The sequence below is a fragment of the Acinetobacter nosocomialis genome (genome assembly GCF_041021905.1).
Taxonomy (GTDB): domain Bacteria; phylum Pseudomonadota; class Gammaproteobacteria; order Pseudomonadales; family Moraxellaceae; genus Acinetobacter; species Acinetobacter nosocomialis.
Genome location: NZ_CP157432.1, coordinates 3,918,037 through 3,966,982, shown reverse-complemented (window position 1 = coordinate 3,966,982; position 48,946 = coordinate 3,918,037). Strand labels below are relative to the sequence as shown.

The following is a 48,946-nucleotide window of genomic DNA, read 5'->3' as shown; positions in this document are numbered from 1 at the left end:
GTGTATCCCCTATGTCTGCGTTTTAAATTCAAATCATTTAAAGATTAACCCTTCCTGATGAGAAGGGGTCGCCATTCTACCCAAGTTATCCACATCTGTCATGACGAATTCGGTTGATTTTGACTAAAAAGAAATCTCTTGTGAATAAATTTAAATTCAAAACCAATTGTGTATAACTTTTTGCACATCCTGTGGATAAATTATCACATAAACTTATCCACAATCCATAAAGATAATAAAAACAGAGTTATCAACAATTCAAATATATGTTTTTTAAATTTAAAACCATCAAATCCACAGAAAAAGTCCACACTAATAAGAATAAATTTAAATTTTAAAATTTGAATTTATTTAATAGGGTCACTTCCAATTGTGGATAACTAAAAAATATGAATTTAAATTCAAATATACCAAATCCAAACTCATTTCACATCTAGGTTTGTTGATAAGTATGTAAATAAGAAGTGTATATCTTAAAAGTCATAATAAAAATAAACAATTACTTTGTGTATAACTTTTAAATGATAAAAATTGACTTAATATAAAGAGAGGATGAAGAACTAAAAATTTGACTTAAATACAAAACTTTCTCTGTTTATCATTGACAGAGTAAACATTGCACAATAAAATCGCGGACCTTTATAGAAAGATCATTTTTGGGAGTTTCGATATGAAACGTACTTTCCAACCATCTGAATTAAAGCGTAAACGCGTTCATGGTTTCCGTGCTCGTATGGCAACTAAAGCTGGTCGTCAAGTATTAGCTCGTCGTCGTGCAAAAGGTCGTCATAGCTTAACTGTTTAATTACTGTTACGCTGACCAGACTTGGGTGTGATGGCACTTTACAGTTTTAGCACAGATCGTCGTGTACGCTGTGCTGCAGATTATAAAAGTGTATTTGATGGTGCGCTTTTTAAAGTGCATCAACCCCATTTTTTATTTCTTGCAAAATTCACCGAACAGCCTAATAGCCGTTTGGGTATTGTTGTTGCTAAGAAAAAAGTGCGCCGTGCGCATGAAAGAAATCGAATAAAGCGTCTTGCTCGTGAGAGCTTTCGTCTAAATCAGCCGAAATTTGGGTTAGACATAGATGTTGTTGTAATGCCTAAAGTTGGTATAGAAACGATTACGAACGCTGAGCTATATCAACAATTAGATTTTGCTTGGCAAAAATTACAACGCTTGGCAAAAAAACATTCTAAAGTTGTCCCAACCTCGCAAAATTAAGAGATGACCAATGGTTCGTATTTTGCGTTGGTTCATTCGACTGTATCAAATTGCGATTAGTCCGCTTCTTGGACCCCGTTGTCGTTATATCCCAACTTGTTCCCAATATGCGATAGAAGCATTACAAACTCATGGTGCAATCAAAGGCGTTTGGCTATCTTCTAAACGTATTTGCAGATGTCATCCATGGGGAGGCTCCGGATATGATCCGGTACCGCCAAAAGCAATTCGTTTTATTTCGTTTCATCAAATAGATTCTCAAACGCATCATGTTGCTGTACCCTTTCGTGATCGTTTAATGAAGCAAAATCTCTCTAACCATTTGGGGTAATAGATATGCAACAATGGGCCAGGTTTGCAATTCTCGGGGCCATGTTTGTCACCGCATATTTGCTCATTTTGGCTTGGCAAAAAGATTATGGAAATGCTGCAACTGCACCGCAACAACAAGCGGCGGCTGTAAGTTCACATGAAATATCTGCTGATTTGCCAAATGCTAAAACTGCAACAGTGGCTTCCGATGTGCCACAAGCAAATATTGCGCAGTCACAAACCACAGATGCGACAGCACCTGTGAATCAACAGCTTATTTCAGTACAAACTGACCTTTATCATCTTTGGATTAATCCAAAAGGTGGTGATATTGTTCGTATTGAATTACTCTCTCACGACAAAAGCAAAGACAGTAATCAACCTTTTGTTATGCTTGAAAATGATGCCAAGCGTACATATGTTGCTCAGTCTGGCTTAATTGGTTTGAATGGACCAGATAGTAGTCGTGGTGGTCGTCCGTTATATGCGGTTGAAAAAACATCATATACTTTGGCTGATGCTAAGGGTGTGCAGGATCAAAAGGGACAGTTTGAAAAAGTTTTAAGCGTACCTATGGTATTTAAAACACCAGAAGGCGTTGAAATTATTAAAACTTTTACCTTTACCCAAGGTCAATACCCGATTGTTGTAAGCCATCAAGTGATTAACCGTAGCCAACAAAACTGGCAAGGTCAGATGTTTGGACAGTTAAAGCGTGATAACTCTGAGGATCCTGGTAAGTCTTCTCAAGGTATTTTTACTCTAGGGACGTTCTTAGGGGGAGCTTGGGGTACGCCTGATTCACACTATAACAAGCTTAAGTTTGCTAATTTCTCAGAAGAAAAATTAAATGCTGATGCTAAAGGTGGGTGGGTTGCGATTGTTCAGCACTATTTTGTAAGTGCTTGGATTCCAGGAAACCTTAAACTGACTCAAGCAAATGGTCAGCCTTATGTTGCTAAGCTTGAATCACGTCAGTCTGCGGATCATATGAATATTATTGGCTTTACTTCGCCAGTAATTAATGTTCCAGCTGGCACTTCAATGGAAGTAGATGCAAAGCTTTATTCAGGTCCTAAAGTACAATCTGAATTAAAAGATTTAGCTGTCGGTCTGAACCAGACTGTGGACTATGGTTGGTTATGGCCAATTGCGAAGTTATTGTTCTTAGGTCTTCAATTCTTCCATAGCATTGTAGGCAACTGGGGATGGTCAATCATCTTACTTACCATTATGGTGAAGATGATTTTATGGCCTTTATCTTCAAAAAGTTATCGTTCTATGGCGAAAATGCGTGTGATTGCACCAGAAATGCAACGCATGAAAGAAGAGTTCGGTGAAGACCGTATGCGCTTCTCGCAAGAAATGATGGCGCTTTATAAACGTGAACAAGTGAACCCATTGTCTGGTTGTTTACCGTTATTGCTACAAATGCCAATTTTCCTTGCGTTGTACTGGGTACTCATGGAAAGTGTGGAATTACGTCATGCACCATGGTTAGGCTGGATTCAAGACTTATCTGCAATGGATCCTTGGTTCATCTTGCCGTTAATTATGGGTGCGACAATGTTTGCTCAGCAAATGTTGAACCCGCAACCAGCTGATCCAATGCAAGCGAAAGTATTCCGCATTATGCCGATTATGTTCACGGTATTTATGTTGTTCTTCCCTGCGGGTCTAGTGTTGTACTGGATTGTGAACAACAGTATTACCATTTTACAGCAATGGTTTATTAACAAGAGTGTTGAGAAAAGTCGTCTAAACAAGACTGAATCAGCATCTTAATCGTTGAACTTTTGCTGAATCAATCCGCTTAAGATGGTAATCTTAGGCGGATTTTTCTTTGGCTGTATTTTAGGTTTTTTAGGTGAATAATATGCAAAGTCAAACCACAATTGCTGCAATTGCAACGCCACCAGGGCGTGGTGGAGTGGGCGTGATTCGCTTATCTGGACCTAAGGCCTATGAAATTGCTCAAAAGTTGACACAAAAAAACTTGCCTGAAGCGCGTATGGCAGGTTTTCGTAAGTTTTATGATGCTGATGGAAGCATTATGGATGAAGGCATTGTCCTATGCTTTCCAAATCCACATTCTTTTACCGGTGAAGATGTTGTCGAGTTACAGGGGCACGGCGGTCCAGTCATTCAAAATGCTCTCCTTGGCCGTCTATTCGAGCTGGGTGCGATTGCTGCAAAAGCTGGGGAATTCTCCATGCGAGCTTTTGAAAATGGCAAAATGGATTTGGTACAAGCGGAAGCTATTGCCGATTTAATTGATGCCACCTCTCAAGCTGCGGCTCGTTCGGCAGTTCGTTCTCTGCAAGGTGCATTTTCAACAAAAATTAATACAGTTTTAGAAAAACTGATTCATTTACGTTTGCACGTAGAAGCTGCGATTGATTTTCCAGAAGAAGAAATTGATTTTTTGGCTGATGGCAAAATTTTAGCTTTACTGGAAGATGTTCAACAGTCGGTGCATGCAGTTCAAACTTCTGCACGACAAGGGCAATTACTCCGTGAAGGTCTACAGGTTGTTATTGCGGGTAAACCAAATGCGGGTAAATCGAGCTTGTTAAATGCGCTTGCTGGTGTAGAACGAGCGATTGTAACGGACATTGCTGGTACGACTCGTGATGTTTTGCATGAAAAAATTAGCTTAAATGGTTTACCAATTACCTTAACTGATACTGCAGGTCTTCGTGAAACGGGAGATGTGGTCGAGAAAGAAGGTATTCGCCGTGCAATCAAAGAAATTGAGCAGGCCGATCTGCTGTTATTGGTCTACGATTTAAATCAAGGTGATGACCCATTACAACTCGCTCAAGAATACTTTGCTGAACATATTGAACCGCGTCGTCTCATGTTAATTGGCAATAAATGTGATTTAACTGGTCAATCTGCCGAAATAGGTGATTATCAAGGATTCCGTCATATTACAGTTTCAGCAAAACAAGAGATGGGTGTACAAGGCCTCGTAGATGCGATTACAGCGCATGCAGGCTTTCACCCTGAGGAAGATACATTTATTGCGAGAACTCGTCATTTAGACGCAATGAAGCGCACTCAGCTCTATTTGGCAGAGGCACATGAGCAACTTGTTGTATTTAACGCTGGTGAACTCGTTGCTGAATCACTACGTCTTGCTCAAAATGCTTTAGGTGAAATTACTGGAGACTTTAGTGCCGATGATCTATTAGGCAAAATCTTCGGTTCTTTCTGCATTGGAAAATAATTTTAAATAATCTGGATGATACGTATTGTTGTGTCATCCAGAACTTTCTTTTAGCCATATCTTTTTAAAACTTTTAAAAATTCTTTTAGCTCATTTTGATCGATTTCTGCACCTTTAAGCACATGATGATGTAAGTGCTGTTCCATTAATTCACTCATTAAACCGTTTATAGCACCTTTTATGGCTGCAACTTGCTGCAAAATATCGATACATGAAGATTCTGCTTGTTCTATCGAATTTTCAATGCTGTTGATTTGTCCTTTTAATCGTTTTACACGATTAAGAATTTTTTTATCCTGACCAATGTGACTCATCTGTTTTCTCTTGTAGAATTTAATATACTGGTAGGGAGTATATTGGGTTTAAATTTTATGCAGGATCATAGTGTATCACGTCATCATCAACATCAGTTTGATGAAGGAAATCCCTTAGCACAAAAACGGATTTTGATTGCAACCATTTTAACGGCTTCCATGATGGTTTTAGAGATATTTGGAGGGTGGTTTTTTAACTCGATGGCACTTTTGGCTGATGGCTGGCATATGAGCTCACATATGTTGGCGCTCGGTTTAGCCTATTTTGCATATCGCGCAGCTCAACATTATTCAAAAGACCATCGTTTTAGTTTTGGGACGTGGAAGATTGAGATTTTAGCCGGCTATAGCAGTGCAATTTTGCTTATGGTTGTCGCTATTATTATGGCTTTTCAGTCATTTCAACGTTTATTGAATCCAGTTGAGATTTTTTATAACGAAGCTATTCCAATTGCAATTTTAGGTTTAATTGTTAACTTGATTTGTGCTTGGTTACTTCATGATGATGGTCACCATCACCATCACCATCACCATCACCATCACCATGAGCATGAGCATGAGCATGAGCATGAGCATCGGCCTCATCACCATGATTTGAACCAAAAAGCTGCATTTTTACATGTGGTTGCAGACGCTGTGACTTCTGTTTTTGCAATTGTTGCGCTGTGTGCCGGTAAGTATTTTGGATGGGATTTTTTAGATGCACTTTTAGGGATTTTAGGCGCTATTTTAGTTGCAAAGTGGTCATTTGGTTTAATGAAAGAGACAGGAAAAACTCTTCTAGATGCTGAAATGGATCATCCGGTAGTTGAAGAAATTCGGGAAGTCATAACTGAATTTCCAAAACATGTTGAAATTACAGATATTCATGTCTGGAAAGTCGCGAAAGGTAAATTTTCTTGTATTTTAGCGCTAGAAACTGATGATATTTCTTTGAATGCAGACCAGATTCGTCATGCTTTATCGATTCATGATGAAATCGTGCATATATCGGTAGAAATTAATACTTTAAAACCTATTTATGTTCCACGTGAAACATTAGCATAACTGGGTAGAAGTTTGGTTATATCTCGGTAATCAGTTCTGTTTTCATTAACGGAACTGACTAAAATGTTCACTCTCCTGTCCTCGAGTCGGTTTTATGCTTAAAAAATTAGGAATATTGGCATTATTTAGTCTAACAACAAGTTTGAGTTTCGCTAATGTAGATACAGTTCGGGAAAATATTAAAAAACAATATCCTAATTTAAAAATTAGTAATATTCAGAAAACCGAAATGCCTGGGTTATATAGTGCCAATCTAGATCAACAAATCATTTATCTTGGTGAAGATGGTCAGCATATGCTGGTAGGCTCTATGATCCGCTTAAAGGACCAGAAGAATTTAACCAAAGACTTAGTTCTAGGACAAAACTCAATTGATTGGAAGCAATTACCTTTAAAAGATGCCATTAAAACGGTCAAAGGTAATGGTCAGCATGTTTTAGCGGTATTCTCCGATCCGAATTGCCCTTATTGTAAAAAACTTGAACCTGAACTCGATAAACTTAAAGATGTAACAATTTACACGTTTATTTACCCTTTAAAACCTCAGTCTATTGTGGTTTCTAGACAAGTTTGGTGTGCACCGAGCCAATCATACTCTTGGAAGAAACTGATTGAACAAGGTGTAAAACCAACAGTTGCGAGCTGCGCAAACCCAATTGATCGGAACTTGGAACTTGGAAGAAAATTAGGTTTTAATGCTACTCCTACCCTAATTTTTGCAAACGGTTTTAAACTAGTAGGTGCAAGGTCTGCTGAAGAAATTCAGGAAGTTTGGAAAGAGCTAGGCCTGTAAATAAAAAAAGCACCATTAGGTGCTTTTTTTATGAATGAACTGAAGTTTAGCTTTTTCGTGCAATCAAGTTGTAAATAAACAAAATGATGACTGCACCAATTACGGAAGCGATAAAGCCCGCAGCTGAATTTTCTCCGTAAAGACCAAGTAAACGACCACCATAAGTGGCTAAAAGTGAACCTGCGATACCAATTAAAGTAGTAACGATAAAACCTGCTTTATCATCACCAGGATGTAAAGCACGTGCAATTAAGCCTGCGAAGAAACCAACCACAATAGCAACAATAAGTGACCACATATTTGTTCTCCAGTTGTTTTTTTGATGAAGTTAATGATTTTGCTTCATATTCTATCGTGCGACAGAGCCAACTGTTTTGTCTGTAGCAGATTGCGACTTTTTGTGTCTTTTTTGTTCAAAGCTAAAACGTTATATAAAAAAATAGCACCTTATGGTGCCATTTTTATGAAATTTATAACCCAATCTCACCAATAAATGGCAAGTGACGATATTTCTGGTCGTAGTCTAAGCCATAGCCTACAATAAACCGATCTTCAACTTCAAAACCTAAAAACTTAACTTCGAGATCAATTTCACGGCGTGATGGTTTACTCACTAATGTGCATAATTGAATCGAATTTGGTTCGCGAGTTTGCAACATTTCCACAACTTTGCTTAAGGTGTTGCCAGAGTCAATAATATCTTCAACCACCAGCACATCTTTACCACGAATTTCACCGTCAAGATCTTTTAAGATTTTAACGTCTCGACTTGAAGTGGTACCGCCGCCGTAACTAGACACTGTCATGAAATCGAGTTCGTGCGGTTTGGTAATGGTACGGCATAAGTCTGCCATGAAAATAACAGAACCACGAAGTAGACCAATCAGAACCAATTCTTTGTCACTATTTGCATAATGAGAATTGATTTGCTCGCCGAGCTCTTTGACTTTTGCTTGAATTTCTTCGGTTGAAATCATGATGCTCATTGCAACAGTCATGGCAGATTCCTACAAGATATAAAAGAAAAAATAAAAAAGGTGTTGACCTGCAACACCTCGAAAATCTGAGTTAATGGTAAAATTTTAAAGCAAAATGACGTTTCATGCACCCTTTGATGGGTCTGAAATTTTATCATTTTGCGGATTATGTCGATCATGCTTTAATGCAAGAGCACATATTCCAAATAATAACAAAAACTTAACAATGCCTTTTTTATTTGGCTGTTTCTTTTTGATAAGCACGGTTTCCATAAATATAAGTCGCCTCAATATTACGGTCATCACCTAAAGTGAATAATGCAAACAGTGAATCTTCAACAGATTTGGATTTAGACTGGCGAAGCTCCTGTAATGCTGTTGGCTTTAGGTTGAGTACCACAAAGTCTGCTTCTTTACCGATGTTGAAGTTGCCTAACTGATCTTGTAAATCAAGCGCTTTTGCTCCGCCTAAGGTTGCATGATAAAGCGCTTCATAAGCTGAAAGTTTATCACCTTGTAATTGCTGAACCTTATAAGCCTCGTTAACAGTTTGCAGTAAGCTAAACGAAGTACCTGCACCAATGTCTGTCCCCAAACCTACTTTGACTTGCTTTTCCCAAGTTTTTTTCAATGGGAATAAACCACTACCTAAGAACAGATTTGAAGTTGGGCAAAATGCGATAGCCGATTGTGTATCATGCATACATTGCCATTCTTCATCTTCTAAGTGAACACAATGCGCAAACACAGAACGTTTACCAGTTAGGCCATAGTGTTGATAAACATCTAAATAGCCAGCTTGTTCCGGAAATAAAGATTTCACCCAAGCGATTTCATCTTTGTTTTCACTTAAATGCGTATGGATATAAACATCTGGAAATTCTTGTTTTAGCTGCCCTGCTCTTTCTAATTGCTCAGGTGTAGAAGTCGGTGCAAATCGTGGCGTAATCGCATACAGAGCACGGCCTTTACCATGCCATTTTTCAATGAGTGCTTTAGTATCGCTGTAAGCCGTTTCTGGTGTGTCACACAGCGCTTCAGGGGCATTACGGTCCATGAGTACCTTACCGGCAATTAAACGCATCTGAACGCGTTCTGCGGCTTCAAATAAGGCATCCACAGATTCGGGATGAACTGTACAGAAAACGAGGGCTGTGGTTGTGCCGTGTTTTAAGAGTTCCTGAACAAAGAACTGGGCAATTTCGCTTGCATATGCTTTGTCTTGAAACTGTATTTCGGTTGGGAAAGTATAAGTATTAAGCCAGCTTAAAAGTTGTTCGCCGTATGCTCCAACCATTTCGGTTTGCGGGAAGTGAATATGGGTATCAATAAAGCCAGGTACAATTAATTGTTCTGGATAATGTTGAACCTCAACTCCAGCAGGTAGATGCTGTTGAGCATCTTCCCATGCACCAAACCATTTGATTTTTCCATGTTCACTAATCAATACACCATCTTCCAAATAACGTACTTGATTTGGAATATCAGTTGGCTCAGAGACAGTTTGTTGAATATCTAAAAAACGACCACGTACAACGGTGGTATTTGCGATCAATGACATGGATAGCCTATATATTTTCACTTTTTTCGATTGATTGTACCCCAGTTAGCCAAGATTTAAACCGTATAACGTTTACTTAGTCCCCATTCAGCCAAAATCCGTCGATAAGTCGTTGATGAACGATCTGCTTCAAAATGTGCTTCCATCATTAGATCGAGCGGTAGTTCTTCTGGTTTTTGTGATTCGACCATGTCTTGATCTTCGGCAAAAATTTGCGCATTAAATGCATATACTTTTTCTAAATCACCTGTTTGGTCAAAGTTACGTGTGAGTGGAACAAATAAACGGGTTTTATTACTTGAGATAGGACAACAGGCATTTAAAATTTTTAAGACCCCACCTTCTGGAAAATCGACAGTAAGTACGGCAGAAAATGGCGGATAAACCTCAAAAGTACGCTTCCACAAAAAGCCTTCTGGTTCGAGATGTTTTAGCTCATGCGGATAATTACTGACATTGCTGATATAGACCGTTTTTAAGCCGTAGTTGGTACGTTCAGTGTGATATTTAGGGACGACAGGATTATCACGATTCGCAAAGGCGTTGTGATGTACCCACGCAAAATGAGCGACATCGATAAACCCTTCAAGCTGACGACCACTAGAGCCACCAATATCCACAAAAGGTGGCAAAATTGCTTGATGCTCTGCATCATCCCAAGTATCTAATACAGGAATATTGGCTTGAGTAATATCACGACCATGAATACTGGTCCAAATGAGACCGTATCTTTGCACAACCGGAAATTTAGTTAGAGAAAAACGATCAGAAATTTTTGTTAGTTCGGGCTGAGCTGGTATTTGAGTACATTTCCCTTCAGTGTTATAGCGTAGACCGTGATAAGGACACACAATCTCCTCACCATCGACCCAACCTTTGGTTAAAGGCACGCCACGATGTGGGCAAATGTCTCGGACCAGATGAATTTCACCACTTTGTGTCTGGTAGAGTGCCATATTGACGTCTATCTAGTAGTGTGACACGTTGAGGCGCAGTAGAGACATCTTGAATACGCGCAACCGGATACCAATGGCTCGATAAAATTTCCCAATCTTTTGCATCAAAACTGCTGTTACACGGCATGGCAAGCGGCGTTAGAGTTGGAATCGCATTCATGGCATCACTCCTTAAAAAAATCAGGGCTCTCACGAGCCCCTAAAATCTAGGCTTTTTTCTTTTTTAGAGATGCAAAGAGCTTGCCAATATTGACTTTTAAGAAAATAAATTAGATAAAAATATTAAAATACATGTGGTTAATTAATATTGTTTTTTGAATTTTTGTTCTAATTTAGCTTTAAAAGCTAAAGTTTATTATTCGCTATGTACTTAGAATGCACTGATTGATTGCGTTGAGGGCACAATAAAAAAGCACCTAAAAAGTGCTTTTTTATATCTGTCTGGGTGTTTATTAATCGACAAAATAATGCGCTGCAAAATGGGCGTCATTACCAATAATCTCATAGCAATCTTCACGAATAGACATGCCTGCACATTGATGTCCGACCATCCATAAACCGAGTGTAGGCAGTTGTCCTGAAAATAATGGGGTGTCTACCCATTTCTGTACGACATAACCATATTTGTCATAGTCATCAAAATAAAAGCTACCAGAAGCCGTGCCTTGGTCATGGCCGTCTTGTAAAACCCGAATATTGGCACCTTCCCTTGCCAAAATCGGCTTTTTCACCCATTTGCCAGTCAAAGCTTGTTGCGGGTTATAGGTATGGGATTCGACTAATAATGGATGGTTTGGATAACGCTTCCAAAGCTCAACCAGAATCGCCTTATTTGAAAGTAGCATTTTCCAGCAAGGTTCTATCCATTGTGTTTGTGGGTGGATATATTGAGAAAATGCTTCTTCCCAGATCCATTCCCATGGATAGAGTTTAAATATGTTTTGAATGGGCTGATTATGGAGATCAACAAAATCTTGCCCGTTCCAGCCTATGTTCTCCATAGAAAGCTCAGAAACTTGTAGATGAGCTTGGTAAGCGGTATCCATCAAGTACTCTAAATTGCCCCAGTCTTCCCTTCCCGCTTCCTGACAGGCAGCAAAATGCACATGGCTACCCCGCGGTAAAATTGTCTTCCAGCGTTTAATCAGATCTTCGTGAATGCTATTGAACTGGTCTCGGTTTGCAATGCCCGAAACTTGTTCTATCCACAGCCACTGCGCTACAGAAGCTTCAAGTAAGCCAGTCGGTGTGTCGGCGTTATATTCCAGCATTTTGATATTTCGCCCATCGTAAGCGAAATCAAAACGGCCATACAGCATCGGAGCATTTTGTTTCCATGAGTATTCAATATGGCTTATAGCGGTTTCGGGAATTTGAAAGTAAGCAGGATAGTTACCCCGTTGAATGAGGTCTCCTACTACCGATAAACACATCTGATGCAGTTCATTTGCTGCATCTTTAAGTTGTTCAATCTGCTTAAGCGTAAATTCATAAGCAACCCCTTCAGACCAGTAAATTGAGCCATCGAGAGAAGGTAAATTAAAATAATCGAAACCAATATTTTGATGCTCCACTTGCCAGTCTGGACGTGGAGTAAATATTTTTCTTTTCATATTCAGTGAATGCCTGAGGAGTTAGCCGCCGAAAGAGAAGCCGCTACGACCAAAACCCCCACGAATTGGGGATGAAGAAGATGCGCTTTTCGCCGTACTTGAAACAGTGGGGTGACCTACACTCAAATTGCTGTAAGGATGTAAGGTATTGCCGTGATAAGAAACTTCCCGATTGTTTCGATAATACGCGGGACCTAAATAGCGGCTACCAACATAGCTAGAACCATGTCCACTTGAGCTATTTTCTTGTTTACATGTTTCGTTATTCCAGTCGCGAGCACAGTCATATTGGTTGTTATATACATCTTGTACTAATGGACCATCTTTATGGCTACATGCCGTGAGTAATAAAGGGACCACGACAAGATTAATTTTTTTAGAACGCATGAGACTCCACACATTTTAATAAGTATGTTCGGCATGAAATACCGAATTGCTGTTATCTATTATGTTTCTGATTAGGAAAGATAAATTTTTAGTTGGCATATGATATTGATCAGCGCTTTTAAAGTACAGAGCTTCTATGTACTATTACATGGTGGATGTCTTTAGTATTTTTCAAAATATGACAAATATATATAATAATTATCAACAAGATTTTATTGATTTGGTGATGAAATCTCCTTGTTTATTAAAGATATTAGCTATCATTTCTCAATTGCATCCAAAAGTTTATTTAAGTGCTGGTGCGGTGAGAAACACTGTTTGGTCATATTTACATGGCAAAACTTATGATTTAAATACAAGTGATATGGATGTGATTTATTATAATGCTAATGAATATGATGATAGTTATCAAAAAAAGTTGCAAAGTGATTTAAAAAGCAAATTTCCAAATCAAGATTGGGATGTTGTTAATCAGGCTTTGGTACATACATGGTACCGTAAAGATAATGGTGAAAAAATTCAACCATTAACTTCGATTGAGGAAGCATTATCATTATGGTCTGAAACAGCAACAGCTATAGCAATACGTTTCGACACATTCGGTAATTTAGAAATAATTGCACCTTTTGGCTTATCAGATTTATTTGAATTGAATTTACGTTGGAATTCAGCTCTAGTTAGTTATCAGACTTTCAAAAATCGTGTAGAAAGCAAAAATTGGTTACAACAATGGCCAAAATTAAAAATAGTCAATTCCTAATTTAAAAAGGGCTTTCTATGAAAGCCCTTTAATATTATGTAAGTAAAGATTCTATGAGATGTGTCGCTTATTGTGTCGTAAAGAAAGGTAAGCAGTGATTGCTAACACTATGACAATAAAGCTTAACGAGATCCAGATTGGCATATGGAATACATCAAGCAACAACATTTTTGCACCAATGAACAATAAGATAATGCCTAAGCCATATGGCAAGTAATGCAGTTTAGAAGCAGCGCCAGCAAGTAAGAAGAACATTGCGCGTAAACCTAAAATTGCCATTAAGTTCGCCGTTAAAACAATAAATGGATCACTCGTTACTGCGAAAATAGCAGGAATAGAATCTACCGCGAAAATGACATCTGAAGCTTCAACTAAAATTAAAACTAGAAATAACGGCGTTGCCCATAATAAACCATTTTGACGTACAAAGAATTTGTCACCTTCAAGCTGCGGCGTAATACGCATGTGCTTACGTAGCCACTTTAAAACTTTGATGTCTTCGATATTGGTTTCTTCTTCTTGGCCTTTTAAGAACTTGAAGCCTGTATATACCAAGAACGCACCGAAAATATAAAGCACCCAAGAGAACTCTTGAACGAACCATGCACCAATGAAAATAAAGAGAGTACGCAGTACGATTGCGCCTAATACGCCGTAGAGCAAAATTTTACGTTGTAGTGCCGCTGGAATAGCAAATGCCGCAAAAATCATTAACCAGACGAAAACGTTGTCAATCGCGAGGGACTTTTCAAGTAAGTAACCTGCAAAGTATTCCATGGTTTTTTGGTTTGCTAAGGTCACCCCAACCGTTTGTTGAAGATAAAGCCATAAACCGCCACCAAATAAGACCGCGACGCTTACCCACGCCACACTCCAGTAGGCAGCTTGCTTAATTGAGACATCCTGGCCCTGCTTTTGTTTAAAGCCCAAGAAATCAATTAGGAGCATGACAATGACTATGCCAAAGAATGCTACGTACAGCCATAAATTGCCGATTGTTTCCATAAATCCTCCCTACATCCGGCAATTGGGCATAAAAAAACCTCGACCAGTTGCCAGATGAATTAAACATCTGTACCAACATGATCAAGGTCTTGCCTACATCATGAATTTCACGATGCTCAGATACCGACTTTTTAATAAAAGTGTATTGACGATATCTGACACATAACATTGCTGTTATGTTTGGAGGAGGCTACTCCCCTTGTCAAACTAAATTCTGTATTGGATAAAACCTATCCAATTTCACATAGAATGGCAGATTTTTTTGTATTACGCAACTGAACTTAATGTCGTAGCGTGAATACTAAAAGTTCTATGGATTATTTAATCAAACCACGATCTAAAAGTGGTTTACATATAATCTGGTAAAGGTGAATAAAGAATGCGGTCAAACTTGTACCGTAAGCATTCCAAAAGTAATAACCTGCTGTATTGACCAATAGCGCGACAATAAAAGCACCCAACATATCTAAAGGGAAATGCACACCTAAATAAATACGTGACCATGCCACCACAAATGACAAAAATAAAAGAATCATTCCAATCATTTTGCGCTGAGCAAACAAATAAGATAGCGAGATGGTGCTAAAAATTAGCATATGATTACTTGGAAAAGACGCTGTTGGCGCATGTTCAATAAACGTGGTGCCCACACCCATCACAAACGGTCTTGGATGGTGATAAAACAGAGAAATAATATAACCCACCAAAAGTGATATGCAGGTTAAAAAGACAGATTTAATGACCCTATTTTTTAAATCTTGATCGCCATAAAACCATAAAAATGTAAGTATGAATAAAAGAATATACAGGAGATCATTAGCAAAAAAGATAGCAAGACGAATGATAAATTGACTCGCATCCTGAGCACCATTGATGACATGGAATAAGCTAAGGTTGAGTGTTTCTAAAGACATTCATATTCCAAACGAGAACAAAAAAACGTGGGCTATGATAAAGAATTAAGGCTATTGTCTTGATAAAGAATTGTCACAAAAATGAAATATAGTTTATTGATGAGTAAAGATTAATCATCAGACCTGAATAATTTTTAATGCGTGATCTGGACGTTAATATTAAAGTGTTAACGTGTTGGCACTTTATTCGAGAACGTTAATTTTATGACTACTCAAGAAAAACAGAAAAAATTAAGTTTGAGGCCTTTATCTCCAAGAGATCCAAAACAGCCGCATAGAGCAGCGACTCCCCTTGAACTATTGTTCGATTTAATTTTTGTGGTTGCGATTGCCACAGCGGGTCAGCAGTTACATCATGCGATTATTGAAAATCATCTCTGGCATGCTCTGCCAAGCTACCTGATGGTATTTTTTGCACTGTGGTGGGCGTGGATGAATTTTTCATGGTTCGCTTCAGCTTACGATAATGATGACGCATTGTATCGGTGCCTTACCTTTGTACAGATTGTGGGTTCATTGGTCATGGCCGCAGGTATTCCTGATGTATTTCGTAGTCAGGACTTTGACATCATTATTGTAGGTTATGTGATTATGCGCTTGGCTTTAGTCACCCAGTGGCTTCGCGCAGCAAAACATGATCCTGAACGGCGAGTTACGGCTTACCGCTATGCGATCGGTATAGTCTTAGTACAAATTGGTTGGCTTGTAGCTAACTTTGCTCATGTCCTTTCTATACCTCTATTTTTATGTCTGGTTGTGTTCGAGTTATTTGTTCCTATCTATGCGGAAAAACATTCGCCTACACCGTGGCATCCTCATCATATTGTAGAGCGCTATGCTCTCCTCACTATTATTGTTTTAGGCGAATCAATCGTAGGGAGTTTTAATGCCATACGTGATGCGCTTGCGGCTCAATCTATCAATATTCCAGCCGTTTTCTTAATGATTGGTGGATTGATGCTCATGTTCGCAATGTGGTGGGCTTACTTTGATCGTAGTGAACAACATCATCATTTTAAAGGTGTGCGTCCATTTGTATGGGGTTATGGCCATTATTTTGTCTTTGTGAGTATTGCTGCCGTAGGTGCTGCGCTTGCCGCCGCCGTGGATGTCACGACCCATCATGCACATATCTCTGATTTATATATGGGCGTAATTGTCGCAGTGAGTGTGGTGCTTTATACCACTTGTATATGGATGTTATACGAGTTTGAATGTTTAGCTGGAATTTCTAAATGGTTTTATCCTATTACTGCACTCATTATTTTATGTATTCCATTTATTTGTAATAACGTGGGGTATAGCGTGTTTGCGATGGGTATTGTTTATACGTTACGTTTATTCATCTCGAATAAATTTATAGAAGATATAGAGCCAAAGCAGGTTTAAAAACCATTAAACTAAAAAAACGGGTTTCAAACTGAAACCCGTTTTTTTATTAAATCATCTAGAGAGAAAGTTAAGCAGCTTTTGCTTTTAATGCGTTTATAAGTTTTTGATGTAAGCCACCAAAGCCGCCATTAGACATAATCACAACAGCATCGCCCTCACCTGCTTCATTAACAATACGGTTAATAATTTCATCAAGTGAACGGCTGACTTGAGCGCGGTTTGAAGCAGCTTCAATTACTGGTTGCAAATCCCAGTCTAAACCTTCTGGCTGATACCAGATAACGTCATCTGCTAAGCGTGCTGAATGTGCCAAGCCATCTTTATGGCTACCCATGCGCATGGTATTTGAACGTGGCTCAATAATGGCCCATAAACGACGTTCGCCTAAACGTTTACGTGCGCCATCCAAAGTCGTATCAATTGCTGTTGGATGGTGAGCGAAGTCATCATAAACCTCAATACCATTCACTGTACCGAGTAACTCCATACGGCGTTTCACACCGCCAAAGTTAGATAAAGCGTCACAAGCCTTTTCAAGCGAAACACCCACATGTTGAGCGGCTGCAATGGTTGCCAAAGCATTTGCTACGCTGTGTTGCCCTGTCATGCTCCATTTCACTTCGCCAATGGCATGACCATTTTCGAGTACTTTAAAATGGCTGCCATCAATTGAAATTAATTCGGCAGATAAGGCTGCTTTTTCATTTGCTTCTAAACTTGTACGAATCACTGGTGTCCAGCAGCCCATTTCAAGTACTTCATCAATATGAGTTTCGGTAATTGGCGCAATAATACGGCCTTCACTTGGAATAGTACGAACCAGATGATGGAACTGTTTTTGAATTGCTGCTAAGTCATCAAAAATATCGGCATGGTCAAATTCAAGGTTATTTAAAATCGCCGTTTTTGGATGATAGTGAACAAACTTAGAACGCTTATCAAAGAAAGCTGAGTCATATTCGTCGGCTTCAACGCAGAAGTATTTGCCACCGCCTAAACGAGCACTTTCACTAAAACCAAGTGGAACACCACCAATTAAAAAGCCTGGGTTTAAACCCGCCTGATCAAGTACCCAAGCCAACATGGTTGTTGTGGTTGTTTTTCCATGCGTACCCGCCACCCCAAGGACATGTTTGCCTTGTAAAACGTGGTCAGCAAGGAACTGTGGACCAGAAATATATGGCAGACCTTCATTGAGCATGTATTCGACGGCATCAATACCACGTTTCATAGCATTGCCGACAATGACTAAATCTGGATGAGGCTGTAAATGACTACGGTCATAGCCTTGCATGAGTTCAATACCTGCATTTTCTAACTGGGTAGACATTGGCGGGTAAACGTTTGAATCGGAACCTGTTACCTTATGTCCTAAATCACGAGCTAAAAGTGCTAAAGAGCCCATAAAAGTGCCACAAATACCCAAGATATGCAGATGCATTGCTCGCCTTCTCCACTGCTTTTGTACACAGTATTAATGTGAATTACTGTGTTTTCATTATTGATAAATTTGCCAGCAACGATAGCAAGGCTCAACTGGAAAAGATAGTCAAAATTCGTTGTTGTTCTATGTGTTTGAAGCACCCATAAAAGTACAGCTTTATTTTTTAGATTTAAGCTGAATTACAGTTTTATCTTTTATAATATTTTTTATCCATATTAATACTTATATCATCGTGACGATGAAGGATGTGCCTTTGAGCCCAACGGTTTTAGCTTTTGTGCTATTAGTTATTTCGAACTGTTTTATGACACTTGCCTGGTATGGGCATCTCAAGTTTTTGCATCATGCTCCATTCTGGCAAGCGATTTTATTCGGTTGGATAATTGCCCTGCTGGAATATAGTTTTATGATTCCGGCAACTCGAATCTTGAGTGACCAAGGCTGGACCTTGGGTGAAATGAAAATTACCCAAGAAGTGGTTACGCTTATTGTATTTGTGCCATTTATGGTGTTGCTGTTTAAGCAGCCGTTTAAATTAGACTATGTTTGGGCCATGTTATGCCTGTTTGGTTGTGTCTATTTTGTATTTAGAAGCCAGTAAAATTATTTGAAATTGGGTTTTAAGACAGATCGTTGTTAAATCCATCGGATTCACGCTTTTTCCTCATAAACTTGGGCTTTGGGGTGAGTGAAAAAACAGCTATAATATTGGCCTCATCTTTTTCTCTCATGCTTGGCTTGGTACAAGTCGAGTTTTTACCATTTTTACGCTTTGGAAATGCCAATGAACGCGGTCGCAACAGATACCCAACCTTTAGTCGGAATTATCATGGGTTCCCAGTCCGATTGGGCAACGCTTGAACATACTGCCAATATGCTTAAACAGCTTGGTGTCCCATTTGAAGCGGAAGTGGTATCTGCTCACCGTACGCCAGACCGTTTATTTGAATACGCAGAAACTGCGCGTGATCGCGGTATTCAAGTGATTATTGCAGGCGCTGGTGGCGCTGCGCATTTACCGGGTATGTGTGCGGCAAAAACTGACTTACCTGTGTTGGGTGTACCAGTTAAATCATCAATTTTAAATGGTGTAGATTCATTACTTTCAATCGTACAAATGCCAGCAGGTATTGCAGTCGGTACTTTGGCAATTGGCCCAGCTGGTGCGACTAATGCTGCGATTATGGCTGCTCAAATCTTAGGTTTAACTCGTCCTGAAATCGCAAAAAATGTTGCAGATTTCCGTGCTGCGCAAACTGATAAAGTTGCAAGCAACAATATTCCTGGACAGGTTTAAGAGGCTGAAATGGATAAAACTATCGGTATTTTTGGTGGTGGGCAATTGGGCCGTATGATGGCGCAAGCAGCTTTACCATTAAATATTCAATGTACTTTTTTTGAAGCAAATACAGATTGTCCAGCAGGTGTTTTAGGCCAAGTTTTTTCTAGCCAAGATGAACAAGGTTTAAAGCAGTTTATTGAAAGTGCTGATGTTTTTAGTCTTGAGTTTGAAAATACGCCGGTTGCGGACGTAGATGTTTTAACACAAACCAAAACATTGCACCCTCCCCGTATTGCTTTAGCAACTGCACAAAATCGTTTGTCAGAAAAAGCATTATTTGATGAACTTGCGATTCCTGTTGCGCCGTATCGTGCTGTAGACAGCCTAGAAAGCTTAAAAAAAGCTGTTGCTGAGCTTGGTTTACCAATTGTGCTCAAGACAGCAACTGGTGGATATGACGGCAAAGGTCAGTTTGTACTTCGTTCAGAAGACCAAATTGATACAGCTTGGGCAGAGCTTGGTCCTGCAAAAAGCTTAGTTGCTGAAAGCTTTGTGAAGTTTTCTCGCGAAGTTTCGATTATTGCAGTACGTGGTCAAAATGGTGAAGTGAAGACTTGGCCATTGGCTGAAAACCACCATCACAATGGTATTTTGTCGCACTCAATCGTTCCTGCACCGAATAGTGAAGCTCTACAACCTGTTGCTCAAGACTACATTACGCGTTTGTTAAATCATCTCAACTATGTAGGTGTGCTAACTCTCGAGCTATTTGTGACAGAACAAGGCTTATGCGCGAATGAGATGGCACCACGTGTGCATAACTCAGGTCACTGGTCAATTGAAGGTGCTGTATGTTCACAGTTTGAAAACCATATTCGAGCTGTTGCAGGGTTACCATTAGGTTCAACAGACGTTGTTCGACCAACGGTCATGATCAATATTATTGGTCAGCATCCTAAAACTGAAGATGTTTTAGCACTAAATGGCGCTCATCTGCACCTTTATAACAAATCAGAACGTGCTGGCCGTAAGTTAGGCCACATTACCTTAATGCCTGTGGATAGTAATGAATTGACGAATTTATGCCGTCAATTAGCGAAAATTTTGCCAGAACCACTCGCATTAACAGCTGATATGACCATTTAATTCAGTTAAAATTTGCAAAAAAGCGATCTTCGGATCGCTTTTTTTATCTTTTAAATTTAAAAAAATTAAAAAATCTAATATTGTCTTGCTGTGGATAACTTCTATTGAGCTTTTGAATTTAAATAAAGGTTGTAATTTTGAATTTAAAAATAGAATAACTTGTTTTTGGTGGTTTTGAATTTAAAATAAGTTATCCCCAATACCTAAAGTTTGAATTTAAATCGGGTCTCTAGCTTATGTGCGTTTTGAATTTAAAAAGATGCATGTTATCTGAGTGGTATTTTGAATTCAAAACTATATCTAACTTTTAAATTTAAAACATGTATCCATGAGTGGTGAGGGGCTTGTAGCGTATAAAGATGATGAAAGATACAGAGAATATAGGGATTTCGGCAGTTTTAGTGTGTGGTTTTATAAGTTATCCACAGTTGGTTTATGGTTTGAATATTTAAATTTAAACTGATGTTTTGAATTTAAAGTATGGGTGCGATTTTTGAATTTAAAAATAATTAATCTGATGTTGGAAGTTTTAAATTTAAAACTAGATGCAAAATTTGAATTTAAAACTCTGGAAATGAATTTAAAGAAGGAATTATGAATTCAAATTTACGATTTCTCTCTGAAAATTTTGAGTCCATAATGGTATGGTAAAGACAAATTTAAATTTAAAAATTGAACTAGGATAATATGCGACGTTTTTCTTGTATTGTTGGGTCTATATTTTTGGCAATGACTCAGGCTCAAGCAGAGCTGATAATTAATGGTTCTACTTCTACAATATCTAGTAATGCAACAGTTCCTGTAACGAATAGCAATACTTACACGCCTAATAATAATTTTCAGAGTTGTTTGGCAAATTTACGTTCGCAAGCGATTGCTGCGGGTGTTTCGGGTAGCACGTATGACCGTTATACACAAAATTTAACGCCGGACTACTCAGTAATTGATAAGTTAAATTATCAGCCAGAGTTTTCGACACCAATTTGGGACTATTTATCTGGTCTTGTAGATGAAGAACGTGTTGAGCTTGGGAAACAAAAATTAGCGCAATATCGTGATGTTTTAAATCGTGCCTCTCAAGTTTATGGCGTACCGCCTGAAACAATTGTGGCAGTGTGGGGCGTTGAAAGTAATTTTGGCGATATTTCTGGAAAATATCCTTTATTGCAGGCACTTGGAACATTAAGTTGTGAAGGGCGCCGGCAAAGTTATTTCCGGACAGAATTTTTTGCCACTATGCGTATTTTGCAACGCGGTGATTTAACCGAAGATCAACTTAAAGGTTCATGGGCTGGCGCTTTTGGACATACACAGTTTATGCCATCAACTTATGAACGCTTAGCTGTTGATTTTGATGGTGATGGTCGTCGTGATTTAGTGTCTAGCACAGCAGATGCATTGGCATCTACGGCTAATTTCTTGAATAAAGCTGGATGGCAAACTGGTATGCCTTGGGGCTTTGAAGTCAAAATTCCATCAGGTATGTCAATTGATGGAGAAGGGCGTCGCTCTAAAAAGCCATTGAGTAGCTGGAGTTCACGTGGAGTAACCCGAATTGATGGTACACCCTTAATTCAAGGTGCATTATCTGGTAGCACACCAGCTGGGTTAATGGCGCCTGCAGGAGCAAGTGGTCCAATCTTTTTAGTATTTAAAAATTTTGATGCTATTTATAGCTATAACGCAGCCGAAAGTTATGGACTTGCAATTGCACATTTATCTGATCGTTTAAAAGGTGGGAAACCATTCATTGCTTCTTGGCCAACAGATGATCCAGGTACTTCTCGTGCAGAGCGTCGAGAGATTCAGCAATTTTTGATTAATCGTGGTTATGATATTGGTGCTGTTGATGGACTGATTGGTGATAAAACCCGTGTTGCTATACGTCAGGAGCAAACCCGTTTAGGTTTAAATCCAACAGGACGGGCAGGGCAACAAATTTTACGTGCATTCCGTCAGGAACAAGCACGGAAAATGATGCAATAAGGCATTAAATAAAAAGGTCTGCATATGCAGACCTTTTTTATTGAATAGCTAAATTATGGATTGATCTAGCTTTACTGCTTCTAAAATATCAAAAATAACTGAAGTGACATCTTGGCTTAGGTCGCGATCATTAAAGATTTCATAAGCAGTAATAGTGACATCAGTGTCACTTGGTAATTGCTTCTGTTCTTCTTCAATTAAATGTTCGATAGGCAGTAAAGTCTGTTTAACTTCAAGATGTAAAATATCTTTATATTCAATATTTTCATCTTCAAGCTCAATTTCTTGCTCGTTAAAGTAAGGCAACAAAATAGAATGAAGGTACGGTTTAAGTTCAATAATATCAAATAGTTCGATATCTCGAGTTTGTTCAATCGTACTAATGTGGTCATTTACTTCAATCAGGATATGATAATAACTCATCTTGATCTCCATTCTATTTTAGACGGCTCTTACAACCACAATAACATGACTTTGACATGAATTTCGATGTATCTATTTATAAAATAGATACATCGTTATGTCTCATAACTAATTATTGAGGTAAAGCGTTTAATAGATCACGATCAGCATCAGTTAAAACATTACTTTTTTTATCGCTGTCTTTGCGAACTGAGTACATTAGGGCACCCGGTTGATCGCTATGTTTTAAGCCTAGTGCATGGCCTAATTCATGAGCAATCGTTAAACGTAAATCATCAATTGAGCTATACTCATAAATTGTGATTTGTTTACCGTTATAAATCCCTTTCTTAAATACATCAGCTTGGGCATTTTGCTTAAACTGATTTAAAGATTGATTGAACTGATCGTTAATCTGATTAAAGTGATTAACCTTTTTGTTTAAATCTGCAGCTTGCTGATTATAAGCGGCAATATCTTTCTTCAAAGAAACAGTTTGCTTCTGTAAATCTTTCTGAGTCTTCGCAAGAGATTTTGCTGTGTATTCAGGTGCTAATTTACCTTCGTTAAACTGCATCATTTGTTGATCAAAATTTTTCAACTTCTCATTTAAGATCTGTTTTTTGTTTTCAAGATCAGATTGAGTTTGACTTAAATTTTGCTTCAACTGCTTAATTTGCTGCTGTTCATCAATTACACGTTGTTGATCTTGCTTAAACTGAGCAGAAATTTTTTGACGCTCTGCTGAACGATTTTGGCTATCATCGTATACAAGACGAATTTCTAACTTTGCATTTGGGTCATAAGTAAAGTAATTTTTACCTGTACCTTCTTTCCAGATATCAGCAGCTTGCTGAGTAATCTGAATCAATTGATCTTGACTTAAACCAAAACGAGGATCAACTTCAGCAATTCTATATGTTAAATGTTGAGCATTTTTTTGCTGAACTTGAGTGTTTACAGGAGTTGCAAGATGAGCATTGGCCTGAAAATTAGAAAAAGCAAAAGCCAAGCCTAATAACAAAGATGTTAAGCGCATAGTCGTCAGGGGGGAGATTTAAAAAAAACGTATTATAAGAAGATAAAATGAAAAATCAATCAAAAAATATACAATTTCGATAAATAAATGAGACTTTGGTCTCATTATTTTTTACCATTTGCCAAATTATTTGTTAGTAAAATTTGAACAGTTTTTATTTTATTTAGTTTATTTAATCAGTTAGTTTTAATGATTTTTGTCATTTGAACTATAAGTTGAACTCAGTAAATCTAAATCTGAATGTGTTAATTTGAAGTTATGAATATCTTGTTCCTTTAAACGAGGATACATCAAAGATTTAGGGTCAGTAGTGTGTTTTAGTCCCAATGCATGTCCAAATTCATGGGCAAGTGTTAAACGCAAATCATCAAATGAATTAAAGCCATAAATCTGAATTTGATTTTGACTAAATAAGCCTTTATGAAAAGTCTCAGGACGATCAGTTGTGCTTAAATTAAATTCCTTGATAGCTTGATTAAGCATGTTTTGATGTTGATTTATTTGCTTAATTTGCGCATTAAGAGTTTCTATTTTATTACTATGATGAGAAAATTTTGTTTTTAAATCTAATGATAATCTGGTTAGCTCAGCTTGACGTTTAATTAAATCAGCTTGATTAAATTTCCCAACATTTCCTTGGTTAAAGATAGTTACATCCTTTTGATATTGTTCAAATCTATTATTAAGCTGGACTTTGGCTTCATTCAAAAGAGTAGTTTCCTCCTCTATTTGTTGTTTAGATAAAAGAACAGCTTTATTTTTCTCCCGCCATTCTTCCTGCTGCTGTAATAACTTATTTATATTAATTTTTCTTTCATTTTGAGCAGTTTGATAATCATCAAATACTAAATTAATTGTAAGCTCTGCTTGTGAGTCATAAATAAAATAAGTTTTTCCAGTTTCTTTCTGCCAAATTTCAGCAGCTTCTTTACCAATTTGAACAAACTGTTCCTTGGTAATATGAAAGCGTGGATCTATATAATCAATCTTGTATTTTAGAGGTTGATTAAAAGAAATAGTTGATAAAGGGCTTTGAGCTAAAGCAACTGTGTGTAAGCTCATACTTAAGTAAAAGCTCATTCCCCACCATAGAAATTTTTTCATGGTAAAAATAAAAATATAAATAAATTCTTATTGTTAGTAAGTAATTTAGATTCGTCAAAGTGATAAAGGAGACCAAAGAAGGCGATCATTTTGTGATCTTGCTAAAGAAACGGAATAAATAAATCTATTTATTTGGCATTAATGTAAAAATAAATGGATTTAATAACAGTGATTCTAATTCTTTAAATTTTTTATAAATAATAAATAGTTAATTTTTATAATTGACTTTTTTGTCTAAAAAATAGCAAATAAATATAAAAATAATAATTGTTATTTTTTTGTAAATAATAAAAAACCGCGCTTTCGCGCGGTCTTTTTAAAGAGACAAATTATTTTTTGTCATCTTTTACTTCTGTAAATTCAGCATCTACAACGCCATCATCAGCTTTTTGTTGACCAGCATCACCGCCTTGGAATGCATTAGGATCAAAACCTTCAGCACCACCAGCTTGTTGTGCTTGTTCATAAGCACGTTGAGTGATCGGCATCAAAATGTTTTGTAAAGCTTCAGTTTTCGCTTTAATCGCGTCAACGTCGTTTTCTTTAGTTGCTGCTTCAAGTTCAGAAACTGCTGTGCTTACCGCTGTTTTTTCATCTTCAGTCACTTTGTCACCAAGATCTTTAACAGCTTTGTTCGAGCTTGAAATTAATGCATCAGCTTCATTACGAGCTTTTGCAAGTTCTTCAAACTTACGGTCTTCTTCAGCATTCGCTTCAGCATCTTTAATCATTGCTTCGATTTCAGCATCAGACAAACCTGAGTTTGCTTTAATCTGAATCGATTGCTCTTTACCAGTGCTCTTATCTTTCGCAGATACTTTCAAGATACCGTCAGCGTTGATGTCAAACGATACTTCAATTTGCGGCACACCACGTGGAGCAGGTGGGATATCGCCTAATTGGAAGTTACCCAACAATTTGTTTTGTTGAGCCATCTTACGTTCACCTTGGTAAACTGAAATATCTACAGCTGGTTGGTTATCAGCAGCAGTAGAGAACACTTGTGATTTCTTCGCAGGAATCGTCGTGTTTTTCTCAATGATTGGTGTTAATACACCGCCCATTGTTTCAATACCTAAAGTTAATGGTGTTACGTCAAGAAGTAATACGTCATTCTTGTCACCAGATAATACAGCACCTTGAATTGCAGCACCGATAGCAACTGCTTCGTCAGGGTTCACGTCTTTACGTGGCTCTTTACCGAAGAATTCTTGTACTTTTTGTTGTACAAGCGGCATACGAGACTGACCACCAACCAAGATTACGTCAGAGATGTCAGAAGTCGAAAGACCAGCATCTTTAAGTGCAATCTTACAAGGTTCAATCGTACGAGCAACTAAATCAGCAACTAAACCTTCAAGTTTTGCACGTGTTACATTGATCACTAAGTGTTTAGGACCAGAAGCATCAGCAGTGATGTATGGAAGGTTGATTTCAGTTGCATTTGATGAAGAAAGCTCGATTTTTGCTTTTTCAGCAGCTTCTTTCAAACGTTGTAACGCAAGTGGATCATTTTTCAAGTTCACACTTTGTTCTTTCTTGAATTCTTCAACCAAGTATTCAATTAATGCGTTATCAAAGTCTTCACCACCAAGGAAAGTATCACCATTAGTTGATAACACTTCAATTTGCTGGTCGCCATCAAGATCCGCGATTTCAATGATAGATACGTCGAATGTACCACCACCTAAGTCGTAAACTGCAACTTTACGGTCGCCTTCTTTTTTATCCATACCGAACGCAAGTGCAGCAGCAGTTGGTTCGTTAATGATACGTTTAACATCTAAACCAGCGATTTTACCCGCATCTTTAGTTGCTTGACGTTGAGCATCGTTAAAGTAAGCAGGAACGGTAATTACCGCTTCAGTTACTGTTTCACCTAAGTAATCTTCTGCTGTTTTCTTCATCTTTTTCAAGATTTCTGCAGAGATTTGTTGAGGTGCTAATTTTTTATCGTTTACTTCAACCCAAGCATCACCATTATCTGCTTTGATGATTTTATACGGTACAAGACCGATGTCTTTTTGTACTGCTTGATCTTCATAACGACGACCAATTAAACGCTTGATCGCGAATAATGTATTTTTAGGGTTTGTTACTGCCTGACGCTTAGCACTTTGGCCAACTAAGATCTCGCCATCTTTATAAGCAATGATCGATGGAGTTGTACGTGCGCCTTCAGCGTTTTCGATTACTTTTACTTTATCGCCTTCAAGTACAGCAACACATGAGTTGGTAGTACCTAAGTCAATACCAATAATTTTCGCCATTTGGTGTGTTCCTCTAAAATTCTGTTGCAATGTTTTTGCTTGTTATTCGATATGAGAGTCAATCGGTTTTTTTCAAGCATTTTTATGAAAAAAAATCAAAAAACTCTCAAATTTTGTGCTTTTAGCGAAGCGATGCTTCGCTTTTGCTCATTTTATTGACCAACCATAACCATAGCAGGGCGCAACAAGCGACCATTTAAGGTATAGCCTTTTTGTAAAACGGTGCCGATTTCATTGGCTTTGGCATTTGGATCAATACCAACAGCTTGGTGTAAATCTGCATTGAAACCATTTTGAGTATCAGCTTCTACAACACCAAATTTCTCAAGAGTCGTTAACAGTGACTTTAAGGTTAACTTAACACCTTCAAGTACAGGTGTTTCTTCACCACCAGCTGCCTGAATTGCACGTTCTAAATTGTCGACAGAGTCCAACAATTCTTTGGCAAATTTTTCAAGTACAGTCTCTTTATGTTTCTCAGACTCACGTTGAATACGCTCTACGCTTTTTTGTGCTTCGTAAACTGCATTAGCAGTACGAGCTTTTTCAAGCTTAAGATTTTCTTCTAGTTTGGTGATTTGCGCTTGTAAAGATTCAACGGTAACGTCGTTTGCTTGCTCTACACTTTCAGCCTGAGTTTGCTCGTTAGATTGCTCAGCTTGCTCATTTTGAATGTCTTGAGCTTGCTCATTTTGCTCATTAGCCATTGATGATCTCCGTTTAAATGGGTTTTTAAACATGTACAGTCCTTTTTGGCATCAGTATTTACTGCGTAAAACCTGAACTGCCATGCATATGCTGTAATTCATTAATAGGGATGAAGTATGGGCATTGCCTAAAAATTCAAGCGTACACGGCAATTTAAAGCTTTAATTTTGCGGTTTTAAGTAAAAATCCAGCTTTTCAATCATAAAAGCTATAAATTCTTGAGTAATTCGAGGTAAATGCTGTCTAGAAGCATACACGACCGACAAACTTAACTCAGGGGCCGTAAAGTTTTTAAATAAAGGAGTTAGACGTTTTTCTTTTAAATCCTTCTCCACTAATAAAGTAGGTAACATTGCGACCCCCTGTGCGTGTAAGCACATATCGTAAAGCGCATTCACATCATTACTTTTAAAAGTGACATTTAAAGGATAGTTCTGAGGCTGTTGTTCATTATCAAAAAGTGTCCAGTATTGATGTTGGCTGTGATGAGCAATACATTCATGTTGAATAAGTTGACGAGGATGGAGCAGGGGACTGTGCTGTTTCAAATAATCAGGATGAGCACAGAACACAGACTCGATTTGACAAACGGGTCGTGCAATTAAACCATCGGCCACCTTTTGAGTGATACGTAACGCCAAGTCTACTTGTGCATCGATAAGATCCATGGTGTTTTCAGTTAAGTAAACATCAAAATCAATATGTGGATGCTGACGTTTAAACTGTCGAATACATTCTGCTACCCCCAGTTCAAACAAAAATAAACCGCACGTAAAACGAATTGTTCCATTATGCTGCTCAGGTGCAGCGAGTTCTTGTAAGAGTAACTGCTGTTGTAAAATATTTTCACAGTAGAGTAGAGCTTTCTCACCTGCTGGAGTAAGAGATATTTTTCGGGTATTTCTTTGGAAAAGTCGAGTTGAGAATGTATGCTCAAGGTGTTCAAGATAACGCGAAACCATGGCACGAGAATAATTAAGATGCTCGGCTGCTTTGGTCAAATTGCCATGTTGTGCAATAGAAACAAAGACCTGAATCGCTTTTAAAGTATCCATATGTCTAGCTATTATTACAATATATGCAACAGTTTATCTTAAATTAGTGCGTTTATCTTACATAAATTGCAATTTAAAGTGTTCTTCATGAAACAGGAGAATACCTAATGAAATTATTTAAATTAACCGCTTCCGCACTTGCTACTGCTACAGCATTAACCATGGCTCAGTCAGCTTTTGCTCAAGAACTGAAAATTCAGAGTTTTCTTGCTAAACCAGAACACTTCGGTGTGACTTCAACCTTAATAGAAGGGGATAAGGAAGTTTTATTGGTTAATGCACAATTTTCAAAATCTGAAGCTTTACGTATTGCTGCAAATATTCTCGATAGCGGTAAAACATTAAAAACTATTTTTGTAAGCTATGGTGACCCGGACTATTATTTCGGCTTAGACGTATTTAAACAGTATTTCCCGAATGTACAGATCATTGCTACGCCGGAAACAGTAAAGCATATTCAGGATACTCAAGCGCTTAAAGTTAAATATTGGGGGCCACAAATGGGTGCAAATGCACCTAGCCAAATTATTGTGCCTCAAGCTTACACTGCTAAAACTTTAAAACTTGAGAATGAATCAATCGAGATTAAAGGTAAAAAAGAGCTTACTTATTTATGGGTTCCTTCTGCAAAAGCAGTTGTGGGTGGTATTCCGGTATCTTCAGGCATTCATTTATGGATGGCCGATACCCCTAAAACCAAAGATCGTGTGGAAGTCATTCAATCTTTAGAAAGCATTAAAGCCCTTCAACCTAAAATTGTTGTACCTGCTCATATGGTAGAAGGTGCACCACAAGGCCTAGATGCTGTTAACTTTTCAATTAATTATTTAAATAGCTATGAAAAAGCAGCTAAAGCAACTAAAAATGCTACTGAGTTGAGCAAACTCATGCAAAAGCAATATCCAACACTTCAAAGCGTGGATAGCTTAGAGTTAGGGGCTAAGGTCGTAAAAGGTGAAATGCAGTGGCCATAATTTAACATTTAAACCGTATTCACTTTTAAAAGAGCCGTGATCATTCGCGGCTTTTTTATGAAAAACCACTTTTAAGGGCCAAAAAGCTCTGTAACAGTCTACGTACCTTATATAGCGTTTCTATAAATGGAAAAATTTTAAATATAACGGCCAAGCAGAATGAAAAGGAAAAATTGATAAAATTAAACAAACGTTTATCTATGGTTTAATTTATAAATTAGGTTGGTCATATTAAAAAAATGAATTTAATAAAAAATTGCAGAATTTGTACTTCTATTACTACAAAAGACAACCAATGATACGCACGTCAGAAAAAAAAATTGTGAATTATAGGCAGCGCGAAGATGAACTTTGCATTTAAACGTTTGTCGTAATGAAAGGAAAGCAATCATGAAAAAATTAGGTCTTATCTCTGTAGTACTTGCTGGTGTTGCTCTTACAGCTGTTGGTTGTGCATCAGAAGCTGGTTTAAACGCTTCTGGTTCTGCTCAAACAAGTGCTAGCCCATCTGGCGTACATGCTGGTGCTGGTATCGACGCAGGTGTTTCTGGTCAAGCACAACCTGGTCAAGTAGACGCTGGTGCTTCTGGTTCAGTTTCAGGTTCTGCAACTGCTCAGTAATACACTGCTAAAAATAAGAGATATGAGTTTATAGAACATATATGTTCATGATGCCGATACATATATGAAATGAGCTGCTACTCATTTTTCTATAAATTAGAGAGAATTTATATTCCTCAAAAAAGCCCCAGAAGACTTATCTCTTTGGGGCTTTTTATATCTTAGTGAGTTTAATCATCGTGACGATAATCTCGGCGATCATGATCTCGATTTTCTACCCGTTTTTTATCCCAATCACGGTGCCTTTTTTCCCATTCACGACGATTTTTTTCTTGTTCACGAAAGTCTTTACGTTGTTGTACATATACTCGTTGACGCTCTTCCCAACGTTTTCGTTCCCAATCATTATATCGACGTTGATCATCACGATCATAGCGACGATCATGATCATGGTAACCATATCCGCCACCACGATAATAAGGATCATCTGGATAAGCAACACAGCCTACAGTTAAAAGACTGGTTGCTAACATAGTAACAACTAGTTTTGCTGACATAGCAGTCCCTCTTTTTGTCTGTTAACAATAATTGGCAAAAAAGTCCTATTTTAATCGACAGATTTGTTAATGACATTTGCTATAAATCAGATTAGCGTAGATTGGTTTTTACCTTTGTATCTTGATTGCATGAGTTGTATGCGAATATAGTCAAACAACAAAGAATTCTGTAGAAAATATGAAGGATAAGAGGGATTCAAGGAGACAGGCATGACAGCATTTAATCAAAAAATTCAAACATTGCTAGATAAGGGACAAGGCCCTGCTGCTCGAGCACTTGATAGGTTACCCCGACTAGCCCAAGAGTCTCTCGCTAAAATTTTAGGATATTCTTATCAATACCCAGATCTCGATTCATTTACGAAATGCATGATGGCTGTGCAAATCAAACAGGGGAGAGTGGGTTTCATTGGCTCTGATCCGATTCAATCAAGAAGAATGTTTGATGCACAAATGCAGGCCATACGTCAAAAACCAACTTATATTGAATCAGTAGAAGATATTCGTCTTCCACTACAAAGCGGCACAATCTTTGCCAGACATTATCATCCGGCTCCTAATAAGAAACTGCCATTAATCGTGTTTTATCACGGGGGTGGTTTTGTTGTAGGTGGTTTAGATACTCATGATGAAGTTTGTCGTTTATTAGCAAAATATGCAAAAGTACAGGTCCTCAGTATCGACTATCCTCTTGCTCCGGAAGTTTCACCACAACATTTAATTCAGTCATGTGAAGATGCATTAGCATGGGTTTATCAAAATCGCAGACAATTAAAAATATTAAAAAATAGAATTGCGGTTGCAGGGGACAGTGCAGGAGGAAATATTAGTACTGTTGTAGCGCAAAGATCAGTAAATAAAGCTTATGCACCACAAGCACAATTACTTATCTATCCAACAGTAGATTTTAAAAGCAGACATCCTTCTTTTTATGCCTATAACGAAGGATTGGTTTTAACAAATACCGATATTGATTACGTCACACAATATTATGCAACTCAGCATAATGTAGAACTTGATGATCCAATTATTTCACCCACCTATGGCAACCTAAAGAAAAATCCACCAGCTTTTGTGATTACAGCTGGACATGATGTCCTACATGATGAAGCGAAAATATATAGTCATAAATTAAGACAAAATGGCGTAAAAATGTATTACGAAGAGTTTCCGGAACAGACTCATGGTTTTATTAACCTGACTCCAATTTCTAGAAAAGCCAAACGTCATACTATCGAAATTAGTAAAAACTTCAGAAAATTTTGGGATAAAAATAGTTAAGTAAATTCAATAATCCATGTTTCACGTGGAACATGGATTAAATAAACAAATAGACTTAAAAATTCTTAATAAATAGTCACTAGAATTCTTCGCTGTAGGCGATTAGATTTAATAATTATCTTTTTATAAAGCTTATTGTAGGAAAATATGAAAAAGTTATTGATGTTGTTTTGTCTAGGTCTAAGTAGTCACTCAGTATGGGCTAATAGCTTAGTTGAGATGCAAACAAATTTAGGCAACATCGAAATAGAGTTGTATGACGATAAAGCACCGATTAGTGTGAATAACTTTAAAAGCTATATAAAGTCTGGTTTTTATAAAGAAACAATTTTTCATCGTGTGATTCCTGGTTTCATGGCACAAGGGGGTGGCATGACTGCAAATATGCAGGAAAAGACAACACGAGCACCTATTAAGAACGAAGCAGGAAATGGTATTGCAAATACACGTGGTACTTTAGCGATGGCTCGTACATCAGATCCAGATTCAGCTACTAGCCAATTTTTTATAAATGTCGCAGATAATAAATTTCTTAACCGTTCACCGGGAAATCCTGGGTATGCCGTTTTTGGTAAAGTCGTAAAAGGAATGGATGTAGTAGACCGTATTGTTCAGGTTCCTACATCAAACTATGGCATGCATCAAAACGTACCAAAACAGCCTATAAAGATAGTAGATATAAAGATCAAAACAATGAAAAAATAAATTAAATATATAAATCAATAATTTAAATTATTTTTTAAATTTATTTGACTGAAAAAGAACCGGTCGAGCATGGATATTTATAAAAGTGCTTGCGTACCGGTTTTTTTTCCCTATAATGCACTCATCCCGACGCGATACACGAGAATATCTTAGCTTACAGGGTTAAGATAAGAGTTTAGTATTGTGTTGGATCTGTCTCTGACGAGGAGCAGAAAAATCATTAAGAGAATTGAAGAACAACTTGTGTGGATTTTTACTGATTGATTAATCGAAATAATTTTCATTGATTGATTGGTTTAAATTACTCGAAGTTTATTTGAGCGAAATTTAAGTCAGTAATTGATGAGCCAGAATTGGCACCTTGTCTATAATAAGGTGCAAAATGATTTTAACTGAAGAGTTTGATCATGGCTCAGATTGAACGCTGGCGGCAGGCTTAACACATGCAAGTCGAGCGGGGGAAGGTAGCTTGCTACTGGACCTAGCGGCGGACGGGTGAGTAATGCTTAGGAATCTGCCTATTAGTGGGGGACAACATCTCGAAAGGGATGCTAATACCGCATACGTCCTACGGGAGAAAGCAGGGGATCTTCGGACCTTGCGCTAATAGATGAGCCTAAGTCGGATTAGCTAGTTGGTGGGGTAAAGGCCTACCAAGGCGACGATCTGTAGCGGGTCTGAGAGGATGATCCGCCACACTGGGACTGAGACACGGCCCAGACTCCTACGGGAGGCAGCAGTGGGGAATATTGGACAATGGGCGCAAGCCTGATCCAGCCATGCCGCGTGTGTGAAGAAGGCCTTATGGTTGTAAAGCACTTTAAGCGAGGAGGAGGCTACTTTAGATAATACCTAGAGATAGTGGACGTTACTCGCAGAATAAGCACCGGCTAACTCTGTGCCAGCAGCCGCGGTAATACAGAGGGTGCAAGCGTTAATCGGATTTACTGGGCGTAAAGCGCGCGTAGGCGGCTAATTAAGTCAAATGTGAAATCCCCGAGCTTAACTTGGGAATTGCATTCGATACTGGTTAGCTAGAGTGTGGGAGAGGATGGTAGAATTCCAGGTGTAGCGGTGAAATGCGTAGAGATCTGGAGGAATACCGATGGCGAAGGCAGCCATCTGGCCTAACACTGACGCTGAGGTGCGAAAGCATGGGGAGCAAACAGGATTAGATACCCTGGTAGTCCATGCCGTAAACGATGTCTACTAGCCGTTGGGGCCTTTGAGGCTTTAGTGGCGCAGCTAACGCGATAAGTAGACCGCCTGGGGAGTACGGTCGCAAGACTAAAACTCAAATGAATTGACGGGGGCCCGCACAAGCGGTGGAGCATGTGGTTTAATTCGATGCAACGCGAAGAACCTTACCTGGCCTTGACATAGTAAGAACTTTCCAGAGATGGATTGGTGCCTTCGGGAACTTACATACAGGTGCTGCATGGCTGTCGTCAGCTCGTGTCGTGAGATGTTGGGTTAAGTCCCGCAACGAGCGCAACCCTTTTCCTTATTTGCCAGCGAGTAATGTCGGGAACTTTAAGGATACTGCCAGTGACAAACTGGAGGAAGGCGGGGACGACGTCAAGTCATCATGGCCCTTACGGCCAGGGCTACACACGTGCTACAATGGTCGGTACAAAGGGTTGCTACACAGCGATGTGATGCTAATCTCAAAAAGCCGATCGTAGTCCGGATTGGAGTCTGCAACTCGACTCCATGAAGTCGGAATCGCTAGTAATCGCGGATCAGAATGCCGCGGTGAATACGTTCCCGGGCCTTGTACACACCGCCCGTCACACCATGGGAGTTTGTTGCACCAGAAGTAGCTAGCCTAACTGCAAAGAGGGCGGTTACCACGGTGTGGCCGATGACTGGGGTGAAGTCGTAACAAGGTAGCCGTAGGGGAACCTGCGGCTGGATCACCTCCTTAACGAAAGATTGACGATTGGTAAGAATCCACAACAAGTTGTTCTTCATAGATGTATCTGAGGGTCTGTAGCTCAGTTGGTTAGAGCACACGCTTGATAAGCGTGGGGTCACAAGTTCAAGTCTTGTCAGACCCACCATGACTTTGACTGGTTAAAGTTATAGATAAAAGATACATGACTGATGATGTAAGCTGGGGACTTAGCTTAGTTGGTAGAGCGCCTGCTTTGCACGCAGGAGGTCAGGAGTTCGACTCTCCTAGTCTCCACCAGAACTTAAGATAAGTTCGGATTACAGAAATTAGTAAATAGAGATTTCGGTCTTGGTTTATTAACTTCTGTGATTTAAGTATCACGGTATTAAGCATGACCTGACGAAGGCGTGTTTATTCATTAACAGATTGGCAAAATTGAGTCTGAAATAAATTGTTCACTCAAGAGTTTAGATTAAGTAATTAATCTGAATGAATTGAGAACTAGCAAATTAACTGAATCAAGCGTTTTGGTATATGAATTTAGATTGAAGCTGTACAGTGTTTAAATACACAGTGCTCTAAACTGAAATGTTGAAGTTACTAACTTGTAGGTAACGTCGACTGTTTGGGGTTGTATAGTCAAGTAATTAAGTGCATGTGGTGGATGCCTTGGCAGTCAGAGGCGATGAAAGACGTGATAGCCTGCGAAAAGCTCCGGGGAGGCGGCAAATATCCTTTGATCCGGAGATGTCTGAATGGGGGAACCCACCTACTTTAAGGTAGGTATTGCAACATGAATACATAGTGTTGCAAGGCGAACGAGGGGAAGTGAAACATCTCAGTACCCTTAGGAAAAGAAATCAATTGAGATTCCCTCAGTAGCGGCGAGCGAACGGGGATCAGCCCATTAAGTTATGTGTGTTTTAGTGGAACGCTCTGGGAAGTGCGAACGTAGAGGGTGATATTCCCGTACACGAAAGGGCACACATAATGATGACGAGTAGGGCGAGGCACGTGAAACCTTGTCTGAATATGGGGGGACCATCCTCCAAGGCTAAATACTCCTGACTGACCGATAGTGAACCAGTACCGTGAGGGAAAGGCGAAAAGAACCCCTGTGAGGGGAGTGAAATAGATCCTGAAACCGCATGCATACAAGCAGTGGGAGCACCTTCGTGGTGTGACTGCGTACCTTTTGTATAATGGGTCAGCGACTTATATTCAGTAGCGAGGTTAACCGTATAGGGGAGCCGTAGAGAAATCGAGTCTTAATAGGGCGTTTAGTTGCTGGGTATAGACCCGAAACCAGGCGATCTATCCATGAGCAGGTTGAAGGTTGGGTAACACTAACTGGAGGACCGAACCCACTGTCGTTGAAAAGCCAGGGGATGACTTGTGGATAGGGGTGAAAGGCTAATCAAGCCTGGTGATAGCTGGTTCTCCCCGAAAGCTATTTAGGTAGCGCCTCGGACGAATACCATAGGGGGTAGAGCACTGTTTCGGCTAGGGGGTCATCCCGACTTACCAAACCGATGCAAACTCCGAATACCTATGAGTACTATCCGGGAGACAGACTGCGGGTGCTAACGTCCGTAGTCAAGAGGAAAACAATCCAGACCGCCAGCTAAGGCCCCAAAATCATAGTTAAGTGGGAAACGATGTGGGAAGGCATAGACAGCTAGGAGGTTGGCTTAGAAGCAGCCACCCTTTAAAGAAAGCGTAATAGCTCACTAGTCGAGTCGGCCTGCGCGGAAGATGTAACGGGGCTAAAACTATGTGCCGAAGCTGCGGATTTGACATTAGTCAAGTGGTAGGGGAGCGTTCTGTAAGCCGATGAAGGTGTATTGAGAAGTATGCTGGAGGTATCAGAAGTGCGAATGCTGACGTGAGTAACGACAAAACGGGTGAAAAACCCGTTCGCCGAAAGACCAAGGGTTCCAGTCCAACGTTAATCGGGGCTGGGTGAGTCGACCCCTAAGGCGAGGCCGAAAGGCGTAGTCGATGGGAAATTGGTTAATATTCCAATACTTCTGTGTAATGCGATGAGAGGACGGAGAAGGTTAAGTCAGCCTGGCGTTGGTTGTCCAGGTGGAAGGATGTAGGTATGTATCTTAGGCAAATCCGGGGTACTCTATACTGAGATCCGATAGCAAGCTGTACTTGTACAGCGAAGTGGCTGATACCATGCTTCCAGGAAAAGTCTCTAAGCTTCAGTTACACAGGAATCGTACCCGAAACCGACACAGGTGGTCAGGTCGAGTAGACCAAGGCGCTTGAGAGAACTCTGCTGAAGGAACTAGGCAAAATGGTACCGTAACTTCGGGAGAAGGTACGCTGTTGTTGGTGATGGAACTTGCTTCCTGAGCTGATGACAGCCGCAGAAACCAGGCCGCTGCAACTGTTTATTAAAAACATAGCACTCTGCAAACACGAAAGTGGACGTATAGGGTGTGATGCCTGCCCGGTGCTGGAAGGTTAATTGATGGGGTTAGCGTAAGCGAAGCTCTTGATCGAAGCCCCAGTAAACGGCGGCCGTAACTATAACGGTCCTAAGGTAGCGAAATTCCTTGTCGGGTAAGTTCCGACCTGCACGAATGGCATAATGATGGCGGCGCTGTCTCCAGCAGAGGCTCAGTGAAATCGAAATCGCTGTGAAGATGCAGTGTACCCGCGGCTAGACGGAAAGACCCCGTGAACCTTTACTGCAGCTTGACACTGAACTTTGACCTTACTTGTGTAGGATAGGTGGGAGGCTTTGAAGTTGGAACGCTAGTTCCAATGGAGCCGTCCTTGAAATACCACCCTGGTAATGTTGAGGTTCTAACTCTGTCCCGTTATCCGGGACGAGGACCGTGTCTGGTGGGTAGTTTGACTGGGGCGGTCTCCTCCTAAAGAGTAACGGAGGAGTACGAAGGTGCGCTCAGCGTGGTCGGAAATCACGCGTAGAGTATAAAGGCAAAAGCGCGCTTAACTGCGAGACCCACAAGTCGAGCAGGTACGAAAGTAGGTCTTAGTGATCCGGTGGTTCTGTATGGAAGGGCCATCGCTCAACGGATAAAAGGTACTCTGGGGATAACAGGCTGATACCGCCCAAGAGTTCATATCGACGGCGGTGTTTGGCACCTCGATGTCGGCTCATCTCATCCTGGGGCTGAAGCAGGTCCCAAGGGTATGGCTGTTCGCCATTTAAAGAGGTACGCGAGCTGGGTTTAGAACGTCGTGAGACAGTTCGGTCCCTATCTACCGTGGGCGCTGGAAATTTGAGAGGATCTGCTCCTAGTACGAGAGGACCAGAGTGGACGAACCTCTGGTGTACCGGTTGTGACGCCAGTCGCATCGCCGGGTAGCTATGTTCGGAAGGGATAACCGCTGAAAGCATCTAAGCGGGAAGCCTACCTCAAGATAAGATTTCCCTAGGAATTTATTCCTCTAAAGAGCCGTTCGAGACTAGGACGTTGATAGGTTGGATGTGGAAGCATAGTGATATGTGAAGCTGACCAATACTAATTGCTCGTGAGGCTTGACTATACAACACCCAAGCAGTTGTATATAAAGCATCAATCGATTCATAAATCTACAAAGCAACTTGATTTAGTTATTCCACTAGATAAAATGAACACAGCCAGATTCAATCAGCCCAATCTGTAAAGATTTGGAAAACGCTTCGGCAGTCAATAAGACCAAAGCAAGTATCCATAAACAGTTGTGCTGGCGACCATAGCAAGAGTGAACCACCTGATCCCTTCCCGAACTCAGAAGTGAAACCTCTTAGCGCTGATGGTAGTGTGGGGTTACCCATGTGAGAGTAAGTCATCGCCAGCTCATTATTCCAAACACCCCCATTCTAAAGAGTGGGGGTGTTTTTTATTGCAGCTAGAAATAGCTAAATTCGATGAAAGTCTGGCTATAGTACAGAATAAAATCAGATATATATTAATTCGAAGAAAGACTTCTGTTATAAATAACAAGAAAATTAAACTTTTAAGTATGCATAATAAGGGAAGTGGATCAATGATAATTTATGGTGATGTGAGTTCGGGTAATTGTTATAAGATTAAATTATTACTTTCCTTATTAAAAATTAATCATACATGGATCCATGTTGATATTTTAAACAAAGAAACTCAAACAGATAATTTTTTGTCGCTAAATCCTAATGGAAAAATACCTGTATTAGTGCTTGATGATGGTCGTGTTTTGAGTGAGTCCAATGCTATTTTAGGTTATGTAGCTGAAGGATCAAAATTTATTCCTACAGATCCTTTTATTAAAGCAAAAATGTATCAGTGGATGTTCTTTGAGCAGTATAGCCATGAACCATTTATTGCAGTTGCTCGTTTTATTAATAAATATTTAGGCTTACCGCCAGAAAGAATAGATGAATACCAGAATTTACAACCAAAAGGCCATAAAGCGCTATCTATTATGGATAAAGCTTTAGTAGAGTATGATTATCTTGTTGGAAATCAATTAACCATTGCTGATATTGCTTTATATGCATATACACATGTCGCTGACGAAGGCGGCTTTGATTTAAAGTTATATCCAAATATTCGAGAATGGTGTCAAAGAATTCGAGAATATTTAGATTATGTGGATATGGTTTAAATAAACAAGAACTCATATAGAGTTCTTGTTTATACCTGAAAGTCTGATTTAGAAGTGTGCTTCTAAGCCTACATATGGTCCTTTAAACTCAAATTTAAGGTCATTGTTATCATAATCATCTAAGTCAATATTGAGTACACGATAGCCTGCTTTAAGGCCTAAATCGACTACTAAATTATCGACAAATTTATACTTTACTTCTGCTAATGCATCTGTGATTTTTGCATCATTAAAGTTTGTATAAGTTGCTTCACCTTTAGCACTTAAACCTGTGAATGGAAGTTTTACTTCTCCCGACAAATAAGCAATAGGATATGTTTTATCAATATCTACACGTTTACCTGTATAGGCGGTGATATCACCATTTAATACGGTTGCACCCAGACCCGCATCCACACTCACAATATTATCCAGTAATTCATAATAAAGAATAAAATCACTATGATCTAAATTAATCTTATAGTTAGCTTGACCTAAGGTCTCTGATTTAGTTTGTGTATCTAGATTGACGTAACGAATTTTTGCATTTGGAATAAATGGGATTGGGTGCTCGAATGCTAATGAAAGTTGTGCACTGCCTTTTCGATCTAAGTCTTGGTCATCTGGCAATTGTGTAGACATGTTTGCTTTACCATCGTAAAACCAATAGCCCACGTCCCCTTTAACTCCTATAAAATCCGCTTGAGCAAATCCGCTAAGACTCATCCCGAGTGCCAAAAAAGACATTTTTAATATCTTCATCATCATATCCTAAGAAAAGAAATCTTTGAGCGCATGATATAGACATCTGAGAAGTTATGCATTGATGAAAAATGGTGAATATAAAACTTTTAGAATTAGAATTATTTTTATTAATTTATGTTTTTGATTTTATTATTAAAATATAGATTTAAAGTGGGGCTTGTTAGGAAAAATTTTAGTATAAATTTTGTGTAATACGTCGGTAAGATTCTGTGATTTTACTCATCTAAAATTGGTTGATATATCTACTTTATAAAGTAGAAAATAATTTAAATGGTAGAAAATATCATTGCTTATATTCTCTAATAATATGTTTTAGAACATGAATATTAGCTAAAAAATAACCAATCTAAATCAAAATCTCTAAAAAACGTAAAATTTCAGACGGAAATTACAGTAAAAATAAATAAAAACGGGTATTGTTCAACTATATAGGGGCAAAAAATGGACAAAAATCTTTAAGGAAGAATTTTCTATTTTTGCTTGTTTGACATGAAAATAAAAATACTCAAAAGGTGCCTTTTATTCTCTATCAAACACAAAAGTATTCTTTGGTTCTTTTTTTGCGTGCGGAATAACAATCAACAAAAGCAGTAAAAATAAGTAATCTTTTAACATTAGGTGTTCTATGACAGATTCTCGTGAAAACTGGACGTCACGATCTGGTTTTATTATCGCAGCCGTTGGTTCGGCTGTTGGTTTAGGTAATATTTGGCGTTTCCCCTACGTTGCTTATGAAAATGGTGGTGGTGCGTTCCTTATTCCTTACTTACTTGCACTTATTACGGCAGGTTTACCATTACTATTTTTAGATTATGCAGTAGGTCATCGTAGTACAGGATCGCCTCCTAAAGCGTATAGAGCTTTGTTTAAAGGCGGAGAAACTCTAGGATGGTGGCAGGTTTGCGTCTGTATCATTATTGGTTTGTATTACGCAAGTGTTCTGACTTGGGCTGGTAGCTACATTTATTTTTCTATTGGCCAAATGTGGGGAAGTGACCCGGAAGGCTTCTTCTTCAATACCTATTTACAAACCACAAAAGCGACTGGCTTTGATTTGCAGTTTGTAGGCCATTTATTCTGGCCAATTGTTGGAATTTGGGCACTGACTTTAATCATTTTATATGGTGGAGTGAAAAAAGGTGTTGAATTATCTAATAAGATTTTCATGCCTTTATTATTCATCTTATTTACGATTTTAGTGATTCAGTCATTACGTTTACCGGGTGCAGTACAAGGTTTAAATGCTTTCTTTACTCCAAACTGGTCTGCCATGATGGACTATAAAGTTTGGTTAGCAGCCTATGGTCATACTTTCTTCTCACTCTCTGTTGGTTTCGGGATTATGGTGACCTATGCATCTTACTTAAAACCAAAAACCAATTTAACTGGCTCAGGTCTTATTGTTGGATTTGCGAATGCATCGACAGAGATTTTAGCGGGTATCGGTATTTTTGCAGCGCTTGGCTTTATGGCACATGCTGCAGGTACTGAAGTTAAAGATGTGGTGAGTGGTGGTATTGGTCTCGCATTTATTGCCTTCCCTAAAATTATTTCAAGTTTAGGTTCTGGTGCTGATCTATTCGGCCTTTTATTCTTCTCTTCATTATTTGTAGCTGGTATTTCTTCAATGGTTAGTATTTTGGAAGTACCTATTGCAGCGATGCAAGATAAGTTGAAGTGGAGTCGTAAGAAAGCGGTAACCATTATTGGTGGTGGTAGTGCTCTAGTCTCAATTATTTTATTCTCAAGTGTAAATGCAATTAAGCTCGTTGATATTGTCGACCATTTTATCAATAACATTGGCATTATTGGGGGAGCATTGATATCAATTATTAGCGTAGCTTGGTTTAAGCGCTCAGCTCTTAGAGAGCTTCGTGATCATGTCAATCGTATCTCAACCATTCAATTGGGTAAGGGATGGGATTTCACCTTAACCGTGATTACTACTTTTATCCTATTAACAACACTCACTATGACTGTTTTTAATTTGATCAAAAATGGCTATGATACTTATAGTATGAGCTTACAAGGTGTATTTGGCTGGGGCAGTGTTATTTTCTGTGCAGTCGTTGCTATCGTGTTAAGTAAAATGAAAGATCGCTAGGAGGATAAAATAATGAATACTTCGGCAATCGTGATGATGATAATTTCAATGGTATTTGTATGGGGTGGACTAGCTTTATCCATTTTACATTTATCAAGACATCCTGAAGAGTTAGATGAAGTCTTAGAAGAAGTCAAAGACCAGCACACTCTTTAATACTGATCTAGTAAAAAAGCAGGCTTAAAAGCCTGCTTTTTTTATGCAATTTTTTGAATTTTACAATAATAGAAACCATCACCAGATTGTGCTTCTGGCAACAGTTGTCTACCATGAGTTTGTTCAATTCCCCAATCTGCTTCAATTTTTACTTCTTTTACATCGGTATGCTTTGCAAAGAAGCTAGTCATCTGCTGTTCATTTTCAGCTTTTAAAATTGAACAGGTGATGTAAAGCAGGGTGCCTCCAACTTTAAGTTGCTGCCACATGTGCTCTAAGATCTGCTTTTGTAGCTCAATGGTTTGGGCTATGTCACTAGATTGGCGCAATAGACGTATGTCAGGATGACGTCGAATTACACCTGTCGCAGAACAAGGTGCATCAAGCACGATACAATCCACAGGTTGGGCTGGAGTCCACTTGGTTGCATCGGCTGCCAGAATTTCAGTATGGCTTTGATCTAGTGCTAGTCGGTTTAGGTTTTCAGTTACACGGACTAAACGACTTGGATCCTGATCAATGGCGATTAACTGGGCTGGTTTAAATTTTTCAAGCAAATGAGCCGTTTTTCCACCTGGAGCCGCACACGCATCAATAACTGTTTTATTGTTTAAATCAGGCAATAAGGTTGCACATAGCTGTGCATGTTCATCTTGTACAGAAAACCAGCCCTGTTCAAAACCCGGTAACTGTGTGATTTGTACAGATTGTTCAAGAATAATACCCGCGTCAGATAGAGTACACGCACGTGCCTGAATATCTAAACTTTGTAGTTTTGCTAAATAAGCATCGCGACCAATATGGCGTTGGTTTACTCGTAAAGTCAAAGGTGCGGCTTGCTTTAACGATTGGCAGAGAGCTTCTGTTTGTTCTCCCCAATCCTTTTTTAAACGCTTAAAAAGCCAACTTGGTAAGCCATGGGCTTGCTGTAAACCTTGTTGAAAGTCCTCAGTTTCGCGAGTTGCTCGGCGCAAAATTGCATTCACAATACCGCTGAGTGCAGGGAAACCAAGTTGTTTAGTCGCATCTACTGTTTCTGAGATGGCAGCGTGCGCTGCAATACGCGTGCATAAAACTTGATAAAGACCAACGTATAAACAAGTTTCTACTGTCTCATTGTTTAAAGGTTTGCTGAGCAAAGGCAGACTAATTGACTTAAGTGCGAACCATTGGCGTAAAGTACCTAGAACAAGTTCATGAAATAACGCACGATCACGCTCTGCGACTTGATTCAGCTGTGTATTTAAAATACTAGCCAATGATTGGCCCTGCTGAACTTTGAGTAACGTTTGGACGACTTGAGCGCGCAGGTTAAAACGTGATGAGTTTGAAGTAACCTGACTCATGGCAGAATCTGTCCTACATGAAGTTTTTGAGTTTGTGCAATTTGTTGAGCATTTAATGCTTTACCACCTGGCCACTGTACGCTCGTTAGACAAATAAATGTATTTTCACCGCAAGCAACATGTACGCCTTGTTTATCAATTGCAATAATTTCACCAGCTTGAGCATGTGCTTTGCTTTGGCTAGAAACTAGAGAATTCCAAACACGCAGTGCATTATTTTCATCAAGTTGAACAAAAGCGACTGGCCAAGGGTTGAATGCACGGATATTGCGATCTACTTGAACTGCATTCATAGACCAATCAATACGAGCTTCTGACTTCACGAGTTTATGAGCATAGACCGTTAAGCTTTCGTCTTGGACTTCGCGTTCTGCCAAATATTTTTGCAGAGTTTCTTCTGACTCGAGTACCGCACAAATTGCTGTTGCTCCTTGTGCTGCTAACTTGTCATGTAAAGTCGCAGAAGTATCTTCGGTAGTGATCGGACAATAGGTTTTATACATCATATCGCCTGTATCTAAACCTGCCGCCATTTGCATGATGGTAATGCCGGTTTCTTCATCACCTGTTGCAATCGCGCGTTGAATTGGCGCTGCACCACGCCAACGTGGTAATAGCGAGCCGTGAATATTTAAACAGCCATATTTAGGTGTATCGAGCACAGCTTGTGGAAGAATTAAACCATATGCTGCAACCACCATGACATCAGCGCCTAAAGCAGCCAGTTCTTGTTGAGCAGCCAAGCCTTCTTCAGTTGAAGCTTTGAAGTGAAGCGGTTGATAAACAGGAATATTATGTTCCAGTGCAAGCTGTTTGACAGGAGACGGTGTTAGTTTTTGTCCACGGCCTGCTTTACGGTCTGGTTGAGTATAAACCGCGATAATTTCATGGGAAGTTTTTAATAAAGCCGCCAATGCTGTTGCAGCAAATTCGGGGGTGCCAGCAAAAATAATTTTCACAAATGCAATCCAAAAAGAGTTTATGAGTAGTATACGTGAAAAACGTTTGAAGCCCTAAACTCATGGCGATTGAGCATTTTAGTTTTTAAATAGTGAACAAAAAATTATTGAAAAAATTTTATTGATAAAAAAAGGTTATAAAAAAATAAAAAATTATTCATGTAAGTTTTGCTAAATATTGACTGAGTATTATCGTTCTTGGCTTTCCCTATATTATTTGCTTCTATAGAATGGAGAATGATCAAATTATGATGATGAGTCAATATTCCGACTGATCTAACGCTATATCAGTATCATTCAGCCAGAGTGGAAGTCATTTCACTCAAGCACAACTTGTTGGAAATACAAATGCCTGACTATCGTTCAAAAACATCGACACACGGAAGAAATATGGCTGGCGCACGTGGCTTATGGCGTGCAACAGGAATGAAAGATGAAGATTTCGGCAAACCAATTATTGCAGTGGTCAATTCATTTACTCAATTTGTTCCGGGCCATGTCCATCTAAAAGATTTAGGGCAGCTTGTCGCAGCAGAAATTCAGGCAGCAGGTGGTGTTGCTAAAGAGTTCAATACAATTGCGGTGGATGATGGTATCGCGATGGGGCATGACGGCATGCTTTATTCATTACCATCACGTGATTTAATTGCGGATTCAGTTGAATATATGGTGAATGCTCATTGCGCCGATGCGATGGTATGTATTTCGAACTGTGACAAAATTACTCCGGGAATGTTGATGGCTGCGATGCGTCTAAATATTCCTGTGGTGTTTGTGTCTGGCGGACCAATGGAAGCAGGTAAGGTTAAATTCCGTGGTGATGAAAAGGCCATTGACCTTGTAGATGCGATGGTTGTTGCTGCTGATGATAGTTACACCGACGAAGAAGTTGCAGAGTTTGAACGTTCAGCATGTCCAACTTGTGGTTCATGTTCAGGTATGTTTACTGCAAACTCAATGAACTGTTTAACCGAAGCTTTAGGTTTATCTTTACCGGGCAATGGTTCTATCGTTGCAACGCATGCAAACCGTAAAAAATTATTCTTAAAAGCAGGTCAGCTTATTGTTGAATTGGCTAAGCGCTATTACGAACAAGAAGATGCAAGTATTTTGCCTCGTTCAATTGCCACTAAAGCTGCCTTTAAAAATGCGATGACACTTGATATTGCAATGGGCGGTTCAACCAATACAGTTCTCCACTTGTTAGCTGCGGCAAATGAAGCTGAAGTTGATTTTACGATGGACGACATTGATGAGTTGTCACGTCGAGTACCAGTGCTTTCAAAAGTAGCGCCAGCAAAACAAGACGTACATATGGAAGATGTACATCGTGCAGGCGGTATCATGGCCATTTTAGGCGAGCTTGATCGTGCTAATTTACTGGATGTATCTGTACCGACAGTACATGAAAAAACTTTAAAAGATGCGTTAGATAAGTGGGACATTATCCGTACTGAAAATGCAGAGGTTTATGAGTTCTATCGTTCATCTCCGGGCGGTGTTCCAACTCAGGTTGCATTCTCACAAAACCGTTACTACTCAACTTTAGATGGCGACCGTGAAAAGGGCGTAATTCGTAATGCAGAACATGCATTCTCTAAAGATGGTGGTTTAGCTGTTTTATACGGCAACATTGCACTTGATGGTTGTATCGTAAAAACTGCGGGGGTAGATGAATCTATTTTAAAATTCACTGGTACAGCACGTGTTTTTGAGAGCCAAGATGCAGCTGTAGAAGCAATTTTAGGCAATGAGATTAAAGCTGGCGATGTTGTTGTTATTCGCTACGAAGGTCCACGTGGTGGTCCGGGCATGCAAGAAATGCTTTACCCAACCAGCTATCTTAAATCGAAAGGTTTAGGAAAAGACTGTGCGTTGGTTACAGATGGTCGTTTCTCTGGTGGTTCATCAGGTCTTTCAATTGGTCACGTTTCGCCAGAAGCTGCTGAAGGCGGTGCAATTGGTTTAGTTGAAGATGGCGATACCATCGAAATTGATATTCCAAACCGTACCATTCACTTGAATATTGATGATGCGACTATGGCGCACCGTCGTACAGTTCAAGAAGCGAAAGGCTGGCATCCGAAAGAAGAACGTAAACGTAAAGTATCAAAAGCGTTAAAAGTTTATGCAATGCATACTACAAGTGCGGCAAAAGGAGCTGTACGCGTTCTATAAAATATTCAATTTTAATAATTGAATAGGAAACATGCACCCATTAACACGATGAATTGATATCATGTTATGGGTGCATTTTTTATGTCTGGTAAAAAAAAATCCGCTTGTAGGAAAAGGTGTTTTCAGATCATTCTATGGGTTTGCCATAAAATGGTGATAAAATCTTCACCTACGCAGAAACTCGCGAAATAACATGACATATTTTCTGCGCGAACTTAGGTAGTCATTTTTCCATCTCGACTACTGTTTCACCTTGCACTATGATCAAAAATAACTTTTGATCTCGCTTAGGATTTATTTTTAGAGGCACTACTCATGTCATTGTTACGCCGTTGGTTTGACCCTATCCGATCGAGCTGGTTTTACCAAAAGCCTTCTCGTCAAGCGGTGTTACCCACGGAAAATGGTTTAAGTATTTATTTACGACTTGATGATGTGTATAGCTATCTGGCTGTTCAGCAATTGTCTCAGCTAGATGAAATTTTAAGTGATGAGCTTAAACCTTTAAAAATTATTATTTCTCATACAGCTTCTGAACCTCCGAACAGCATGACGCAAGAGGAGTGGCAGCATTATTGTTTAAATGATGCCAAGATTTTAGCAAATCAGCATCGTTTTGCTTTTGATGAGTTCCCAGAAATCCCAAGCCAAGAAGCTTTAAAACAAGCCGCTGTCATACTAAAAAGAACCCCATTACAAGGTCAGAACTTCTTCCATTTACTTGAAGATATCTTTCACATGCTTTGGCAACAGCAATATGGAAAGTTACGTACTTTACATGCCATGGCGGTGAAGCATCAGATACCACAGCATTTTCCAGAACGTATTTTTACAGATGAACCTGTACAGGCAGCGTACTTTGAATTTGGTGGACGTAAATATCACGCAGTGGATGATTTATTACGTCTAACTCGTCGTTTAAAACAACAAAAGTTACTGACAGGTATTCCAATTTTTTTAATTAATCATATCGAATGGCGTGAACATTTGATTAATGATGCTGAAGCACTTAATGAAATTCAGGCTCTGCATCCTGAACTTGATGTATTTATTGCTTTAGAAGACCCAATGAGCTGGTTGCTGCTTGCTTATATTAAAGAAGAGCTCGCTGACTATTATGATATTCAGCTAAAAGTTTATCCGCTGAGTTATCGAGGCCGAGACTGGTTTGACTGGAGCTTGGCAACGCGAGTTTCTAAACGTACAGAGGTTGCTTTTACACCTTTTTGCCGCCCTACAGAAGAAAGTACACTTGAGATGGCGAAACTTTTCTATAGTGTGCCGGAAAATCAGCAACTTGATACAATTTTTACTATTTTGCAGGCCGTTTGGACGAAAGGAAAAGATCCCTCTTTCCAGAAGCATTTCCAACAGTTACAGCAACAACTTGGCATTGAGCATTTAACCGAACAGGATGTACCGTCTGTTTTGGAGCAAAATGATGCGCTTTGCAAGAATAAACATCAGCCTGATTTACCAGTTTTAGAGTTGCGTATTGATGGGCAAAGTTATGTATTTAATAGCTTGTATCGGGTTTGGATGATTGAAAGCATTTTTAGCAATGTTTTAGAAGAAAAATATAAAACAGCCTCAACTTCTAATTGAGGCCTACTCCCAAAAACAAGAATAGGGCAAAACCTGTTTTTTCCGTAGCATAACCATGTAGGGAATCGGAGATAAACAGTGACATTTCTAGCTATTATTATGATGGTATTTGTCTTTGCGGGCATGATTAAAGGCATGATCGGCTTAGGATTGCCCGCGGTCTCAATGGGCTTACTTACCATCGCAATGAGTCCTTTTCAGGCAGCATCCCTACTCATTGTTCCTTCAATGGTCACCAATGTCTGGCAGCTTTTTGCTGAGGGGCATGTTTGGTCTTTTATTCGCCGTTTCTGGACTTTGCTTATAGGCATTGTTGCTGGTTCAATATGGAGCTTTTTGCCGAC

At 39.2% G+C, this 48,946-nt stretch carries 40 protein-coding genes, 2 tRNA genes, 3 rRNA genes and 3 pseudogenes (1 of these 48 cut by a window edge); 28 read left to right on the top strand and 20 right to left on the bottom strand.

What is annotated here, in order from left to right; all coding sequences use genetic code 11:
* Positions 1–670: 670 nt before the first annotated feature.
* From rpmH to mnmE, 5 genes are all read left to right on the top strand, one after another.
* Positions 671–805 (top strand): 50S ribosomal protein L34, encoded by a 135-nt coding sequence (gene rpmH, locus ABLC00_RS18580; RefSeq protein WP_000831329.1) that lies wholly within the window; start codon positions 671–673, stop codon positions 803–805.
* Between the two features lie 30 nt (positions 806–835).
* Complete coding sequence (rnpA, locus tag ABLC00_RS18575) at positions 836–1,228, top strand: ribonuclease P protein component (RefSeq protein ID WP_004706196.1); 393 nt, start codon at positions 836–838, stop codon at positions 1,226–1,228.
* A gap of 10 nt (positions 1,229–1,238) precedes the next feature.
* Positions 1,239–1,559, top strand: coding sequence for a membrane protein insertion efficiency factor YidD (gene yidD / locus ABLC00_RS18570; RefSeq protein ID WP_002051924.1), 321 nt, complete (start codon positions 1,239–1,241; stop codon positions 1,557–1,559).
* Positions 1,560–1,564: 5 nt separating this feature from the next.
* On the top strand, positions 1,565–3,325 hold the full coding sequence (gene yidC, locus ABLC00_RS18565; RefSeq protein ID WP_033847057.1) for a membrane protein insertase YidC: 1,761 nt from the start codon (positions 1,565–1,567) through the stop codon (positions 3,323–3,325).
* Positions 3,326–3,416: 91 nt separating this feature from the next.
* Positions 3,417–4,772, top strand: coding sequence for a tRNA uridine-5-carboxymethylaminomethyl(34) synthesis GTPase MnmE (mnmE, locus tag ABLC00_RS18560; RefSeq protein ID WP_033847056.1), 1,356 nt, complete (start codon positions 3,417–3,419; stop codon positions 4,770–4,772).
* Between the two features lie 50 nt (positions 4,773–4,822).
* Here the strand turns inward: mnmE and ABLC00_RS18555 are convergent, their stop codons facing one another.
* A complete protein-coding gene (locus ABLC00_RS18555) occupies positions 4,823–5,086 on the bottom strand; it encodes a metal/formaldehyde-sensitive transcriptional repressor (protein ID WP_033847055.1) in 264 nt (87 codons plus the stop codon).
* Positions 5,087–5,128: 42 nt separating this feature from the next.
* Between ABLC00_RS18555 and dmeF the strand changes: the two genes are divergently transcribed.
* Positions 5,129–6,133, top strand: coding sequence for a CDF family Co(II)/Ni(II) efflux transporter DmeF (gene dmeF, locus ABLC00_RS18550; protein ID WP_348941238.1), 1,005 nt, complete (start codon positions 5,129–5,131; stop codon positions 6,131–6,133).
* Positions 6,134–6,227: 94 nt separating this feature from the next.
* Positions 6,228–6,926, top strand: a complete 699-nt coding sequence (locus tag ABLC00_RS18545; RefSeq protein ID WP_004884261.1) for a DsbC family protein — start codon at positions 6,228–6,230, stop codon at positions 6,924–6,926.
* Between the two features lie 46 nt (positions 6,927–6,972).
* Here ABLC00_RS18545 and ABLC00_RS18540 read toward each other — a convergent pair whose 3' ends face one another.
* The 6 genes and pseudogenes from ABLC00_RS18540 to ABLC00_RS18515 form a co-directional block, all read right to left on the bottom strand.
* Complete coding sequence (locus tag ABLC00_RS18540) at positions 6,973–7,224, bottom strand: GlsB/YeaQ/YmgE family stress response membrane protein (protein WP_000269732.1); 252 nt, start codon at positions 7,222–7,224, stop codon at positions 6,973–6,975.
* A gap of 172 nt (positions 7,225–7,396) precedes the next feature.
* The gene (hpt, locus tag ABLC00_RS18535) at positions 7,397–7,924 is read right to left on the bottom strand and encodes a hypoxanthine phosphoribosyltransferase (protein ID WP_002051884.1); all 528 of its coding nucleotides are present in this window, start codon (positions 7,922–7,924) and stop codon (positions 7,397–7,399) included.
* Between the two features lie 214 nt (positions 7,925–8,138).
* Entirely contained in the window at positions 8,139–9,464 is a 1,326-nt protein-coding gene (gene guaD, locus ABLC00_RS18530; RefSeq protein WP_033847053.1) for a guanine deaminase, read from the bottom strand.
* Between the two features lie 56 nt (positions 9,465–9,520).
* A pseudogene (locus ABLC00_RS18525) lies at positions 9,521–10,580 on the bottom strand (Rieske 2Fe-2S domain-containing protein).
* 292 nt (positions 10,581–10,872) lie between these two features.
* Positions 10,873–12,033, bottom strand: coding sequence for a glutathionylspermidine synthase family protein (locus ABLC00_RS18520; RefSeq protein WP_033847051.1), 1,161 nt, complete (start codon positions 12,031–12,033; stop codon positions 10,873–10,875).
* Positions 12,034–12,054: 21 nt separating this feature from the next.
* On the bottom strand, positions 12,055–12,420 hold the full coding sequence (locus tag ABLC00_RS18515) for a hypothetical protein (RefSeq protein WP_033847050.1): 366 nt from the start codon (positions 12,418–12,420) through the stop codon (positions 12,055–12,057).
* 136 nt (positions 12,421–12,556) lie between these two features.
* On the opposite strand from ABLC00_RS18515, the gene ABLC00_RS18510 reads away from it, so the two are divergent.
* Positions 12,557–13,180, top strand: coding sequence for a nucleotidyltransferase family protein (locus ABLC00_RS18510; protein WP_004884249.1), 624 nt, complete (start codon positions 12,557–12,559; stop codon positions 13,178–13,180).
* 51 nt (positions 13,181–13,231) lie between these two features.
* On the opposite strand, the gene ABLC00_RS18505 is transcribed toward ABLC00_RS18510, so the two are convergent.
* Complete coding sequence (locus tag ABLC00_RS18505; RefSeq protein ID WP_033847049.1) at positions 13,232–14,185, bottom strand: TerC family protein; 954 nt, start codon at positions 14,183–14,185, stop codon at positions 13,232–13,234.
* 317 nt (positions 14,186–14,502) lie between these two features.
* Positions 14,503–15,099 (bottom strand): undecaprenyl-diphosphatase, encoded by a 597-nt coding sequence (locus ABLC00_RS18500; protein ID WP_006581479.1) that lies wholly within the window; start codon positions 15,097–15,099, stop codon positions 14,503–14,505.
* A 137-nt stretch (positions 15,100–15,236) separates the two neighbouring features.
* Between ABLC00_RS18500 and ABLC00_RS18495 the strand changes: the two are divergent.
* Positions 15,237–16,488, top strand: a pseudogene (locus ABLC00_RS18495) (low temperature requirement protein A).
* Positions 16,489–16,558: 70 nt separating this feature from the next.
* On the opposite strand, the gene mpl reads toward ABLC00_RS18495, so the two are convergent.
* Positions 16,559–17,932, bottom strand: coding sequence for a UDP-N-acetylmuramate:L-alanyl-gamma-D-glutamyl-meso-diaminopimelate ligase (mpl, locus tag ABLC00_RS18490; protein WP_006581480.1), 1,374 nt, complete (start codon positions 17,930–17,932; stop codon positions 16,559–16,561).
* 241 nt (positions 17,933–18,173) lie between these two features.
* Here mpl and ABLC00_RS18485 point away from each other — a divergent pair, with 241 nt between their 5' ends.
* The 4 genes from ABLC00_RS18485 to ABLC00_RS18470 all read left to right on the top strand — a co-directional run bounded on the left by ABLC00_RS18485 (position 18,174) and on the right by ABLC00_RS18470 (position 22,349).
* Complete coding sequence (locus ABLC00_RS18485; protein WP_031944632.1) at positions 18,174–18,536, top strand: DMT family protein; 363 nt, start codon at positions 18,174–18,176, stop codon at positions 18,534–18,536.
* 183 nt (positions 18,537–18,719) lie between these two features.
* Positions 18,720–19,232 carry a 5-(carboxyamino)imidazole ribonucleotide mutase gene (gene purE / locus ABLC00_RS18480; RefSeq protein WP_000994663.1) on the top strand — a complete coding sequence of 171 codons (513 nt, stop codon included), beginning with the start codon at positions 18,720–18,722 and terminating at the stop codon, positions 19,230–19,232.
* Between the two features lie 9 nt (positions 19,233–19,241).
* On the top strand, positions 19,242–20,363 hold the full coding sequence (locus ABLC00_RS18475; RefSeq protein WP_002051942.1) for a 5-(carboxyamino)imidazole ribonucleotide synthase: 1,122 nt from the start codon (positions 19,242–19,244) through the stop codon (positions 20,361–20,363).
* 687 nt (positions 20,364–21,050) lie between these two features.
* A complete protein-coding gene (locus tag ABLC00_RS18470; RefSeq protein ID WP_033847047.1) occupies positions 21,051–22,349 on the top strand; it encodes a lytic murein transglycosylase in 1,299 nt (432 codons plus the stop codon).
* Positions 22,350–22,397: 48 nt separating this feature from the next.
* On the opposite strand, the gene ABLC00_RS18465 is transcribed toward ABLC00_RS18470, so the two are convergent.
* From ABLC00_RS18465 to ABLC00_RS18440, 6 genes and pseudogenes are all read right to left on the bottom strand, one after another.
* Positions 22,398–22,784, bottom strand: a complete 387-nt coding sequence (locus ABLC00_RS18465) for a hypothetical protein (protein WP_006581484.1) — start codon at positions 22,782–22,784, stop codon at positions 22,398–22,400.
* Between the two features lie 100 nt (positions 22,785–22,884).
* Positions 22,885–23,895 (bottom strand): annotated as a pseudogene (locus ABLC00_RS18460) (M57 family metalloprotease).
* Between the two features lie 81 nt (positions 23,896–23,976).
* Complete coding sequence (locus tag ABLC00_RS18455; protein WP_025467935.1) at positions 23,977–24,894, bottom strand: matrixin family metalloprotease; 918 nt, start codon at positions 24,892–24,894, stop codon at positions 23,977–23,979.
* Positions 24,895–25,223: 329 nt separating this feature from the next.
* Positions 25,224–27,164: a molecular chaperone DnaK gene (gene dnaK / locus ABLC00_RS18450; protein WP_004884231.1), complete on the bottom strand. Its 1,941-nt coding sequence runs from the start codon at positions 27,162–27,164 to the stop codon at positions 25,224–25,226.
* A 152-nt stretch (positions 27,165–27,316) separates the two neighbouring features.
* Positions 27,317–27,871 (bottom strand): nucleotide exchange factor GrpE, encoded by a 555-nt coding sequence (grpE, locus tag ABLC00_RS18445; protein WP_002051954.1) that lies wholly within the window; start codon positions 27,869–27,871, stop codon positions 27,317–27,319.
* Between the two features lie 162 nt (positions 27,872–28,033).
* On the bottom strand, positions 28,034–28,927 hold the full coding sequence (locus ABLC00_RS18440; protein ID WP_002051949.1) for a LysR family transcriptional regulator: 894 nt from the start codon (positions 28,925–28,927) through the stop codon (positions 28,034–28,036).
* Positions 28,928–29,034: 107 nt separating this feature from the next.
* Between ABLC00_RS18440 and ABLC00_RS18435 the strand changes: the two genes are divergently transcribed.
* Positions 29,035–29,901 (top strand): MBL fold metallo-hydrolase, encoded by an 867-nt coding sequence (locus tag ABLC00_RS18435; RefSeq protein ID WP_004711232.1) that lies wholly within the window; start codon positions 29,035–29,037, stop codon positions 29,899–29,901.
* Between the two features lie 390 nt (positions 29,902–30,291).
* Positions 30,292–30,522, top strand: coding sequence for a hypothetical protein (locus ABLC00_RS18430; protein WP_002051903.1), 231 nt, complete (start codon positions 30,292–30,294; stop codon positions 30,520–30,522).
* 170 nt (positions 30,523–30,692) lie between these two features.
* Here the strand turns inward: ABLC00_RS18430 and ABLC00_RS18425 are convergent, their stop codons facing one another.
* Complete coding sequence (locus tag ABLC00_RS18425) at positions 30,693–31,019, bottom strand: hypothetical protein (RefSeq protein WP_033847046.1); 327 nt, start codon at positions 31,017–31,019, stop codon at positions 30,693–30,695.
* A 210-nt stretch (positions 31,020–31,229) separates the two neighbouring features.
* On the opposite strand from ABLC00_RS18425, the gene ABLC00_RS18420 reads away from it, so the two are divergent.
* The 8 genes from ABLC00_RS18420 to ABLC00_RS18385 all read left to right on the top strand — a co-directional run bounded on the left by ABLC00_RS18420 (position 31,230) and on the right by ABLC00_RS18385 (position 39,510).
* Entirely contained in the window at positions 31,230–32,300 is a 1,071-nt protein-coding gene (locus tag ABLC00_RS18420; RefSeq protein WP_004711227.1) for an alpha/beta hydrolase, read from the top strand.
* A gap of 147 nt (positions 32,301–32,447) precedes the next feature.
* On the top strand, positions 32,448–33,005 hold the full coding sequence (locus tag ABLC00_RS18415; protein WP_017393192.1) for a peptidylprolyl isomerase: 558 nt from the start codon (positions 32,448–32,450) through the stop codon (positions 33,003–33,005).
* 389 nt (positions 33,006–33,394) lie between these two features.
* Positions 33,395–34,932, top strand: a 16S ribosomal RNA gene (locus tag ABLC00_RS18410).
* A gap of 59 nt (positions 34,933–34,991) precedes the next feature.
* Positions 34,992–35,068 (top strand) — tRNA-Ile (locus tag ABLC00_RS18405).
* Positions 35,069–35,123: 55 nt separating this feature from the next.
* Positions 35,124–35,199: transfer RNA gene (locus tag ABLC00_RS18400), tRNA-Ala, on the top strand.
* A gap of 340 nt (positions 35,200–35,539) precedes the next feature.
* Positions 35,540–38,430, top strand: a 23S ribosomal RNA gene (locus ABLC00_RS18395).
* Positions 38,431–38,609: 179 nt separating this feature from the next.
* Positions 38,610–38,724 (top strand): 5S ribosomal RNA (gene rrf, locus ABLC00_RS18390).
* The 16S, 23S and 5S rRNA genes sit together here with 2 tRNA genes alongside, the layout of an rRNA operon.
* 189 nt (positions 38,725–38,913) lie before the next feature.
* Complete coding sequence (locus ABLC00_RS18385) at positions 38,914–39,510, top strand: glutathione S-transferase family protein (RefSeq protein WP_033846260.1); 597 nt, start codon at positions 38,914–38,916, stop codon at positions 39,508–39,510.
* Between the two features lie 48 nt (positions 39,511–39,558).
* On the opposite strand, the gene ABLC00_RS18380 is transcribed toward ABLC00_RS18385, so the two are convergent.
* A complete protein-coding gene (locus ABLC00_RS18380) occupies positions 39,559–40,251 on the bottom strand; it encodes a TIGR04219 family outer membrane beta-barrel protein (RefSeq protein ID WP_006582396.1) in 693 nt (230 codons plus the stop codon).
* Positions 40,252–40,879: 628 nt separating this feature from the next.
* Between ABLC00_RS18380 and ABLC00_RS18375 the strand changes: the two genes are divergently transcribed.
* Positions 40,880–42,358: a sodium-dependent transporter gene (locus tag ABLC00_RS18375; protein ID WP_002053942.1), complete on the top strand. Its 1,479-nt coding sequence runs from the start codon at positions 40,880–40,882 to the stop codon at positions 42,356–42,358.
* A gap of 12 nt (positions 42,359–42,370) precedes the next feature.
* Positions 42,371–42,514, top strand: a complete 144-nt coding sequence (locus ABLC00_RS18370) for a methionine/alanine import family NSS transporter small subunit (protein ID WP_002053803.1) — start codon at positions 42,371–42,373, stop codon at positions 42,512–42,514.
* 41 nt (positions 42,515–42,555) lie between these two features.
* Here ABLC00_RS18370 and rsmB read toward each other — a convergent pair whose 3' ends face one another.
* Both rsmB and fmt read right to left on the bottom strand, forming a co-directional pair.
* Entirely contained in the window at positions 42,556–43,860 is a 1,305-nt protein-coding gene (gene rsmB / locus ABLC00_RS18365; protein WP_004885085.1) for a 16S rRNA (cytosine(967)-C(5))-methyltransferase RsmB, read from the bottom strand.
* Positions 43,857–44,819, bottom strand: coding sequence for a methionyl-tRNA formyltransferase (fmt, locus tag ABLC00_RS18360; RefSeq protein ID WP_004885083.1), 963 nt, complete (start codon positions 44,817–44,819; stop codon positions 43,857–43,859). The genes rsmB and fmt overlap by 4 nt, the downstream gene beginning before the upstream one ends.
* Positions 44,820–45,167: 348 nt before the next feature.
* Here fmt and ilvD point away from each other — a divergent pair, with 348 nt between their 5' ends.
* From ilvD to ABLC00_RS18345, 3 genes are all read left to right on the top strand, one after another.
* Positions 45,168–46,997 (top strand): dihydroxy-acid dehydratase, encoded by a 1,830-nt coding sequence (ilvD, locus tag ABLC00_RS18355; protein WP_004711295.1) that lies wholly within the window; start codon positions 45,168–45,170, stop codon positions 46,995–46,997.
* A 315-nt stretch (positions 46,998–47,312) separates the two neighbouring features.
* Positions 47,313–48,602 carry a hypothetical protein gene (locus tag ABLC00_RS18350; protein WP_033846259.1) on the top strand — a complete coding sequence of 430 codons (1,290 nt, stop codon included), beginning with the start codon at positions 47,313–47,315 and terminating at the stop codon, positions 48,600–48,602.
* Between the two features lie 78 nt (positions 48,603–48,680).
* Positions 48,681–48,946, top strand: the 5' portion of a protein-coding gene (locus ABLC00_RS18345; protein WP_006581525.1) for a sulfite exporter TauE/SafE family protein. 466 nt of this gene lie beyond the right edge of the window; 266 of the gene's 732 nt are visible here — the first part of the coding sequence; the start codon lies at positions 48,681–48,683; the stop codon falls past the right edge of the window.

Excerpts from the sequence above, each read along its gene's own strand:
- rpmH (WP_000831329.1), top strand. The coding sequence starts at position 671 with ATGAAACGTACTTTCCAACCATCTGAATTAAAGCGTAAACGCGTTCAT.
- rnpA (WP_004706196.1), top strand. The coding sequence starts at position 836 with ATGGCACTTTACAGTTTTAGCACAGATCGTCGTGTACGCTGTGCTGCA.
- yidD (WP_002051924.1), top strand. The coding sequence starts at position 1,239 with ATGGTTCGTATTTTGCGTTGGTTCATTCGACTGTATCAAATTGCGATT.
- yidC (WP_033847057.1), top strand. The coding sequence starts at position 1,565 with ATGCAACAATGGGCCAGGTTTGCAATTCTCGGGGCCATGTTTGTCACC.
- mnmE (WP_033847056.1), top strand. The coding sequence starts at position 3,417 with ATGCAAAGTCAAACCACAATTGCTGCAATTGCAACGCCACCAGGGCGT.
- ABLC00_RS18555 (WP_033847055.1), bottom strand. The coding sequence starts at position 5,086 with ATGAGTCACATTGGTCAGGATAAAAAAATTCTTAATCGTGTAAAACGA.
- ABLC00_RS18545 (WP_004884261.1), top strand. The coding sequence starts at position 6,228 with ATGCTTAAAAAATTAGGAATATTGGCATTATTTAGTCTAACAACAAGT.
- ABLC00_RS18540 (WP_000269732.1), bottom strand. The coding sequence starts at position 7,224 with ATGTGGTCACTTATTGTTGCTATTGTGGTTGGTTTCTTCGCAGGCTTA.
- hpt (WP_002051884.1), bottom strand. The coding sequence starts at position 7,924 with ATGACTGTTGCAATGAGCATCATGATTTCAACCGAAGAAATTCAAGCA.
- guaD (WP_033847053.1), bottom strand. The coding sequence starts at position 9,464 with ATGTCATTGATCGCAAATACCACCGTTGTACGTGGTCGTTTTTTAGAT.
- ABLC00_RS18520 (WP_033847051.1), bottom strand. The coding sequence starts at position 12,033 with ATGAAAAGAAAAATATTTACTCCACGTCCAGACTGGCAAGTGGAGCAT.
- ABLC00_RS18515 (WP_033847050.1), bottom strand. The coding sequence starts at position 12,420 with ATGCGTTCTAAAAAAATTAATCTTGTCGTGGTCCCTTTATTACTCACG.
- ABLC00_RS18510 (WP_004884249.1), top strand. The coding sequence starts at position 12,557 with ATGTACTATTACATGGTGGATGTCTTTAGTATTTTTCAAAATATGACA.
- ABLC00_RS18505 (WP_033847049.1), bottom strand. The coding sequence starts at position 14,185 with ATGGAAACAATCGGCAATTTATGGCTGTACGTAGCATTCTTTGGCATA.
- ABLC00_RS18500 (WP_006581479.1), bottom strand. The coding sequence starts at position 15,099 with ATGTCTTTAGAAACACTCAACCTTAGCTTATTCCATGTCATCAATGGT.
- mpl (WP_006581480.1), bottom strand. The coding sequence starts at position 17,932 with ATGCATCTGCATATCTTGGGTATTTGTGGCACTTTTATGGGCTCTTTA.
- ABLC00_RS18485 (WP_031944632.1), top strand. The coding sequence starts at position 18,174 with ATGAAGGATGTGCCTTTGAGCCCAACGGTTTTAGCTTTTGTGCTATTA.
- purE (WP_000994663.1), top strand. The coding sequence starts at position 18,720 with ATGAACGCGGTCGCAACAGATACCCAACCTTTAGTCGGAATTATCATG.
- ABLC00_RS18475 (WP_002051942.1), top strand. The coding sequence starts at position 19,242 with ATGGATAAAACTATCGGTATTTTTGGTGGTGGGCAATTGGGCCGTATG.
- ABLC00_RS18470 (WP_033847047.1), top strand. The coding sequence starts at position 21,051 with ATGCGACGTTTTTCTTGTATTGTTGGGTCTATATTTTTGGCAATGACT.
- ABLC00_RS18465 (WP_006581484.1), bottom strand. The coding sequence starts at position 22,784 with ATGGAGATCAAGATGAGTTATTATCATATCCTGATTGAAGTAAATGAC.
- ABLC00_RS18455 (WP_025467935.1), bottom strand. The coding sequence starts at position 24,894 with ATGAAAAAATTTCTATGGTGGGGAATGAGCTTTTACTTAAGTATGAGC.
- dnaK (WP_004884231.1), bottom strand. The coding sequence starts at position 27,164 with ATGGCGAAAATTATTGGTATTGACTTAGGTACTACCAACTCATGTGTT.
- grpE (WP_002051954.1), bottom strand. The coding sequence starts at position 27,871 with ATGGCTAATGAGCAAAATGAGCAAGCTCAAGACATTCAAAATGAGCAA.
- ABLC00_RS18440 (WP_002051949.1), bottom strand. The coding sequence starts at position 28,927 with ATGGATACTTTAAAAGCGATTCAGGTCTTTGTTTCTATTGCACAACAT.
- ABLC00_RS18435 (WP_004711232.1), top strand. The coding sequence starts at position 29,035 with ATGAAATTATTTAAATTAACCGCTTCCGCACTTGCTACTGCTACAGCA.
- ABLC00_RS18430 (WP_002051903.1), top strand. The coding sequence starts at position 30,292 with ATGAAAAAATTAGGTCTTATCTCTGTAGTACTTGCTGGTGTTGCTCTT.
- ABLC00_RS18425 (WP_033847046.1), bottom strand. The coding sequence starts at position 31,019 with ATGTCAGCAAAACTAGTTGTTACTATGTTAGCAACCAGTCTTTTAACT.
- ABLC00_RS18420 (WP_004711227.1), top strand. The coding sequence starts at position 31,230 with ATGACAGCATTTAATCAAAAAATTCAAACATTGCTAGATAAGGGACAA.
- ABLC00_RS18415 (WP_017393192.1), top strand. The coding sequence starts at position 32,448 with ATGAAAAAGTTATTGATGTTGTTTTGTCTAGGTCTAAGTAGTCACTCA.
- ABLC00_RS18385 (WP_033846260.1), top strand. The coding sequence starts at position 38,914 with ATGATAATTTATGGTGATGTGAGTTCGGGTAATTGTTATAAGATTAAA.
- ABLC00_RS18380 (WP_006582396.1), bottom strand. The coding sequence starts at position 40,251 with ATGAAGATATTAAAAATGTCTTTTTTGGCACTCGGGATGAGTCTTAGC.
- ABLC00_RS18375 (WP_002053942.1), top strand. The coding sequence starts at position 40,880 with ATGACAGATTCTCGTGAAAACTGGACGTCACGATCTGGTTTTATTATC.
- ABLC00_RS18370 (WP_002053803.1), top strand. The coding sequence starts at position 42,371 with ATGAATACTTCGGCAATCGTGATGATGATAATTTCAATGGTATTTGTA.
- rsmB (WP_004885085.1), bottom strand. The coding sequence starts at position 43,860 with ATGAGTCAGGTTACTTCAAACTCATCACGTTTTAACCTGCGCGCTCAA.
- ilvD (WP_004711295.1), top strand. The coding sequence starts at position 45,168 with ATGCCTGACTATCGTTCAAAAACATCGACACACGGAAGAAATATGGCT.
- ABLC00_RS18350 (WP_033846259.1), top strand. The coding sequence starts at position 47,313 with ATGTCATTGTTACGCCGTTGGTTTGACCCTATCCGATCGAGCTGGTTT.